This window comes from Flavobacterium sp. 316, assembly GCF_000967805.1.
Lineage (GTDB): Bacteria > Bacteroidota > Bacteroidia > Flavobacteriales > Flavobacteriaceae > Flavobacterium > Flavobacterium sediminilitoris.
In genome coordinates this window covers 29,866-86,442 of sequence record NZ_JYGZ01000003.1, presented here as the reverse complement: position 1 = coordinate 86,442, position 56,577 = coordinate 29,866, and the positions used below count along the sequence as shown (strand labels likewise).

General features: G+C 30.7%; 68 protein-coding genes (1 of these 68 only partly in view). 53 read left to right on the top strand and 15 right to left on the bottom strand.

Annotated elements, in window-relative coordinates; all coding sequences use genetic code 11:
- The 4 genes from pepT to SY27_RS06665 all read right to left on the bottom strand — a co-directional run.
- Positions 1–35 carry the 5' end (the start) of a peptidase T gene (pepT, locus tag SY27_RS06680; RefSeq protein ID WP_045968496.1) on the bottom strand. The gene continues 1,204 nt to the left of window position 1, outside the view, so the window shows 35 of its 1,239 coding nt (coding positions 1–35); it begins with the start codon at positions 33–35; its stop codon lies off the left edge, out of view.
- A gap of 58 nt (positions 36–93) precedes the next feature.
- On the bottom strand, positions 94–2,121 hold the full coding sequence (locus tag SY27_RS06675; RefSeq protein WP_045968494.1) for a M3 family metallopeptidase: 2,028 nt from the start codon (positions 2,119–2,121) through the stop codon (positions 94–96).
- Positions 2,122–2,270: 149 nt separating this feature from the next.
- Positions 2,271–2,753, bottom strand: coding sequence for a 5-(carboxyamino)imidazole ribonucleotide mutase (purE, locus tag SY27_RS06670; RefSeq protein WP_045968492.1), 483 nt, complete (start codon positions 2,751–2,753; stop codon positions 2,271–2,273).
- Between the two features lie 151 nt (positions 2,754–2,904).
- Positions 2,905–4,062 carry a 5-(carboxyamino)imidazole ribonucleotide synthase gene (locus SY27_RS06665; RefSeq protein ID WP_045968490.1) on the bottom strand — a complete coding sequence of 386 codons (1,158 nt, stop codon included), beginning with the start codon at positions 4,060–4,062 and terminating at the stop codon, positions 2,905–2,907.
- Between the two features lie 170 nt (positions 4,063–4,232).
- Between SY27_RS06665 and SY27_RS06660 the strand changes: the two genes are divergently transcribed.
- On the top strand, positions 4,233–5,777 hold the full coding sequence (locus SY27_RS06660; RefSeq protein WP_045968488.1) for a choice-of-anchor J domain-containing protein: 1,545 nt from the start codon (positions 4,233–4,235) through the stop codon (positions 5,775–5,777).
- Positions 5,778–5,809: 32 nt separating this feature from the next.
- On the opposite strand, the gene SY27_RS06655 is transcribed toward SY27_RS06660, so the two are convergent.
- Entirely contained in the window at positions 5,810–6,352 is a 543-nt protein-coding gene (locus SY27_RS06655; protein WP_045968486.1) for a hypothetical protein, read from the bottom strand.
- A 97-nt stretch (positions 6,353–6,449) separates the two neighbouring features.
- Here SY27_RS06655 and SY27_RS18500 point away from each other — a divergent pair, with 97 nt between their 5' ends.
- Complete coding sequence (locus SY27_RS18500) at positions 6,450–7,562, top strand: adenylate kinase (protein ID WP_082084315.1); 1,113 nt, start codon at positions 6,450–6,452, stop codon at positions 7,560–7,562.
- 257 nt (positions 7,563–7,819) lie between these two features.
- Complete coding sequence (gene obgE, locus SY27_RS06640; protein ID WP_045968483.1) at positions 7,820–8,821, top strand: GTPase ObgE; 1,002 nt, start codon at positions 7,820–7,822, stop codon at positions 8,819–8,821.
- A 264-nt stretch (positions 8,822–9,085) separates the two neighbouring features.
- Here obgE and SY27_RS06635 read toward each other — a convergent pair whose 3' ends face one another.
- On the bottom strand, positions 9,086–9,460 hold the full coding sequence (locus SY27_RS06635; protein ID WP_045968481.1) for a hypothetical protein: 375 nt from the start codon (positions 9,458–9,460) through the stop codon (positions 9,086–9,088).
- Positions 9,461–9,475: 15 nt separating this feature from the next.
- Positions 9,476–9,796, bottom strand: a complete 321-nt coding sequence (locus SY27_RS06630; protein ID WP_045968479.1) for a roadblock/LC7 domain-containing protein — start codon at positions 9,794–9,796, stop codon at positions 9,476–9,478.
- Positions 9,797–9,921: 125 nt separating this feature from the next.
- Here SY27_RS06630 and SY27_RS06625 point away from each other — a divergent pair, with 125 nt between their 5' ends.
- Complete coding sequence (locus tag SY27_RS06625) at positions 9,922–10,203, top strand: hypothetical protein (protein WP_045968477.1); 282 nt, start codon at positions 9,922–9,924, stop codon at positions 10,201–10,203.
- A gap of 63 nt (positions 10,204–10,266) precedes the next feature.
- On the opposite strand, the gene lysM is transcribed toward SY27_RS06625, so the two are convergent.
- Positions 10,267–10,728 (bottom strand): peptidoglycan-binding protein LysM, encoded by a 462-nt coding sequence (gene lysM / locus SY27_RS06620; protein ID WP_045968475.1) that lies wholly within the window; start codon positions 10,726–10,728, stop codon positions 10,267–10,269.
- Positions 10,729–11,157: 429 nt separating this feature from the next.
- Here lysM and SY27_RS06615 point away from each other — a divergent pair, with 429 nt between their 5' ends.
- Both SY27_RS06615 and murC read left to right on the top strand, forming a co-directional pair.
- The gene (locus SY27_RS06615) at positions 11,158–11,844 is read left to right on the top strand and encodes a lipopolysaccharide assembly protein LapB (RefSeq protein WP_045968473.1); all 687 of its coding nucleotides are present in this window, start codon (positions 11,158–11,160) and stop codon (positions 11,842–11,844) included.
- Between the two features lie 57 nt (positions 11,845–11,901).
- Complete coding sequence (murC, locus tag SY27_RS06610; protein WP_045968471.1) at positions 11,902–13,257, top strand: UDP-N-acetylmuramate--L-alanine ligase; 1,356 nt, start codon at positions 11,902–11,904, stop codon at positions 13,255–13,257.
- A gap of 25 nt (positions 13,258–13,282) precedes the next feature.
- Here the strand turns inward: murC and SY27_RS06605 are convergent, their stop codons facing one another.
- A complete protein-coding gene (locus SY27_RS06605) occupies positions 13,283–13,936 on the bottom strand; it encodes a DUF1287 domain-containing protein (RefSeq protein WP_052705243.1) in 654 nt (217 codons plus the stop codon).
- A 113-nt stretch (positions 13,937–14,049) separates the two neighbouring features.
- Between SY27_RS06605 and radC the strand changes: the two genes are divergently transcribed.
- From radC to SY27_RS06590, 3 genes are all read left to right on the top strand, one after another.
- Positions 14,050–14,733 carry a DNA repair protein RadC gene (gene radC / locus SY27_RS06600; RefSeq protein WP_045968469.1) on the top strand — a complete coding sequence of 228 codons (684 nt, stop codon included), beginning with the start codon at positions 14,050–14,052 and terminating at the stop codon, positions 14,731–14,733.
- Between the two features lie 205 nt (positions 14,734–14,938).
- Positions 14,939–15,442, top strand: coding sequence for an antitoxin Xre/MbcA/ParS toxin-binding domain-containing protein (locus tag SY27_RS06595; protein WP_082084314.1), 504 nt, complete (start codon positions 14,939–14,941; stop codon positions 15,440–15,442).
- Complete coding sequence (locus tag SY27_RS06590) at positions 15,442–15,900, top strand: RES family NAD+ phosphorylase (protein ID WP_045968466.1); 459 nt, start codon at positions 15,442–15,444, stop codon at positions 15,898–15,900. The genes SY27_RS06595 and SY27_RS06590 overlap by 1 nt, the downstream gene beginning before the upstream one ends.
- A gap of 6 nt (positions 15,901–15,906) precedes the next feature.
- On the opposite strand, the gene SY27_RS06585 is transcribed toward SY27_RS06590, so the two are convergent.
- Positions 15,907–16,311, bottom strand: coding sequence for a Fur family transcriptional regulator (locus SY27_RS06585; protein ID WP_052705188.1), 405 nt, complete (start codon positions 16,309–16,311; stop codon positions 15,907–15,909).
- A gap of 51 nt (positions 16,312–16,362) precedes the next feature.
- Here SY27_RS06585 and SY27_RS06580 point away from each other — a divergent pair, with 51 nt between their 5' ends.
- The 6 genes from SY27_RS06580 (at position 16,363) to SY27_RS06555 (ending at position 20,849) form a co-directional block, all read left to right on the top strand.
- The gene (locus SY27_RS06580; protein WP_045969265.1) at positions 16,363–16,710 is read left to right on the top strand and encodes a MerC domain-containing protein; all 348 of its coding nucleotides are present in this window, start codon (positions 16,363–16,365) and stop codon (positions 16,708–16,710) included.
- Positions 16,711–16,877: 167 nt separating this feature from the next.
- Positions 16,878–17,507, top strand: a complete 630-nt coding sequence (locus SY27_RS06575) for an ABC transporter ATP-binding protein (protein ID WP_045968464.1) — start codon at positions 16,878–16,880, stop codon at positions 17,505–17,507.
- Position 17,508: 1 nt separating this feature from the next.
- Positions 17,509–18,777 carry an FtsX-like permease family protein gene (locus SY27_RS06570; RefSeq protein ID WP_045968462.1) on the top strand — a complete coding sequence of 423 codons (1,269 nt, stop codon included), beginning with the start codon at positions 17,509–17,511 and terminating at the stop codon, positions 18,775–18,777.
- Entirely contained in the window at positions 18,770–19,255 is a 486-nt protein-coding gene (locus SY27_RS06565) for a hypothetical protein (protein WP_045968460.1), read from the top strand. The genes SY27_RS06570 and SY27_RS06565 overlap by 8 nt, the downstream gene beginning before the upstream one ends.
- A gap of 141 nt (positions 19,256–19,396) precedes the next feature.
- The gene (locus tag SY27_RS06560; RefSeq protein ID WP_045968458.1) at positions 19,397–20,086 is read left to right on the top strand and encodes a YjjG family noncanonical pyrimidine nucleotidase; all 690 of its coding nucleotides are present in this window, start codon (positions 19,397–19,399) and stop codon (positions 20,084–20,086) included.
- A gap of 1 nt (position 20,087) precedes the next feature.
- Positions 20,088–20,849 (top strand): hypothetical protein, encoded by a 762-nt coding sequence (locus tag SY27_RS06555; protein ID WP_045968456.1) that lies wholly within the window; start codon positions 20,088–20,090, stop codon positions 20,847–20,849.
- A 26-nt stretch (positions 20,850–20,875) separates the two neighbouring features.
- Here SY27_RS06555 and SY27_RS06550 read toward each other — a convergent pair whose 3' ends face one another.
- Entirely contained in the window at positions 20,876–22,153 is a 1,278-nt protein-coding gene (locus SY27_RS06550) for a replication-associated recombination protein A (RefSeq protein ID WP_045968454.1), read from the bottom strand.
- Between the two features lie 148 nt (positions 22,154–22,301).
- On the opposite strand from SY27_RS06550, the gene SY27_RS06545 reads away from it, so the two are divergent.
- A complete protein-coding gene (locus tag SY27_RS06545; RefSeq protein WP_045968452.1) occupies positions 22,302–23,060 on the top strand; it encodes a rhomboid family intramembrane serine protease in 759 nt (252 codons plus the stop codon).
- 4 nt (positions 23,061–23,064) lie between these two features.
- On the opposite strand, the gene rlmB is transcribed toward SY27_RS06545, so the two are convergent.
- From rlmB to SY27_RS06525, 4 genes are all read right to left on the bottom strand, one after another.
- Positions 23,065–23,805 carry a 23S rRNA (guanosine(2251)-2'-O)-methyltransferase RlmB gene (gene rlmB / locus SY27_RS06540; protein ID WP_045968451.1) on the bottom strand — a complete coding sequence of 247 codons (741 nt, stop codon included), beginning with the start codon at positions 23,803–23,805 and terminating at the stop codon, positions 23,065–23,067.
- Between the two features lie 69 nt (positions 23,806–23,874).
- Positions 23,875–25,359, bottom strand: a complete 1,485-nt coding sequence (locus SY27_RS06535; RefSeq protein ID WP_045969263.1) for a SusD/RagB family nutrient-binding outer membrane lipoprotein — start codon at positions 25,357–25,359, stop codon at positions 23,875–23,877.
- An 11-nt stretch (positions 25,360–25,370) separates the two neighbouring features.
- Complete coding sequence (locus SY27_RS06530; RefSeq protein ID WP_045968449.1) at positions 25,371–28,610, bottom strand: SusC/RagA family TonB-linked outer membrane protein; 3,240 nt, start codon at positions 28,608–28,610, stop codon at positions 25,371–25,373.
- A 95-nt stretch (positions 28,611–28,705) separates the two neighbouring features.
- Positions 28,706–30,355, bottom strand: a complete 1,650-nt coding sequence (locus SY27_RS06525; RefSeq protein WP_045968447.1) for a membrane protein — start codon at positions 30,353–30,355, stop codon at positions 28,706–28,708.
- 249 nt (positions 30,356–30,604) lie between these two features.
- Between SY27_RS06525 and rpsL the strand changes: the two genes are divergently transcribed.
- From rpsL to SY27_RS06345, 37 genes are all read left to right on the top strand, one after another.
- Positions 30,605–31,012 carry a 30S ribosomal protein S12 gene (rpsL, locus tag SY27_RS06520; RefSeq protein ID WP_045968445.1) on the top strand — a complete coding sequence of 136 codons (408 nt, stop codon included), beginning with the start codon at positions 30,605–30,607 and terminating at the stop codon, positions 31,010–31,012.
- Positions 31,013–31,037: 25 nt separating this feature from the next.
- Entirely contained in the window at positions 31,038–31,514 is a 477-nt protein-coding gene (gene rpsG / locus SY27_RS06515) for a 30S ribosomal protein S7 (protein ID WP_045968443.1), read from the top strand.
- A 17-nt stretch (positions 31,515–31,531) separates the two neighbouring features.
- Entirely contained in the window at positions 31,532–33,688 is a 2,157-nt protein-coding gene (fusA, locus tag SY27_RS06510) for an elongation factor G (protein ID WP_045968441.1), read from the top strand.
- 10 nt (positions 33,689–33,698) lie between these two features.
- Entirely contained in the window at positions 33,699–34,004 is a 306-nt protein-coding gene (gene rpsJ / locus SY27_RS06505) for a 30S ribosomal protein S10 (protein ID WP_045968439.1), read from the top strand.
- Between the two features lie 232 nt (positions 34,005–34,236).
- The gene (gene rplC, locus SY27_RS06500; protein ID WP_045968438.1) at positions 34,237–34,854 is read left to right on the top strand and encodes a 50S ribosomal protein L3; all 618 of its coding nucleotides are present in this window, start codon (positions 34,237–34,239) and stop codon (positions 34,852–34,854) included.
- The gene (gene rplD, locus SY27_RS06495; RefSeq protein WP_045968436.1) at positions 34,854–35,483 is read left to right on the top strand and encodes a 50S ribosomal protein L4; all 630 of its coding nucleotides are present in this window, start codon (positions 34,854–34,856) and stop codon (positions 35,481–35,483) included. The genes rplC and rplD overlap by 1 nt, the downstream gene beginning before the upstream one ends.
- 7 nt (positions 35,484–35,490) lie before the next feature.
- Positions 35,491–35,781: a 50S ribosomal protein L23 gene (gene rplW, locus SY27_RS06490; RefSeq protein WP_045968434.1), complete on the top strand. Its 291-nt coding sequence runs from the start codon at positions 35,491–35,493 to the stop codon at positions 35,779–35,781.
- 6 nt (positions 35,782–35,787) lie between these two features.
- The gene (gene rplB, locus SY27_RS06485) at positions 35,788–36,612 is read left to right on the top strand and encodes a 50S ribosomal protein L2 (protein WP_045968432.1); all 825 of its coding nucleotides are present in this window, start codon (positions 35,788–35,790) and stop codon (positions 36,610–36,612) included.
- Positions 36,613–36,622: 10 nt separating this feature from the next.
- Positions 36,623–36,901 (top strand): 30S ribosomal protein S19, encoded by a 279-nt coding sequence (gene rpsS, locus SY27_RS06480; protein WP_045968430.1) that lies wholly within the window; start codon positions 36,623–36,625, stop codon positions 36,899–36,901.
- Between the two features lie 9 nt (positions 36,902–36,910).
- On the top strand, positions 36,911–37,321 hold the full coding sequence (gene rplV, locus SY27_RS06475) for a 50S ribosomal protein L22 (protein ID WP_045968428.1): 411 nt from the start codon (positions 36,911–36,913) through the stop codon (positions 37,319–37,321).
- An 8-nt stretch (positions 37,322–37,329) separates the two neighbouring features.
- Entirely contained in the window at positions 37,330–38,052 is a 723-nt protein-coding gene (rpsC, locus tag SY27_RS06470; protein ID WP_045968426.1) for a 30S ribosomal protein S3, read from the top strand.
- 19 nt (positions 38,053–38,071) lie between these two features.
- Complete coding sequence (rplP, locus tag SY27_RS06465) at positions 38,072–38,491, top strand: 50S ribosomal protein L16 (RefSeq protein ID WP_045968424.1); 420 nt, start codon at positions 38,072–38,074, stop codon at positions 38,489–38,491.
- Between the two features lie 12 nt (positions 38,492–38,503).
- Positions 38,504–38,695 carry a 50S ribosomal protein L29 gene (gene rpmC, locus SY27_RS06460; protein ID WP_045968423.1) on the top strand — a complete coding sequence of 64 codons (192 nt, stop codon included), beginning with the start codon at positions 38,504–38,506 and terminating at the stop codon, positions 38,693–38,695.
- A gap of 17 nt (positions 38,696–38,712) precedes the next feature.
- The gene (gene rpsQ, locus SY27_RS06455; RefSeq protein ID WP_045968420.1) at positions 38,713–38,970 is read left to right on the top strand and encodes a 30S ribosomal protein S17; all 258 of its coding nucleotides are present in this window, start codon (positions 38,713–38,715) and stop codon (positions 38,968–38,970) included.
- A 2-nt stretch (positions 38,971–38,972) separates the two neighbouring features.
- The gene (gene rplN / locus SY27_RS06450; protein ID WP_007803649.1) at positions 38,973–39,341 is read left to right on the top strand and encodes a 50S ribosomal protein L14; all 369 of its coding nucleotides are present in this window, start codon (positions 38,973–38,975) and stop codon (positions 39,339–39,341) included.
- Between the two features lie 11 nt (positions 39,342–39,352).
- On the top strand, positions 39,353–39,667 hold the full coding sequence (gene rplX / locus SY27_RS06445; RefSeq protein WP_045969261.1) for a 50S ribosomal protein L24: 315 nt from the start codon (positions 39,353–39,355) through the stop codon (positions 39,665–39,667).
- Positions 39,668–39,669: 2 nt separating this feature from the next.
- Positions 39,670–40,221, top strand: coding sequence for a 50S ribosomal protein L5 (gene rplE / locus SY27_RS06440; protein WP_045968416.1), 552 nt, complete (start codon positions 39,670–39,672; stop codon positions 40,219–40,221).
- A gap of 3 nt (positions 40,222–40,224) precedes the next feature.
- The gene (gene rpsN, locus SY27_RS06435) at positions 40,225–40,494 is read left to right on the top strand and encodes a 30S ribosomal protein S14 (RefSeq protein ID WP_045968415.1); all 270 of its coding nucleotides are present in this window, start codon (positions 40,225–40,227) and stop codon (positions 40,492–40,494) included.
- 71 nt (positions 40,495–40,565) lie between these two features.
- Entirely contained in the window at positions 40,566–40,964 is a 399-nt protein-coding gene (rpsH, locus tag SY27_RS06430; RefSeq protein ID WP_045968414.1) for a 30S ribosomal protein S8, read from the top strand.
- A 16-nt stretch (positions 40,965–40,980) separates the two neighbouring features.
- A complete protein-coding gene (rplF, locus tag SY27_RS06425) occupies positions 40,981–41,523 on the top strand; it encodes a 50S ribosomal protein L6 (RefSeq protein ID WP_045968412.1) in 543 nt (180 codons plus the stop codon).
- A gap of 11 nt (positions 41,524–41,534) precedes the next feature.
- Positions 41,535–41,885 carry a 50S ribosomal protein L18 gene (rplR, locus tag SY27_RS06420; RefSeq protein ID WP_045968410.1) on the top strand — a complete coding sequence of 117 codons (351 nt, stop codon included), beginning with the start codon at positions 41,535–41,537 and terminating at the stop codon, positions 41,883–41,885.
- Positions 41,886–41,891: 6 nt separating this feature from the next.
- A complete protein-coding gene (gene rpsE, locus SY27_RS06415) occupies positions 41,892–42,416 on the top strand; it encodes a 30S ribosomal protein S5 (protein ID WP_045968408.1) in 525 nt (174 codons plus the stop codon).
- 12 nt (positions 42,417–42,428) lie between these two features.
- The gene (rpmD, locus tag SY27_RS06410; RefSeq protein WP_045968406.1) at positions 42,429–42,611 is read left to right on the top strand and encodes a 50S ribosomal protein L30; all 183 of its coding nucleotides are present in this window, start codon (positions 42,429–42,431) and stop codon (positions 42,609–42,611) included.
- An 11-nt stretch (positions 42,612–42,622) separates the two neighbouring features.
- Complete coding sequence (gene rplO, locus SY27_RS06405) at positions 42,623–43,075, top strand: 50S ribosomal protein L15 (RefSeq protein WP_045968404.1); 453 nt, start codon at positions 42,623–42,625, stop codon at positions 43,073–43,075.
- A gap of 13 nt (positions 43,076–43,088) precedes the next feature.
- The gene (gene secY, locus SY27_RS06400; RefSeq protein WP_045968402.1) at positions 43,089–44,435 is read left to right on the top strand and encodes a preprotein translocase subunit SecY; all 1,347 of its coding nucleotides are present in this window, start codon (positions 43,089–43,091) and stop codon (positions 44,433–44,435) included.
- A gap of 5 nt (positions 44,436–44,440) precedes the next feature.
- Positions 44,441–44,656 carry a translation initiation factor IF-1 gene (gene infA, locus SY27_RS06395; RefSeq protein WP_045968400.1) on the top strand — a complete coding sequence of 72 codons (216 nt, stop codon included), beginning with the start codon at positions 44,441–44,443 and terminating at the stop codon, positions 44,654–44,656.
- Positions 44,657–44,667: 11 nt separating this feature from the next.
- Positions 44,668–44,784 carry a type B 50S ribosomal protein L36 gene (ykgO, locus tag SY27_RS18495; RefSeq protein WP_002987490.1) on the top strand — a complete coding sequence of 39 codons (117 nt, stop codon included), beginning with the start codon at positions 44,668–44,670 and terminating at the stop codon, positions 44,782–44,784.
- 2 nt (positions 44,785–44,786) lie between these two features.
- Positions 44,787–45,161 carry a 30S ribosomal protein S13 gene (rpsM, locus tag SY27_RS06390; RefSeq protein WP_045968397.1) on the top strand — a complete coding sequence of 125 codons (375 nt, stop codon included), beginning with the start codon at positions 44,787–44,789 and terminating at the stop codon, positions 45,159–45,161.
- A 12-nt stretch (positions 45,162–45,173) separates the two neighbouring features.
- On the top strand, positions 45,174–45,557 hold the full coding sequence (rpsK, locus tag SY27_RS06385) for a 30S ribosomal protein S11 (RefSeq protein WP_045968395.1): 384 nt from the start codon (positions 45,174–45,176) through the stop codon (positions 45,555–45,557).
- Between the two features lie 90 nt (positions 45,558–45,647).
- A complete protein-coding gene (rpsD, locus tag SY27_RS06380) occupies positions 45,648–46,253 on the top strand; it encodes a 30S ribosomal protein S4 (protein ID WP_045968393.1) in 606 nt (201 codons plus the stop codon).
- A gap of 20 nt (positions 46,254–46,273) precedes the next feature.
- Positions 46,274–47,266, top strand: coding sequence for a DNA-directed RNA polymerase subunit alpha (locus SY27_RS06375; RefSeq protein ID WP_045968391.1), 993 nt, complete (start codon positions 46,274–46,276; stop codon positions 47,264–47,266).
- Positions 47,267–47,327: 61 nt separating this feature from the next.
- On the top strand, positions 47,328–47,810 hold the full coding sequence (rplQ, locus tag SY27_RS06370) for a 50S ribosomal protein L17 (RefSeq protein ID WP_045968389.1): 483 nt from the start codon (positions 47,328–47,330) through the stop codon (positions 47,808–47,810).
- 112 nt (positions 47,811–47,922) lie between these two features.
- Complete coding sequence (carA, locus tag SY27_RS06365; protein WP_045968387.1) at positions 47,923–49,032, top strand: glutamine-hydrolyzing carbamoyl-phosphate synthase small subunit; 1,110 nt, start codon at positions 47,923–47,925, stop codon at positions 49,030–49,032.
- A 101-nt stretch (positions 49,033–49,133) separates the two neighbouring features.
- Positions 49,134–50,426, top strand: coding sequence for a phosphopyruvate hydratase (gene eno, locus SY27_RS06360; RefSeq protein ID WP_045968385.1), 1,293 nt, complete (start codon positions 49,134–49,136; stop codon positions 50,424–50,426).
- 165 nt (positions 50,427–50,591) lie between these two features.
- A complete protein-coding gene (locus SY27_RS06355) occupies positions 50,592–52,556 on the top strand; it encodes a histidine kinase (protein ID WP_045968383.1) in 1,965 nt (654 codons plus the stop codon).
- Positions 52,557–52,578: 22 nt separating this feature from the next.
- On the top strand, positions 52,579–53,340 hold the full coding sequence (locus tag SY27_RS06350; RefSeq protein WP_045968381.1) for a LytTR family DNA-binding domain-containing protein: 762 nt from the start codon (positions 52,579–52,581) through the stop codon (positions 53,338–53,340).
- Positions 53,341–53,427: 87 nt separating this feature from the next.
- The gene (locus SY27_RS06345) at positions 53,428–56,343 is read left to right on the top strand and encodes a T9SS type A sorting domain-containing protein (RefSeq protein WP_045968379.1); all 2,916 of its coding nucleotides are present in this window, start codon (positions 53,428–53,430) and stop codon (positions 56,341–56,343) included.
- Positions 56,344–56,577: the final 234 nt, after the last annotated feature.

The following is a 56,577-nucleotide window of genomic DNA, read 5'->3' as shown; positions in this document are numbered from 1 at the left end:
ACATAGCTTATAAAGCGATCAATAATGTGTTGCATTTTTTATTTTTTATTCAGTTGCAAATATACTATATAATTTGAATTCGATATTTGTTAATTAATTTATTAGTCCAGCACGCTTTAACAATGCATCTGGTTTTGGTTCTTGTTCTCTAAATTTTTTGTATAATATCATTGGGTGTTCAGTTCCTCCTTTTGATAAGATATTTTCTTTGAATTTTGTTGCAATTTCTTTGTTGAAAATTCCTTCTTCTTGAAAATATGCAAAAGCATCGGCATCTAATACTTCAGCCCATTTATAACTATAGTATCCAGAAGAATAACCACCTTGGAAAATATGAGAAAAAGAAGTACTCATACAGTTCTCAATTACATCAGGATATAATTTAGTGCTTTCGAAAGCAGTTTCTTCAAAACTTTTTACATCTTCAATGGTTTGCACTTTTCCATGATAGGCAATATCTAATAAGCCAAAACTGATTTGACGCATAGTTGCTATGCCTTCTAAAAAATTAGCACTTTCTTTAATTTTTTCTACATATTCTTGAGGAATAATTTCACCAGTTTCGTAGTGTTTTGCAAATAATGCTAGTGCTTCTGGTTCATAACACCAGTTTTCCATAATTTGACTAGGAAGTTCTACAAAATCCCAATAGACTGATGTTCCAGATAAGCTAGGATAAGTTGTGTTAGCCAGCATTCCATGTAAACCATGACCAAATTCATGAAAAAGAGTAGTTACCTCATTAAACGTTAAGAGTGATGGTTTTGTTGGTGTTGGTGGAGTGAAATTACAAACATTTGAAATATGAGGTCGTTCATTTATATTGTTCTTTATATATTGTGGCTTATATGATGTCATCCAAGCTCCGTTTCTTTTTCCTTTTCTTGGAAAAAAATCGGTATAAAATAAAGCAACAAAATTTCCTTCTAAGTCTGATACTTCAAATGTTTGAACGTCTTCGTGATATTTGTCAATATCGTGAATTTCTTTAAATGTAATGCCGTATAGTTTTTCCGCGATTGTAAAAGCACCATTTAAAACATTTTCTAATTTGAAATACGGTTTTAATTTTTCATCATCTAAACTGAAACGTTTTTGTTTTAATTTTTCAGAGTAATAAGCACCATCCCATTTTTCTAATTTTTCAATTCCATCTAATTCTTTTGCAAAAGAGGTTAGTTCACTAAATTCTTGTTCTGCAGCTGGTTTGGCTTTTTCTAATAAATTATTTAAAAAAGAAATTACTTTTTCTGGATTTTGAGCCATTCGTTCTTCTAAAACAAAGTGAGAATGGGAATTATAGCCTAATAAATTGGCTCTTTCATGACGAAACTTAACAATGTCTTTTATGTTATCTTGATTATCAAATTCGTTGTTTTGAAATCCTTTTTTTCCTGCTGCAATACTTAATTCTTTTCTTAATTCTCTATTTTCGATATAAGTAACAAAAGGAATGTAACTTGGATAGTCTAAAGTAAAAACCCAGCCATCTAATTCTTTTGATTTAGCTAATGAAGCTGCGGCTTCTTTTGCTCCTTCTGGAAGACCTTTTAGTTTTGATTCTTCCATAATGTGTAAGTGGTAATTATTTGTTTCTGCTAAAACATTTTCGCCATAAGTTAATTTTAGTTTAGCTAGTTTAGTGTCAATTTCTCTAAGCTTTGTTTTTTGCTCCTCATTTAATAGAGCTCCATTTCTAACAAATCCTTTATATTTTTTTTCTAGTAATGTGTTTTGTTCGGGAGTTAGAGATAATGTGCTTTTATTATCAAAAATTATTTTTACTTTTTTGAATAAATCCTCGTTAAGAGTGATGTCATTACTAAATTCTGTTAATAGAGGAGATATTTCTTGTGCTATTTTTTGCATTTCATCTGAAGTTTCAGCAGAATTCAAATTGAAAAAGATACTAGATAAACGGTCTAAATTTTCACCAGCAAAATCTAATGCCTCAATTGTGTTTTGAAAAGTAGGATTTTCATCATTGTTTATAATTGAATTAATCTCATCTTTCGCCTTTTTAATACATTTTTCAAAAGCAGGCTTATAGTCTGTAAGATTTATATTACTGAAAGGAGCTGAATTGTATTTTTTTTCAAATTTATTTAAAAAAAGTGTCATAAATATTTTTTTATATCGATAAAGTGTATATTTTTGTCGACGAAATGATGTTTAAAAAACACCTTTTTGCCCCAAAATAGAATTTTTTTATAGTTGTCACTTAAATGTGAATAGATTTTTGTCCCGATGTTTCTTGCATCGGGATTTTTTTATTTTAAATTTTCTGAAGCTCTTAATACAGCTTGTTTAAGTTCTTCTTTGTAACTTATAATACTGTTTAAAACCTCTTCATTATTACTTCCAATGATTTGAGCGGCTAGTATTCCTGCATTTTTTGCTCCATTTAGTGCAACAGTTGCAACAGGAACTCCTCCAGGCATTTGTAAAATAGATAAAACTGAATCCCAGCCATCTATTGAATTGCTTGATTTTACAGGAACACCAATTACAGGAAGTGGAGACATAGAAGCTACCATTCCAGGTAAATGTGCTGCTCCACCTGCACCCGCAATTATTACTGAAATTCCACGATTATGAGCATTTTTACTAAAATCGAATAATTTTTCAGGTGTTCTATGTGCAGAAACTATATCTACTTCGGTTTCTATATTGAATTCTTTTAATATGTTTATGGCATCTTGCATTACTGGCATATCTGAAATACTACCCATTATTACGGCTACTTTACTCATTTGTATTTGTATTGGATTTATTTTGTTTAAAAGGTTTTTAAGATTCTGTTTGAATTAGAAATATAATAAGGCTATAATTTAAAAAGATAAATAAATTTCTTACTGGGTAAAAATTGTTTTATTTTTCTAATAGATAAATGCTTAAAACTTTCTATTGAATACTAATCACTCTAATGCTATTCTTTACTTCTTCAGCAATTCTTCGAGCTACTACCATATCTCTGTTTACAATAGTAACATGTCCCATTTTTCTAAAAGGGCGAGTTTCTCTTTTTCCATAAATATGAGGTATGACACCATTAATTGCCATTATCTGCTCTATGTTTTCGTAGTAAACTGGTCCTTCAAAACCTTCTTCGCCTACTAAGTTAACCATAATTCCAGCAACTTTACTGTCAGTGTTTCCTAATGGTAAATTTAATATTGCTCTTAAATGATTTTCAAATTGTGATGTATAGCTCGCTTCGATGCTATAATGCCCAGAATTGTGAGGTCTTGGAGCTACTTCGTTTACTAAGATTTCATCATCTTCTGTTTGAAACATTTCTACTGCCAATAACCCTACGTGATTAAAAGTTTCAGATACTTTAAGAGCAACTTCTTGTGCTTTTTGAGTAATAGAATCGTTTATTCTAGCAGGGCAAATTACATATTCAACTTGATTTGCTTCTGGATGAAATTCCATTTCTACAACAGGATAGGTTTTTATTTCGCCTGAAAAATTTCGAGCTACAATTACGGCTAATTCATTTTTAAAAGGAATTAATTCTTCTGCAATACATTCTACATCAGGTAATTTAATTAGATCTAATGCAGAACGACATATTTTAACTCCATTGCCATCGTATCCAAATTGAGCACTTTTCCATACAAAAGGGAAATCTAATTCGTCTTTTGATAAACTGTTTTTTAAATCATCTAGCCCTACAAATCGTAAGTGTTTAGAAGTTGGAATATTATTAGTAACATATAAGTCTTTCTGTTTTCCCTTATTTTGTATTAATCGTAACGTTTTTGGAGAGGGGAAAATGGGTAATCCTTCTTCTTCGAGTAAATCTAAAGCATCTAAATTCACATTTTCAATTTCAATAGTTAAAAGGTTAACCATTTTTCCGAATTGATAAACGGTATCGAAATCCATTAAACTGCCTTTATAAAAATTATTACAACCAAAACGAGAAGGAGCTTCTTCACTTGGATCTAAAACAAATGTTTGAATGTCAAATTTTCGTGTTTCAGTTAGTAACATTTTACCTAATTGACCACCACCAAGTATGCCAAGTCTAAAATCTGATGAAAAGTAATTCATTGTGTATTGTGAACCTACTGTTATTTCGGTTGCTATTTTTGTTGTTTGTAGTTATCTATGCAAAGATACTTAGACAAATGATAATATAAAATTTATTTTTCAAGCATTTGATATTCAGTTGCATTTTTTTGTATATTGTTGTGCTATAAACATTAAATGAAAATTAAATTATGATTAAAAAATTACTTTTATTGGGGTTATTGACACTGCCAACTTTGGTTAGTGCACAGTTTTTAGAGAATTTTGATGGAGGAACAACTTTACCTACAGGATGGACTGTATTAAATGGTGGAGATTCTGAAACCTGGGAAATAGCTGATTTTTCTACATCGGAGATTTTAGCACATAGTGGAACAAATGTTGCTGTAATATTGTATGGTTCTACTGCTCATGATGACTATTTGATATCTCCAGCGGTTAATGTTACAACTGGAGTTTCTGATTTTTTAACTTTTTGGGCACGAAGTAGAGATCCGCTATATCCAGAAGTTATTAGTTTGAAATTATCGACTACTGGAGTTGCACCAGCAGATTTTACAGAAACTTTAGAAGCAAGTGTTGCTCCTGTAAGTGGTCTAGAGTTTTATAAGTATCAGTATGATTTATCTGCTTATGTTGGACAAACCATTTATATTGGTTTTTATTCTTCAACAACAGATATGTTTGCTTTCGACTTAGATGATGTTGAAGTTACTGCTTTACCATCTTGTTTGTCTCCTACTAATCCTGCTGCTATAGTAATTAGTGATTCAGAAGTGGACTTGTCTTGGACTTCTGATGTAGGTGATTTTGAGGTGGAATATGGTGCGCCAGGGTTTGTAGTAGGAACAGGCACTACAGTTCCAACAGTAATGGGAGCTACAAATACTACATTAACTGGGTTGATGCCTAATACGGATTATGAATATTATGTTAGAAGAGATTGTGGAAATTCTAATTTTAGTACTTGGGAAGGTCCTAAAGCCTTTACAACATTATGCTCTTCTTTAACTTCATTTCCTTTTGTGGAGGGTTTTGAGAATGGAACAATTCCTACGTGTTGGGATGATGAAAATGTGTCAGGATCTGAAGATTGGACATATGTTGCTGCAAATGGAAATAATTCAATTACACCAAGAACAGGAGCTGTAATGGCTGAGTTTAGAACGGCTAATGCAGGAAATGCAACAAAATTAGTATTACCTCCTTTAGATTTAACAGGTGTAGCGAGTCCGGAATTAGAGTTTTATTATGCAAATGTTAATTGGTTCGGTGATGTAGATGAGTTAAGAGTTTTTTATAAAGAAAGTGCAGTTTCTCCTTGGGTACAAATAGGTACGGATTATGTTGATGAACAAGCTGCATGGACGCAAGTCACATTAGCTTTACCAAATCCTTCAGCAACATATTATATAGCATTTGAAGGAACTTCAAACTGGGCAAGAGGATTAAATTTAGACGATGTAACTGTTCAATCATCAGTTTTATCATCAGATGGATTTGATAAGAGTGAGTTTTCATATTATCCAAATCCTGTAAAAAATAGTTTGAGTTTGTCTTATTCTTCAGAAATTAATACTGTTGAGGTATTTAATTTGTTAGGACAAAAAGTTTTGTATAAAAATATAGATTTGACAACTGCCGAATTAGATATGAGTAGTATTCCTTCTGGTAATTATTTGGTTAAGGTTTATATTGGAGAGAATATTGAGACTATTAAAATAGTAAAAGAGTAAGATTCGTTTTAAAAAGGATAAAAAATAGACACTTATTTTAGGTGTCTATTTTTGTTTAATATATCTTTTGCAGCGGCTTTGTATGCAGCAGAATGAAAACTGTAATATTGAGTTAAAATTACTTTTAATTCATCTCTAATCCATAAATTACTTTTACTAAAATTATGAAGTGCACGCATAGCATAAGCTTTTGTCGCAACTTTTTCATCTTGAATTAACCAATCCATACAAGTTTCAATTATTTGTTGTTCTTGTTTGTCAGATAATTCAATTTGTTTTGATTTTGAAATAAAAAGACAAATTTTCGAAATAGATCGAATTGCAGAATCATGTTTGTATCTTGAAAGGGTGTCGCAAAATAAAGTTAAATATGGAATTATTAAAAGAATGTTTTGTTCTAGCACTAATTCTAAGCTCCAACATGCCTTAAAGTGATTTTTATTTTCTAAGTCTAAAGCGAAATCAAACAATTTTTCTAAGTTTTGAGAATTATTTAATGCCAATTCACAAATAGAGTCTCGTGATTTTCTATGTGCAGTGCTATTTTCTATTTTAATATAAAAAGCCGATTTCATGAGTTAAAAATAGTAAAAATGAAAAAAATATTGATACTTAATACTGTAATACTTTATAGTTTATTAAATTTGTCGTTTATTTTTAAAACTAACTCTTGTGATTCAACTACACGACAAAAAATTTGAAGCTTTTATTCCAGAACAAGAAATAAATTTTGCAATTCAAAATGTTGCTAAACAAATTGAAGATGATTTCTATGATGAAGTTCCGATATTCATTGGAGTTTTGAATGGATCATTCATGTTCTTGTCTGATTTGATGAAACAATATTCCAGTACATGTGAAGTGAGTTTTATTAAAATGGCATCTTATGAAGGGACGAAAACTACAAATGAAGTAAAAGAATTAATTGGTTTAAACCAAGATGTAGAAGGAAGAAGTGTAGTAATTATAGAAGATATAGTAGATACAGGAAACACAGTGGAAGAGTTGAAGAAACTCTTTAAAGGATTAGGAGTAAAGCATTTTAAAATAGCTACATTGTTTTTTAAACCAGAAGCCTATACAAAAGACATTAAAATAGATTACATAGGAATACGAATTCCTAATAAATTTATTGTAGGTTTTGGGTTAGATTACGATGGTTTAGGAAGAAATTTGAAACAAGTATATCAATTATCAAACACACACAACAAAATGATTAACATCGTATTATTTGGAAAGCCAGGAGCAGGAAAAGGTACGCAAGCAGAATTTTTAAAAGAGAAATATAATCTTGTTCATTTATCTACAGGAGATATTTTTAGGTACAATATTAAGAATGATACGGATCTTGGTAAATTAGCTAAATCGTATATGGATAAAGGAGATTTAGTACCAGATGAAGTGACTATTAAAATGTTACAAGATGAGGTAGAGAAAAACCCAAACTCAAAAGGTTTTTTATTTGATGGTTTTCCAAGAACAATTAATCAAGCAAATTCATTAGATAATTTTTTACAATCTAAAAATTGGGAAGTCACAGCTACAGTTGCATTAGAAGCAGATGATGAAATTTTAGTACAGCGATTATTAGAAAGAGGGAAAACTTCAGGTAGAACAGACGACCAAGATGTGGAAAAAATAAGAAATCGTTATGAAGAATATAATGAAAAAACAGCTCCATTAATGGACTATTACAAGAAACAAGGTAAATTTAAAGCAGTTGATGGGATAGGTGAAATTGTAGAAATAACAGAAAGGTTGTCAAAAGTGATTGATAATTTATAATTTTTTTGCAATTGTCTACTATAAGGTATGTTTAAGTAACATATACTAATAAAAAAAGAGCTTCTATTATAGAAGCTCTTTTTTTATAAATAATAATCTGGATGTTTTCTTAAATACTAAATCTGTATTTTATTGGTATTCTAGCTGTAATTAAAAGTATCGGTAAATTCAATTATATATTATACCTTTGCAGAAATAATACCTGTTTAAAGTAAGGAATTTTGTATGAATACTTTAAGCTTTTAAATGAAAATAGAATGACCGAAGGGAATTTTGTAGATTACGTAAAAATATATGTTGCTTCTGGAAAAGGAGGGAAAGGTTCTACACACTTACATAGAGAAAAATTTATTGAAAAAGGAGGTCCAGACGGAGGAGATGGAGGTCGTGGAGGACATGTAATTTTAGTTGGAAATAAAAACCTTTGGACATTATATCATTTAAAATATACAAAACATGTAAAAGCAGGCCATGGAGGAGATGGAGGAAGTTCTAGAAGTACTGGAGCAGATGGGGAAGATAAAATAATAGAAGTGCCATTAGGGACAGTGGTAAAGGATAAAGAAACAGGTGAGATTCTTTTTGAAATAACAGAAGATGGAGAATCAAAGGTTATAGCAAAAGGAGGTAAAGGAGGATTAGGAAATTGGCACTTTAGAAGCTCTACAAATCAAACACCTCGTTATTCACAACCAGGAATGCCCAGTGAGGAACAAGATATAATTTTAGAATTAAAAGTTCTAGCCGATGTTGGTTTGGTTGGATTTCCAAATGCTGGAAAATCAACTCTATTATCTGTTTTAACAGCCGCAAAACCTAAAATTGCGGACTACCCATTTACAACTTTAAAGCCAAATTTAGGAATTGTAGCTTATCGTGATTTTCAATCATTTGTGATTGCTGATATACCTGGAATTATTGAAGGAGCAGCAGAAGGAAAAGGACTAGGGCATTATTTTTTACGTCATATAGAAAGAAATTCAACATTATTGTTCCTTGTTCCAGCAGATGCTGAAGATATAGAAAAAGAATATGAAATTCTATTGGATGAACTTAGACGTTATAATCCTGAAATGTTAGATAAAGATAGGTTAATTGTAGTCTCAAAATCAGATATGTTAGATGATGAACTAAAATCAGAAATGAAAGTAGAGCTAGATAAAGCATTCAAAGGAACTGAATATATGTTTATATCTTCAGTGGCACATCAAGGATTACAAGAATTGAAAGATAAATTATGGAAAATGTTGAATAGTTAGAATTTTAAGTTAAAACGCAACTATTTTAAATATATAATATAGTTTGAAAAAAAGACCGTTTTATGCGGTCTTTTTTTTTTTTTGTGTACGTTTTAAACTTATAATTAAAAGTTTTTCCAAAATTCAAAAAAAACCTTTTGTGAATTTATAGTTGTTTAAACTAAAATGCATAATAATATTTAATAAATGAAATTTTGATAATACCATATATAAAAAAGAGGCTGCCTTTTTGGGCAGTCTCTTTTAGAAAACTAAATTTTATTTTTAAAGTTTTCCAGTAATATCTTTTTTGTATTTATTTAAAAGTGCTTTAGCCATTCCTAAATTTACTTTATTAGCATCCACTGCTAAATAGATAAAATACTCACCACCTTCTGAAAAATCAATAATGTGAATTTGAGAAGTTAGGTTAATCATAATATCATTTATTTTTTGATCTAAATTTAGGGCTTTTATTGCGCTAAATTTAGCCTTTGCTACTTCAAGATTATAAGCAGAAGCAAGCTCTGGATCAAATGCTGGATCAACTGTTAATGAATAATAAGAAATACCAGACTTTACTTCTGTTACACTAACAGCTATAAATCCGGATACATTTGCTTTTAAGTCCTCACCGAACTTGTTTAAAAAATCAGACATAATTATTTATTAAAATTAAATTAATTCGTTACTTAAATTGTCAACTACCTTTAATAGTAGACCTAGTTTTGTGATATCTTTAGTTATACTAACTAAATATTTATCATTATTTATTTTATTTCCAATTATTAAAAGAGCCTCTCCTTTGATTATAATCTGATTCAGATTATTTTCTTTTAAATCCTCGGTTAAGCCTTTACACATCTCAAAAATAGTATTTGACATTGCGGCTATTCTTTTAGGAGTGTCCATATTATATGAATCTATAACGTTTGAATTGGCGTCAAACAGTAGTGCAGATTCAATACCTGTATTTTCAATTATTTGTTGTAACATTTTGTTATTTATAATGAATTTATAGGCAAAAATATGTTGTTTTTTTTTAACAATTGTTAAAAAAATTACATTTTTTCTGTAATAAAGATTTTCTTTCTTATTTTTGCATCAAATTTATTTTAAATATGGAAAGCGAAAAAGATATTGAAATATTAAAACATGCCCTTGATTTTAAATTAGAATTATTTAATGAAATTAGATTTGGATACCTTGAAAGTGAAGAAGTTGTAAATCAAGTTGAGAAATCAGATGATTTATTAGCGAACATAATTGAGGAAGAAATTGAAGTTCGAGATGAAGCAAGTGTTAGTATAAGTAATGATATGGATAATGAAGAAGAGGAAGTGATAAGGCGAGTTCCTGTTAATAAGTTTGGGACTAGTTATTTTGGAAGAAGGAGAAGGTAATATTGATGATAATAAATAAAAAAGGAGTGCATTGCACTCCTTTTTTATTTATTGATTAAGATTTTAATCTAAATTAGGAATACGTAAAACTTGTCCTGGATAAATTTTGTCAGGATGTTCTAACATTGGTTTATTTGCTTCAAAAATAACATTGTACTTGTTTGCGTCACCATAATACTTCGCTGCAATTTTAGATAACCATTCTCCTTTTTCTACAGTGTGGAATTGAGCTTCAGGTTTTGGCTCAACAACAGTCATTTGATTGTCTACAGTGTCAACTCCATCGACATTACCAATAGCTAAAACAATTTTTTCAGCATCTTCTTGTTGTGCAACATCTCCTTCAACTGTTACATCATCTCCTTTTAAGCTAATTTTTATGGTTTGGTATTGCAATCCAAGCGCTTTTACATGTTCTAATAATGCGCTTGCTTTTAATATTGCCTTTTCTTCAACTGGAGCTTCTTCTTCTTTTTTACCAAATAATTTTGCTCCAGCATTTTTCACAAATGAAAATAATCCCATAATTGTTTTGTATTTATATGTTAATACTCAAATATAATAAAAAATATGATTTATAAGTTATTGTTAAAATTATTATTTTGTAACGATTATTGTTTAGAAGAGAATCTTAAATAAGGATTCAGTATTGATTTTGACCTTAATAGTTTTTTTGAACGCTTTTATAAGTAGAACGAGTTTTTCCATCGAGTTCGTGTTGATAAACCTCTTACTATTCATTATCATAATTTGATTGAGAAAATAATGAAGTGCAAATTCAAGGAGAATAAAAAGATGAAATAATTTTTCATGGAATATGTTTTTCTAGTATAGAGTATAAAAAGAGTGAAAAGGTTGGATTGTTTTGTGAAAAAATCTTCGACTAAGATAAATATTTTTTTACTTAAGGATAAATCATTGTATTTTCTTAATTTTGAATAAAAATTTGCGGCTATGTACAAATTCATTTTGTTTTTTTTACCACTTTTTGTTTTCTCACAGAATAATTTTAATAAAGGAGAAAAACTGTATAATCAAAAAAAATATGATGAGGCTAAAGTTTATTTTGAAGCTCATTTGAAAACAAATCCTAATGATTATAAGGCAATAGAATACACTGGTGATATTGCGGGCTATTATAAAAAATGGGACACTGCAATTGAAAAATATAAATTTTTAAAGGAAAAGTTTCCTCAAAATGCAAACTATCATTATAAGTTTGGAGGCGCAATGGGAATGAAAGCGAAAGAAAGTAATAAGTTTAAAGCGCTTGGAATGATTGATGATATTGAAACTTCTTTTAAATTGGCTGCAAAATTAGATTTAAAACATACAGATACAAGATGGGCTTTATTGATTTTGTATCTTGAATTACCTGCAATAATTGGAGGAAGTGAAAAAAAATCACAAAAGTATGCAGATGAGTTGATGGCGATTTCTAAAATTGATGGGGTTATGGCAAAAGGACATATCGACGAATATTTTAAAAGATATAATTCCGCAGAAAAATATTATTTACAAGGTGTAAATTTAACTCATTCTAAAACGGCATATCAAAGATTGATTAATTTGTACACAAAAATGAAGCTTCCTAAAAAAGCAAATGAAGCTCAGATTGAATCAGATAAATACAATAAATAATTTACTATAGTTTAAAATCATTATAAAATATTTTTTTTAAACTTCTAAACAATAATAATGAGAACACATTTCATAGCAATTGGAGGTGCAGCAATGCATAATTTAGCATTAGCGTTACATAATAAAGGATATAAAATTACAGGTAGCGATGATGCTATTTTTGAACCATCAAAATCTAGATTAGATAAAAAAGGATTATTGCCAATTGAAATGGGTTGGTTTCCTGATAAAATTACTTCAGATATTGAAGCAATTATCTTAGGAATGCATGCGAAATCTGATAATCCAGAGCTATTAAAAGCACAAGAATTAGGATTGAAAATATATTCTTATCCTGAATTTTTGTATGAACAATCTAAGAATAAAACAAGGGTTGTTATAGGTGGTTCTCACGGAAAAACGACAATTACCTCAATGATTTTGCATGTAATGGATTATCATGATGTGGAAGTAGATTATATGGTAGGAGCTCAGTTAGAAGGATTTGATACGATGGTTCATCTTACAGAAGATAATGATTTTATTGTTTTAGAAGGAGATGAATATTTATCTTCACCAATGGATAGAAGACCTAAATTTCATTTATATCAGCCTAATATTGCATTGCTTTCAGGAATTGCTTGGGATCATATTAATGTGTTTCCGACGTTTGAAAATTATGTAGATCAATTTAAGATTTTTGCGAATCAGATTACTAGAGGTGGTATTTTAATTTATAATGAAGAAGATGAAGCTGTAAAAGAAGTAGCAGAAGAAACGGAAAATCCTATTCGTAAAATTCCATATCAAACTCCTAGTTATTCGGTTGAAAATGGAATTACTTTATTAGATACTCCAGAAGGATCAATGCCTATCGAAGTTTTTGGAGCACATAATCTAAATAATTTGGCAGGTGCAAAATGGATTTGTCAATGTATGGGAGTTGATGAAGCTGAATTTTATGAAGCTATTTCAAGCTTTAAAGGAGCTAGTAAACGATTAGAGAAAATTGCAGAAGGTATAGATAAAGTGGCTTATAAAGATTTTGCTCATTCGCCTAGTAAAGTTTCTGCAACAACTAAAGCTGTAAAAGATCAATATCCCGATAGGAAATTGATAGCTTGTTTAGAATTACATACATATAGTAGCTTGAATGCGGAATTTTTAAAAGAATATGAAGGAGCATTAGATAGTGCGGATATTGCAGTAGTATTTTATTCTCCTGATGCTGTAAAAATAAAGCAACTTGAAGAAGTAACTTATGATCAAATTGAGAAGTCTTTTAAACGAAATAATTTGATTATTTATACTAACCCAACCGAATTTAAAGAGTTTCTGTTTAAACAAAATTTTAGTAATTCGACATTGCTTTTGATGAGTTCAGGAAATTATGGAGGTTTGAATTTTGATGAGGTGAAAGAGTTAATGAATTAAGCTATAGGTGTTTGGGTTTGAATTATCATCTTGTATAACTAAAATGGCCTACAATTTTATAACTAAATAAGCAGTCTTCTAAAACTTGTCCACCGCCAACATTGTGTACAATCAACGGTCGTTTACCATCTTTAGATTTTAGATGTGTAATTATACCTATATGAGGTAGCTTTCCATTTATCATCCAAGTTACTATTTCTCCTGTTTTATAATCAGCAGGATTTTGTGTAACAGCTAATTTTTTACCTTTTCTGGTGAAAAAAGTTTCAAGATTTGGAACGCGTCTGTGGTCTATATTCTTGTCTGTAGTTTTTAATCCCCAAGTTTTAGGATAGTGTGAAAAATTAATTTTCATATCTTCATGTACTTCTTTTTGCAAATCAATATTTAACTTTCGATATGCTCTAATTATTACGTCAGTACAAACTCCTGTTTTTGCAGGAACATCTCCGTTTGGATACTTTATACTTACATAATTTGGAGTGTATATTACTTCAGGGTCAATAATAGATATTGCCGAATTTGATAACTTTTCTTCAAAAGTCTTAGGATTTTGAGGTGATAGAGTTAGATTGATTTCCTTTTTTTCTACAATAACCTCTCCTTTATCTTTAGAAGCGTTTTTTTGACACCCAAAATAACTAAAAATAGACATGATTAATATTGTAGTATATTTCATCTGATTTTGTTTTGTAATGAGCGATAAATATAATAATAAATTATATAACATTTATTTTGAAACTATTGAAAAATTAGTTTAATTTGTTCTTATAAACGCCAAAAAAAAATTTAATGTATACGCCAATTAATCAGTGGGCTGAAGATGATCGTCCACGTGAAAAACTACTTCTTAAAGGGAAATCTGTTTTGTCAGATTCAGAATTATTAGCTATTCTTATAGGTTCAGGCTCTCGTAATGAAAGTGCGGTTCAGTTATGTCAACGAATTTTAGCTTCTACAAATAATAATCTTAATTTTCTTGGAAAACTTTCCATTCAACAGCTAATTCAATTTAAGGGAATTGGAGAAGCAAAAGCTGTTTCAATAATTGCTGCCTTAGAATTAGGGAGAAGGAGAAGAGGAGAAGAAATAAAAAAACAAGATGTAGTATCTTCAAGTAAAGCTGTTTTTGAAATTATGCAACCTATAATAGGAGAATTATTTCATGAGGAATTTTGGGCTTTATATTTAAATAATTCGAATAAAGTAATTTATAAATCACAAATAAGTAAAGGTGGAATAACAGGAACAGTCGTAGATACTCGCATTATTTTTAAACAAGCATTAGAGTATAATGCAACATCAATTGTGCTTTCTCATAATCATCCATCAGGTAAGCTACAAGCAAGCGAAGCGGATATACAAATTACAAAAACGTTAAAACAAGCAGGTAGAAGTTTAGATATTCGTGTTTTAGATCATGTTATAATAACAGAAAAAGGATATTTGAGCTTTGTTGATGAGGGTATTTTTTAATGCTATACTGTTTAATTCAAGCATGTAGTTATTGTAAATATAATTTCTTATATAGAATAATTAGTTTTTGTTTTTTACGCTGAATCTTAATTGAGATTTAATATCGAAAATATTGTATATTAGTTGAAATAGACATTGTTAAATAATGTTATATTTTTGTTTTCAAAGGACAATTGTCGTAAATTTACAGACAAATGACAGTGTTATGACAAAGTTGATTGCAAATTCAGATGTTAAAATTGATAAAGCTGTGCGAATGTATGTTACTAAAGTAGAGAAGGAGTCTGATTTAACAGTTGTAGATAAAAATATTACATATAAAAAATTTCTATCTAATAGAATGTTAATAGTTCACTCTATTAGAAGGGGATTGCCTTATGAATTGTATGATTTAATAAAAGAAAGAACTCCTTTTAATGAAGAAGATTGGGCACAATTTTTAGGTGTTTCAATTAGAACGTTACAACGAAATAAATCAAAGAAAGATTTTGTTTTTGATGCAATTCCTACTGAAAAAATTCTTGAATTAGCAGAAGTTACAGCGCTTGGGAAAGAAGTGTTCGATTCTAAAGAGCAGTTCTATCTTTGGTTGAATACTCCAAATTTTGCTTTAGGAAATTTACAACCTTTTGAATTATTAAAAGATTCTTATGGTAAAGAAATGGTTATGAACGAATTGAATAAAATTCAATATGGAATATTTGTATAATGGAAGTATTTCGATTAGCAAATAAAAAATATCCTATTGAATTGTCTGGAGTAGGAGCTTCTATAACAGGTGCTCGATGGAATTCAAAAGGAATAGAAGTGGTTTATACAGCTCAAAGTAGAGCGTTGGCTATGGCAGAAGTAGTTGTGCATGTAACTTTAGCAACATTACCATCAGGTTATGCTATGATGACTATTTTTATTCCAGATGATTTATATATACAAGAAATTGATGTAAAGAAATTACCTTTGGGTTGGAATAGCTTTCCAGAACTAATAGATACTCAAAAAATAGGGAATGAGTTTATTAGAAATAAAAAAAGTGCTGTAATAAAAGTGCCTTCTGCTGTTGTAAAAGGAGATTTTAATTATTTATTAAATCCTTTTCATGAAGATTTTGATAGAATAAAAATAATTCATCAAGAAGATTTTCCTTTTGATAAACGTATTTTTAAATAATGTTTATTATTTGTTACAATTTGAACAAATACCAGAAATTAGAAGTTGATTTTCTTCAGCTTTAAAACCTTTAGGTAATATTATATTAGGTGATATATCGTCTAAGCAAATTGTTTTTTCACACTTTCTGCATGAAAAATGAATATGATTGTGAGCATGTTTATCATGTTCATGGTCACATGATTTACAAATAGCATATTGAATTACACCTTCAAGACTTATGATTTTGTGTAATTTTCCTTCGTCAACTAATCGATCTAAAGCTCTGTAAATAGTTACTCTATCAATTTGACCATTAAAATAGTTTTGAAAATCTTTATGAGTTAAAGCTTCGTTTTTTTTCTTCAATAAATCGATTATTTTTTGTTTTGTTGAAGAGCTTCTTTCTCTTTTAATTTTTTTCTCTTCCATATTAAATTTTATTATATATTTGCAACAATGTTGCGTTTAATAAATTATAAAGTGAGAAAACAAATTACAAAATCTTTTGATTATTTAGGAATATCTAGTGCTACACTTTGTTTAGTACATTGCTTAGTATTTCCATTAATTTCTATAATTCCTATTGGTATAAGTCATAACCATTGGATTGATTTATTATTTGCTTCTATCGGTTTATATGCAGTTGTAAAAATAGTAAAAACAAATACGCCAAGATATATAAAAGCAATTTTGTTAGTATCAATGTTTTTAATTCTGAGCAGCATTGTTATAACAATTGTAACTCATCATCATTCATTTATACTCTATTTAGGAGGGATAGGTATGATAATAGGTCATTTATTAAATTTCAGAAAACATAAACATTAATAAAAAGATTTAATAATATATTATATTTGGTTTTTTGCGGGATTAGTTATAGTTTGGTCATTAAGAGTTTTCATTGCCCGCAAAGACCAAATTTTCTGAAAACATTAAGAAAAAAATAATTTTCAATTTGCTATCTTGCAACACCCTAAAATAAAAGTGTATCAAAAATGATAAGCACTAATAACATCACATTTTCATACAACAAAGATCAGTTGTTTCACATGCCAGATTTGCATTGCGATGCTGGAAATACAATTTTAATAACTGGTGACTCAGGAAAAGGAAAGACAACCTATCTACACATACTTGCAGGTCTATTGCGTCCAACTACTGGTGAAATTGAAATAAATAAAACCAATATAGTAGCCTTGTCAGAAAAGAAAAATGACACGTTTCGAGGTCAAAATATTGGATTGGTTTTTCAAAAATCATATTTTATTAGTGCGCTAACAGTACTAGAAAACTTAGAAATGGCTAGTTGGTTAGCAACAGGGAAGAAAAATACGGAAAGAGCAAAACGACTTTTAGAGCAACTAGATATTGCAAAACAATCGGATAAATTGCCAAGTCAATTAAGTATAGGTCAACAACAAAGAGTTTCAATAGCTCGTGCTTTAATGAATGAGCCTAAAGTGTTGTTAGCAGATGAGCCAACATCAAGTTTAGATGATAAAAATGCAGAGAAAGTGATTGCTTTATTAACATCACTTTCAAAAGAATATAAAGCAGCACTTATTATTGTAACACACGATAATAGAATTAAAGAAAAATTTAGTAACCGAATAACGTTAGTGTAGCATGATAACAAAATTAGCATGGCGAAATATTTGGTTTAAACCATTAAATACAATATTAAGTATTATTTTACTAACTTCAAGTGTAGCCATCATTACAGTATTAGTATTATTAGAAAAACAATTTGAAGAAAAGTTTACTAACAATATAGATGGAGTAGATTTGGTACTTGGAGCACAAGGAAGTCCATTACAATTAATCCTTTCTTCAGTTTATCAAGTTGATGCTCCAACAGGAAACATTAGCTATGATTCAGCAAAAGTTTGGATGCAACATCCTTTTGTAAAAAAAGCAATACCTTTAGCTTTTGGAGACAATTATAGAGGGTATAAAATTTTAGGAACTACTCCTGATTATTTAGAAAAATACAACGCAAAAATAAAAGAAGGAAGAATATACGAAAAGAATTTTGAGGTTGTTATAGGAGGAGAAATTGCTCAAAAATTAAATTTAAAAATAGGAGATGAATTTTTTGGTTCACATGGAGATGCAGAAGAAGGAGAAGTTCATGATCATTATGCTTATAAAGTCGTAGGAATTTCAGAAATTACAGGGAAAGTAGTAGATAATTTAATTTTGTGTACTATTCCAAGTGTTTGGCAAATGCATGGAGGACATGAAGAATCACCAGTACATGGAGAGGAAGGGCATATACATGAAGACGGAGATGAACACTTACAACATGAGCATGAACATCATCATGATATGACATTGAATGAGCCAGGAATGGAAATAACAGCCGTTTTACTTCAGTTTAGAAATAAAATGGGAATCGTTACTTGGCCAAGAATTATTGCACAAAACACAAAAATGCAAGTTGCATCACCAGCAATAGAAGTAAATAGACTATTTTCATTATTTGGAATAGGAATTGAAGCACTCCGATATTTAGCATACGGAATTATGCTAATTTCAGGAATATCAATCTTTATTGCCTTATTCAACACCTTAAAAGAGCGTAAAAATGAGTTTGCACTTTTAAGAGTAAATGGGGCAAAACGTTTCCAACTTTTAAAACTAATAATGATTGAAAGTATTTTACTTTGTATTGTAGGATTTATTTTTGGTACGATTTTGGGAAGAATAGCATTAATGCTCATTTCAAATTCAGCAGAACAAGATTTTAAATTTAGTTTCAATCCGTATGAATTTATTTGGAAAAAAGAAGGAATATTATTTGGATTAACTTTGTTAGTCGGATTTTTTGCTGCCTTAATTCCAGCCATAAAAGCATATCAATTAAATATTTCAAAAACACTAGCCAATGCGTAATTATATTAAAACTTCAATCGCTTTATTAGTTGTAATTTCACTTTTTAGTTTTAACAATAAAGAGGTAAAACCAACTTTCAAGAACAGTAAAAATACTACTTTAACAGATACTTTAACATGGAGTTTACTTAGTAAAATTGACTATTTAAAAAAACCAGATAAAATATATGGAGAAGTTATGTTTCCAGTAATTAATCCAAAATTAAAATCATTACAAGGAAAGCCAATAATTATAAGTGGATTTATTATTCCTATCGATAATAAAAACTATGCCATCAGTAAAAATGTTTTTGCAGCATGTTTTTTCTGTGGTAAATCAGGACCAGAAACAATAATGGGAATTAAATTTAAAGGAGATTTGCCAAAATTGAAAACAGATCAATATGTAACCTTAAAGGGAACATTTAGATATAATGATAACGATGTAGAAGATTGGATATATCATATAGAAAATGCCATAATCACTTCAGGAAAATAATTTGAAGCCCATTTTTTGGGCTTTTTTTAATCGCAATTCCTGCTATTCGTTTCAATCTATTATTTATGAGTTCTATAAGAACTCATAAATAATAGGATTTTCACTATTATCAGGGCTAATACCAAACAAAAGGAATAAAAAATGACTTTAAAAAATAAAAAACACCTCTTTTTTGATTTAGATCATACACTTTGGGATTTTGATAAAAATTCAGCAGTAGCATTTGATATCATCTTTAAAAAACATGAATTTAATTTTACAACAAATGATTTTTTACAACATTACATACCAAGAAACCAATATTATTGGAAGCTTTACCAAGTAAACAAAATTTCACAAGAAGAGCTACGTTATAAAAGATTAAAAGATGTTTTTGATGTTTTAGAAGTAGAAATTTCAGACGAATTAGTATATCAAATTTCAGATGAATACATTTATCATTTACCAAATAGTAATCATTTATTTGAAGGAACAGTAGAAGTATTAGAATATTTAAAATCAAATTATATTTTACATATCATTACAAACGGATTTGACTTAGTTCAAGATAAAAAATTAAAAAATTCAAATATTAAACACTACTTTAGTACTATAACTAATTCTGAATTGGCAGGAGTTAAAAAGCCTCATCCAAATATTTTCGATTTTGCATTATCATCAGCAAAAGCAAGTAAAGAAGAAAGCGTTATGATAGGAGATAGCTTTGAAGCTGATATTGAAGGTGCTTTAGAATTTGGAATAGATGCTATTTTTTTTAATGAGCAAAAAGTAAGTGTCGAAAAAGAAGTGTTTCAAATTAATCATTTATTAGAACTCAAAAGTTTTTTATAACATGAAAAAAGTAATATTTATTATTGCATTGTTTTTTTCTTTCTTTCTTGAAGCACAAGAAAAATATAAATATGTAATTGTACCTAGTCAGTTTTCTTTTTTTAAAGAAGCAGATAAATATAATTTAAATAGCTTAACGAAATCATTCTTTGAAACAGAAGGATTTATTGTTTTTTATGATACAGATATACCAGATCATTTATTGAATGATAGATGTGAAATGCTATATGCGGATGTTCTAGAAAACAATAAATTATTTACAACAAATTTAAATGTTAATATAAAAGATTGTGCTAATAAGATAATTGCTGAAAGTGTAATAGGAACAAGTAGAGATAAAGATTTTCAGAGAGCATATACAATTGCTTTACGTAATGCTTTAACCTCGTTAAGAGGTAAACTAAATTTCGCAAACACTTATGTTAAATCTCAGAATAAAACACAAGAGATTAAAGAAGCGAAAAATATAATTAAATCTGAAAAATATAATAATTCTGATTTAATAGTAGATAATCAAACTATAAAAAATGATAAGAAGGAATTTGATGAGAAACTTACAGCTATAGAAACAGCTAGTGGGTATAAATTATTGAACTCAAAAGGACTAGAAATTATGGTTTTAGGAAATACTTCAGTAGATAATGTTTTTTTTGCTTACAGAGATAGAGTACAAGGTATTTTAATAAGAAAAATAAATGATTGGTACTTTGATTATTATGAAAAAGGAGTGCTTGTTTCTAAAAAAATAGATATAGCTTTTTAAGCTTGAGGTATTTTTTTTTAAAAAAATTAATATCCATATTTATCTTTCCATCTATTCTTTAAAAATTGACGTAGTTCTTTTTCACGAGCATTATCGCCAGGTTCAAAAAGTTTAGTTTGAGAAATTTCATTAGGTAGAAACTCTTGTTCCGCGAAATTGTTCGGGAAATCATGAGAGTATTTATACTCTTCTCCGTAGCCTAATTCTTTCATTAGTTTTGTTGGAGCATTTCTTAAATGTATAGGAATAGATAAATCGCCTGTTTGTTTTACTAATTGTTGCGCTTTATTAATTGCCATGTAGCTTGCATTACTCTTAGCAGAGCTTGCTAAATAAATAGCACATTGACTTAAAATAATTCTGCTCTCAGGATAACCAATAGTTGTAACAGCTTGAAAAGTATTATTCGCCATTATTAAAGCAGTAGGATTTGCATTGCCAATATCTTCACTTGCTAAAATAAGCATTCTTCTTGCAATGAATTTCACATCTTCACCTCCTTCAATCATTCTAGCTAACCAGTAAACCGCTCCATTTGGATCACTCCCTCGTATCGATTTTATAAAAGCAGAAACAATGTCATAATGCTGCTCTCCCGTTTTATCGTATAAAACAGTGTTTTTTTGAACTAAATGTAGAACTCTTTCATTTGTAATGTCAATATCATCATCATTTGAAGCATTAATCACAAGTTCAAAAATGTTTAATAATTTCCTTCCATCACCACCAGAAAGTCTTAATAATGCTTCGGTTTCTTTTAATTGAATGTTTTTAGTTTTTAAAACTTCATCTGTTTTAATAGCTCTTTTTAAGAGAGACTCTAAATCTTCTTTTGTAAAAGGGTTTAATACATAAACCTGACATCTCGACAGTAATGCGGGAATGACTTCAAAACTTGGGTTTTCAGTTGTAGCTCCAATTAATGTTACCCATCCTTTTTCAACAGCAGCTAATAAGGAATCTTGTTGCGATTTGCTAAAACGATGAATTTCATCAATAAAAAGTATAGGATTTTTAGCAGTAAATAAGCCTCCACTTTGTTTTGCTTTTTCAATGACTTCTCGAATATCCTTAACTCCAGAATGTATAGCACTTAATTGGTAGAAAGGGCGTTTGCTTTCTTGTGCCATTATTTGCGCAAGTGTTGTTTTTCCTGTTCCTGGCGGACCCCAAAGAATTAAACTAGGAATTATTCCTTTTGCAATTTGGTGTGTTAACGATCCTTGATTTCCAACTAAATGTAGCTGGCTAATATATTCAGATAAATGTTGTGGACGGATTCTTTCTGCTAATGGTGCTTCCATTTTGTAAAATTAGCTAATGCATTAAAATGAAACAATTTTTAACCTGTTTTTTTAATAATTTTCTAGTTTAAAGAATTAGTTTTTTAATGGTTAAACTGACAAAAAATCAGAATTATTTTTTTGGTGTTATCTTTGAGTATAAAAACGTATGAGAAAAGAGAATTTAGATAATCCATTTATATTTACCCGTTCAGTTATATTGCTACCTGTCTTGTTTGTGCTGCTTTTATGGATTGTGTTTTGGTTTGAAACACGTTTCCATATTAGTCTTTCTCATTATGGCATTTATCCGAGAGAATCATTTGGAGCAAAAGGGATTTTATTTAGTGTTTTTCTTCATGGAAATTTACAACATTTAGTTAATAATTCTCTAGCATTAATTGTACTATTGGCAATACTTCGTTTTTTTTATAGAGAACAATCTATTTTAGTTTTGATTTTTGGAATTTTATTTTCTGGATTAGGTACGTGGTTGTTAGGAAGACCAAGTTATCATATTGGAGCAAGCGGATTAATATATGCTTTAGTTAGCTTTATATTTTTTAAGGGAATTTTTACTAAATATTATAGATTAATGTCTTTGTCTTTTGTAATTGTTCTCTTATATGGAGGAATGGTTTGGTATATGTTTCCAGATGTAGAAAAAGGAATTTCTTGGGAAGGTCATTTAAGCGGATTTATAACAGGTTTAGCTATGGCATTACTTATGAAAACCCCACAATTTGCAAAAGCTGTTATTTATGAATGGGAAAAACCAGATTTTAATCCAGAGGCAGATCCATTCATAAAAAATTTTGATGAGAAAGGAAATTTTAGCCCACAACCAAAACCAGAAGAAATAATAAGAGAATATTTTTCATCATCACTAAAAGTAATCTATGATTTTATTGGAATTAAAAACAAGTAGTTGATTATTTTATTAATCGTTGTCTTACTGTTTCATATAAAAATGCACCGCAAGCAACAGATACGTTTAATGATTCAATAGTTCCGTACATTGGTAGTTTTGCTTTGTGATCTACAATTTTTAATACAGAAGGATTCACTCCTCTATCTTCACTACCCATAATTATTGCAGTAGGTTCAGTAAATGAAATGTCATAAATGGTATTATCTGTTTTTTCAGTAGCAGCAATAGTTTGGATGCCACTAGCTTGTAAGAAATAGATAGCATCTTTAATATGCTCAACTTTACAAATAGGAACATTGAACACAGCACCAGCACTAGTTTTTACAGTATCTCCATTTACAGGAGCAGAACCTTGTTTTTGTACAATAATACCATCTACACCAGTACATTCGGCAGTTCGTATTATAGCTCCAAAATTTCGAGCATCAGATAATTGGTCTAAAATAAGAAAAAGAGGTGTCTTTCCGGATTCAAGGATATTAGTTACTAAAGTTTCAATATCATGAAATGATACAGGTGAAATTGTAGCTACAGCTCCTTGATGGTTTTTTGATGTTAAACGGTTAAGTTTTTCAACAGGAACATAAGAGAAGTTAATATTCTTCTTCTTCATCGCCTTCATTAATTCTTGCATTAATTCTCCTTGACTTTCTTTTTGTATAAAAACTTTGTCAATCTCTTTACCTGCTTGGATGGCTTCGATTATTGCTCTTATTCCAAAAATTTGATTCTCTTTTTCCATGATGCAAATGTATAAAAAAAACCACCTCAAATGAGGCGGTTTAATTATTTTTGGAATTTTACTATTATTTTAGTTTACATCCCAGAAAATTTTAGTTTTTAATTTGTCTCCACCTATTGAAGTTGATGCAGCATTATAATTACTTCCATTTAAGGTTTGCTCTAATACTGGATATGTGTATCTTTTTGGCACCTCATTCTCAGCAGCTGATGCAGCATTAGCTGGTGCATTCAATATAGGGAAGTCTAATCTTCTCCATGATGTCCATGCTTCGAATCCTCTGTTGAATAACCCAATCCATGCTTGTTCTCCTATTTTTTGTCTCCAAGTTCCTGCTGCAGTAGCATAAGCAACAGAAGGTTGTGCTAAATAGGTTGTTGCTTCAGTAGCAGTTCCTCCCCAATATAATATTGAAGATGTAATCGCATTTTCATAGTGACTATCCGCAGTTCCACCTACAGCATAACCTCTTTCAACTGCTTCTGCTAAATAAAATTCAACTTCAGTATAATCTAGTATTAATCCTTCAAGTGTAGGATCTAATAATACTGTTTTTAATCCATTATCATCAGCAGGATCACCAGCAGATGAGAAGTTTTCAAAATCACCTCCAGCAGCATAAGGACAACCAATATATATTCCTCCAATGCTAGTGTAATATTTTGGTCTTCTAGGGTCATTAAGTAAATTCATTTTGTCAACAAAAGTATCTGCTGCGACAAAGTCATAACGTTGACTAGAAACTAAGTCTTCGTATAAAGGGTTTGTATTTGGTTGTATACTTAGGTATGCTATGCTTGCATTATCATCTGAAGAAGTAAACACTCCAGCAGCAACAGCTTCTTCTGCTTTTGTTTGAGCAATAGCACTAAGACTTGGAACATCTGCGACAGTTATTGCCATTTTTAATTTTAATGAATTTGCAAATTTTCTCCAATTTTCAACATTTCCATTGTATACAAAATCTTCTTTTCCAAAACTGTTGTAATTACCATCTAAATTATTTAGCGCATCTTCTAGCCTTATGAATAAGTCAGTATAAATATCTATTGCTTTGTCATATTTCGGGCTAGGGAATGTGCTTACTTGCAGAGCTTGTGTGTATGGAATATCTCCAAAAGTATCAACTAATATTCCATAAGTGTATATGCTTAGAATTTCAATTAAGGCTAGTTTATTGGTTTTTACTTTTTCCTCTTCAATAGATAGAGTGATAATATTTTTAGTGATATCTTCAGCTTCTTTTAAGTCTCTAAGGATATCTCTATATAATACTCTCCAATGTCTGTCAGGGATATTTCTTTGAAGGATATCGTATCTTGATTCATCTAAATAGGTGGTTTCTGTCCAATGTTGAACAAAAAGTCTAAATACATTAGTATTAACATTAGTGCTTACTAAGTGATCAAAAAGATTTTTTTCTGCATTACCAAATAATGCTCCAGCAGGAACTGCTGAGGGATTTTTAGTGTCTTCATTTAGTCTAGTCAGACCATCATCATTACATGCAATTGTTAATGATAGAATACATATTATTATTGCTATTTTTTTCATTTTCATTTTTATTAAAATTTGACTCTTAAATTTAAAGCGACCCTTTTAGTTGTAGGTAGTGGTCCTGATTGATATCCTTGTAAGTTACCAGCACTTAATCCAGCTTCAGGATCAGCATCAGGTAAATTTTTGTCTATAATCCAAAGATTACTTCCTGAAAGTCCTAAATAGAGTTCTTGAATTTTATCACCAAAAAACTTTTTGTTAAATGAATAACCTAGAGTTACTTCTCTAAGTTTTACATAAGAGGCATCATATACGTAGTCTGAATTTGCGGATCCTAAATATCCGAAAGATCCGTCTAATCCATTGCTTGTATCTAGTCTAATGTTGTTTGGAGTGCCATCAGCAAAAACACCAGGAAGTATTATTCCTCCACCATCTGCAATCGTGTTTCTAATTGGATTTCCTAAGTCATTGGTTCCTACGGTATTGTTGTATAAGCCAGTGCCTTCACCATACCATCTGTCTAAAGAAAATACTTTTCCTCCTTTTTGAACATCAATTAAAAAACTGAAAGAAAGATTTTTATAAGTGAATAAATTGTTGATTCCTCCATTCCAATCAGGGATAAAACTTCCTAAGTTTTTATCATTTGTAGAAGTGATTACGTATTTACCTGTGGTGTCATCAACTATTCTTTGTCCATTCAAATAAACATAATCAGACCCTTGAATCATACCGTATGGCTGACCAACGGCTGCATTTACTGAGACACCTCCTTGGAAATTCCCAAGTTGATAGTTTGAAATGCCAGGAGCTAGTTCTTTTACTTCATTTACATTTTTAGACCAGTTTGTAGTAATGTTCCAAGTGAAGTTTTCGTTTTTGATTGGAATTAAATTTACTGTAGCCTCAATACCTCTATTTTCAATGTTACCTACATTTGTAAATACTCGAGTGTTTCCCGCTGCTTCAGATACTGGAATGTCAACAATTTGATTTAGTGTGTTTGTTTTGTATAGTGATAGGTCAAATGAGATTCTTTTTTGCAGAAACTGCATTTCTAAACCTAATTCCCAACTCTTTGTTCTCTCTGATTCTAAGTCTGGGTTGTATTTAGTAGAATTTACGGAGTATATGTTATTACCTTCTCCAAAAGGAGACGGTTTTGCATAAGTGTCTATAATTCTTGCGAACGGAGCATCGTTACCTACTTCAGCATATCCTAAACGTAACTTTCCTAATGATAACCATTTTGCATCCATTAAATTAGAAAAAACAAAACTAGATGATACAGACGGGTAGTAATATTCGTTGTTCTCTTTTGGTAGAGTAGAAGATACATCTCTTCTGATTGTTGCGTCTAAGAACAAGAAACTATCATATCCTAAAGAAGCACTAAGATAGTATCCATTAACACCTATATTAACTTCTGTTTCTATAGGTGTTTCAACTTTATTGTAAGAATTTGTAATAGCAAAAAGGTTTGGAACATATAAACCTCCAGAAGTTGAAGCTAAAATTGAATTTATTTTTTGTCTTCTTATATTTATTCCAGCTATACCTTTTAAATTCAACTTTTCAGTAATGTCTTTATTGAAGTTTAACATTAAATCATAATTGAATTCTGAATAATTTCTGTTAAATTTTTGGTAACCGGAAGATTCATTTGATTGTGCTATTCCAAAAGGATTTCCTCCATAAGAACCATTAGCTAGTCTTTCTTCTTGTATTTCAGCATAGGTGTCAATAGAAACTCTTCCAGTAACATCTAACCATTCAGTTAATTTGTAATTTAGGCTAGTATTTCCTACAAATCGGTTTCTAGTATCATTTTGAAAGCTTTCGTATCTTTCAAAGTACGGATTGTTCCAGTATGCTGGTCTTAAATCATTAGGTCTATTTGCATTCCAAGTATAATTTTTACGAGTGCTAAAATAAATATCTCTTAATTCTTTTAAGTCTACATTTGTTGCCCACCATTGTCTAAAATTAGACATAATATTACCATTATATCCTGTTCCGTTTCTTCCTAGTGTTTTGGTGTTGATATAATTCCCGAAGAAACTAGCTGTTAACTTGTCGCTTAACTTGTAATTTGCATTACCAATGAATGTGTTTTTGTCTTGTTTGCTATTTGGTAGTAATCCAGTTGCAGAAAGATTTGTATATGAAAGGGTAAATGATCCTTTGTCATTTCCATTGTTTATTGAGATTGAATTTGATCTAGTGATAGGAGTGTTAAAGAATTCTAAAGGTCCATTTTTTGCTTTTTGCCATGTTGTTGCTTTTTGATAGTTTGGAGATTCAGGAACAAATGAACTCCATTGGAAAACTTGTAAGTTTGAATCAAAAGCTGGTCCATAAGATGCATCATCGTTAGTTCTTACAGATGTGTCGTTGATTCCGTCTCCATCAATGTCATAGTTAGTTCTAAATGCTGGAGCAGATCCAAAATAGCCTTGACCATATTCATTTTGATATGTAGCGAATGTTGATTTGTCAACAGAACCAACACTAACACTAGAATTGAAAGTTATTCCTAATCCATTTTTGTTTCCCTTTCCTTTTTTTGTAGTAATCATAATAGCTCCGTTGGCAGCTCTTGAGCCATATAAAGCTGTTGCAGCAGCTCCTTTTAATACGTTAACCGATTCAATATCATTTGGATTAATATCGGCAGCAGCATTTCCATAGTCATATCCTATCCTTCCAGTTAATTGATTAGCACTGTTAGTGTTTGAATTGTCTAAAGGTACACCATCAATTACAAAAAGTGCTTGATTATTTCCATTAATAGATTTGTATCCTCTGATTACAACATTTGTTGAGCCTCCAAGATTGTTATTTGTTTTTACTTGTAATCCAGAAACTTTTCCTGAAAGACTGTTTACGAAGTTAGTGGAAGGTAGTTTGTTTACTTCTTCTCCTTCAATTTTTTGTGTTCCATAACCTAAAGATTTTTTTTCTCGACTTATCCCAAGAGCTGTTACAACAACTCCTTCTAGAGTTGTTACGTCTTCAAGCATTTTAACATTTAATGTTGATGAATTAACAACAACTTCTTGTGTTTTCATGCTGATATAGCTGAAAATCAAGGTGGTTCCTTGTTTTACGCTAATTCTAAAATTTCCATCAAAATCAGACTCAGTACCATTTGTGCTTCCTTTTTCTAAGATTGAAACACTTGGTAAGGGTTGTCCGTTTTGATCTGTAACTGTTCCGGAAACAGTTGTTACTTGGGCGAAAATAAATTGCCCTAACATTATTACTAAAAAAGTTAGTAATCCGTTAAACTTAGATTTCATATTTGTTTATTTGAATTAGTTGTTCAAAATTCAAAAAAAAAATATTGTAATCCTAATAAATTTTAATGTTTTTTTAACATTTCACATAAAATTTATTAAAAGTTTGTTTTAAAACTAATTTGAATAATTGAATTTGAAAGTTTGATAGCTTGGTTTTTTGTTGACCCATTTGAATAAATTAAATGGAATAATCCATTTTTTGTTAATATTTCAAAGCCTATTCCTATTCCTAGTAATTGATTTTCTAGTTTTGATGTTTTATCTTGAATATATCCGTAGTCTAAGATTGAATGTATGTGTATTGTAGGTGAAAGTAAGTATCGGTATTCGGAAATTACACTCATGAATGTATTTGCTTGTAATGAATTTTCTCTGAATCCTCTGATTGAATTAATCCCTCCAAAACGGTATAATTCATTTATTACAAATTGATTACTGTCAAGGTAAAAAGATTGGTTTTTTATAAAAATTGTGTTTTTTTGATTTAAATTTATGATATGACTTGCTTCTAGTTGAATGAAAAATTGTTTTTCTTTTTTAATGTTTGTTTTTCTATTTCCTATTCCAGTATTGAGTGAAAAAAAAGTTTTTTCTGGGTAAAAAAAGTTTTCTTTATTTTTTTTTGAGTATTCAAAGGTTAATGTGTAGAATTTACTTTTGTAATTGGATAATGAATTAGTATTTATGTTTTGAATATCTACCGAAGTGGTGTTTTGGATGCCTAGGTGTATTTTTTTATTTAATGTAAAATAGTATCCCAAATCGAGTTTTGATTGTGTATTTTGAAATAAACTATCCTGTTTGAATATTTTTAAATTTGCTTTTATTCCGAAAGATGTTTTGAATAGATAAGGTATTTCTGTGTTAAGAAAAAAGGATGTTTGGTTGTTTCCGTCATTTTTCCAATATAAGTTGAATTTTTCTGCTGAATTCAAGATATTTTGTAAGGAGAGGTCAAGGTAGCCATTGAAAGTTAGATTGTTTTCTTTGTCATTTGAGAAGCCAATAAATCCATCAAATTTATTTGGTTTTGATTTTTCTAAATAAGTGAAAATTTTTGTACTGTCTTTCGTGAATAATATTTCAGGATATTTTTTTTGATTGACAAAGTTAAATTGGTTTAAATCTTTATAGATGGTAGATACTAAATCTTGATTAAAAGTTTTGTTTTTTAATTTTTTATTAAAATTGGTTTTGATATTTTTAGGGAAATTATTGTATCCTAATATGATAAGTTCGTCAAATGTTCTTTTAGAGTTTAATTTTATTATTAAATCAGAGGTTAGGTGGTTGTTAATTATGTTTTGGTTTGTTAACTGTATTTTGGCTAAGGAAAATCCTTTTTGTTCTAGTGTGCTTAGGTTGTGTTGTATCCAAGATTGAGTCTCTTGAATAGGAATTGATATGGTGTCTTTTTTGAGATTAAGTAAAGTTTTGTTTTCTCCTATATATATATTAATGAAAGAAGTTTTTTCTCCAATATTGTAATTGAATAAAAATGTACTGTCATTTATTTTTGTTTGCTTTACTAAAAAGTATTCAAAATACCCAAATTTAGTAAGTGTTGAGTCGAATTCTTTAATTGTGCTGATTATAGAAGAAATATCTTTGTGTTTTTTTAAGTAATTTATGCTGTCTATTGTTTTTGTCTCGTTTTTTGTACTTCCTTCGATTTTTAAATTAAAATTTTGCCCATTAGATAAATGAGTATTGATAAAAAAGAGTAAAATATAAAGTTTTTTCATTGTTGTAAAATAACGTAAAAAAATAAAATAAATTTCATTCTAAGTACATGTAGATGTTGATTTTTATGTTTTTTAGAGAGGTGTTGTGGTTTTAGAATAATAGATTTAGTGTTCTAGTGGAAGGTTGCTATGTGTTGATAATGTTGAAAATAAATAAATTAGATTTGTTTTGTAATAAATAATGACTACATTTGCAGCCCCTAAAAAGTGTTAGGGAGTTAAATTTATTAGTAATAATTATAAACAATTATGCCAACAATTCAACAATTAGTAAGAACTGGAAGAGCCAAAATAACTAAGAAGAGTAAATCGGCTGCTTTAGATTCTTGTCCTCAAAGAAGAGGGGTTTGTACGCGTGTTTATACCACAACACCAAAAAAACCAAACTCGGCAATGCGTAAAGTTGCTCGTGTTCGTTTAACAAATGGTAATGAGGTAAATGCTTACATTCCTGGAGAAGGACACAATCTACAAGAGCACTCGATAGTATTAGTTAGAGGTGGAAGAGTAAAAGATTTACCAGGTGTGCGTTACCACATCGTTCGTGGAGCATTAGATACTGCAGGTGTTGCAGGTAGAACACAACGTAGATCTAAGTATGGAGCAAAACGTCCAAAACCAGGACAAGCTGCAGCAACAACTGGAAAGAAAAAGTAATTTAAAAATCTTTTAAAGAAAAGACATGAGAAAAAGAGCGGCCAAAAAAAGACCCCTTTTACCAGATCCAAAATTTAACGATCAGTTAGTAACGCGTTTTGTGAATAACTTAATGTGGGATGGTAAAAAATCAACAGCTTTTAAAGTTTTTTATGATGCATTAGATATCGTAGAGGCTAAAAAGCAAGATGCAGAAAAGACTGCGTTAGAAATTTGGAAAGATGCATTAACAAATGTTATGCCTCACGTAGAAGTGCGTTCACGTAGAGTGGGTGGAGCTACATTTCAAATTCCAATGCAAATTCGTCCAGATAGAAAAATTTCATATTCTATGAAATGGATGATTCTTTATGCGAGAAGAAGAAATGAAAAATCGATGGCTAATAAGTTGGCTTCTGAAATTTTAGCTGCGGCTAAAGAAGAAGGTGCTGCGGTTAAGAAAAGAATGGATACTCATAAAATGGCAGAAGCTAATAAAGCTTTCTCTCACTTTAGATTTTAATTCATAAAATATTAGAAATGGCTAGAGATTTAAAATATACTAGAAATATTGGAATTGCAGCTCATATTGATGCTGGTAAAACAACAACAACAGAGCGTATCCTATTTTACACTGGAAAATCACATAAAATTGGTGAAGTACACGATGGTGCTGCAACAATGGACTGGATGGCACAAGAACAAGAAAGAGGTATTACTATTACTTCTGCTGCGACAACTTGTGAGTGGAATTTTCCAACTGAACAAGGTAAGGTTTTACCTGAATCACAAGCATATCACTTTAATATTATTGATACTCCTGGACACGTTGACTTTACTGTAGAGGTAAATCGTTCTTTACGTGTATTAGATGGTTTGGTTTTCTTATTTAGTGCTGTTGATGGTGTTGAGCCTCAATCTGAAACTAACTGGAGACTTGCTGATCAATATAGAGTACCTCGTATGGGGTTTGTTAATAAGATGGACCGTCAAGGGTCTAACTTTTTAGCTGTTTGTGATCAAGTTAAAGATATGTTGAAATCAAATGCGGTTGCGATTACATTGCCAATTGGAGAGGAAAATGATTTTAGAGGAGTTGTTGACTTAGTGAAAAATCAAGCTATTGTATGGCATGATGAAACACAAGGGGCTACTTTTGATATTATTGATATTCCTGCTGATATGGTTGATGATGTGAAGCATTATCGTTCAATTCTTATCGAAGAGATTGCTACTTATGATGAAAATCTTTTAGATAAGTATATGGAGGATGAAAACTCTATTACAGAGGATGAAATTAACAAAGCATTGCGTGCTGCTACTATCGATATGGCTATCATTCCTATGATTGCAGGTTCTTCTTTTAAAAATAAAGGAGTACAATTTATGTTAGATGCTGTGTGTAAATATTTGCCTTCTCCGATGGATAAAGAAGGTATTGAAGGTATTCATCCTGATGATCAAGATTTATTAGAGGAAGATCAAAAGAAAATTTTACGTCGTCCTGATCCGAAAGAGCCATTTGCTGCTCTTGCATTTAAAATTGCTACCGATCCTTATGTTGGTCGTTTAGCTTTCTTCCGTGCTTATTCGGGTCGTTTGGATGCTGGTTCTTATATTTTGAACACACGTTCAGGGAATAAGGAAAGAATTTCGCGTATTTATCAAATGCATGCTAACAAGCAAAATCCAATCGAATATATTGAGGCTGGAGATATTGGAGCTGCTGTAGGATTTAAAGATATCAAGACTGGAGATACAATGTGTGATGAAAAGCATCCAATTATTCTTGAGTCGATGAAATTCCCTGATCCAGTAATCGGTATTGCGATTGAGCCTAAAACAAAAGCTGATGTGGATAAAATGGGTATGGCTTTAGCTAAATTAGCTGAAGAAGATCCAACATTTACAGTTAGAACAGATGAAGCTTCTGGTCAAACCATTATTTCAGGTATGGGTGAGCTGCACTTGGATATCTTAGTTGATCGTATGAAACGTGAATTTAAGGTTGAAGTGAATCAAGGTGAACCTCAAGTTGAATATAAAGAAGCATTTACAAGATTGGCTAATCATAGAGAGGTTTATAAAAAGCAATCAGGAGGTCGTGGTAAATTTGGAGATATTGTATTTACATTAGAGCCTGCTGAAGAAGTGGATGGTAAAGTTCCAATGGGATTACAGTTTGTTAATGCTGTAAAAGGAGGAAATGTTCCTAAGGAGTATATTCCGGCTGTTGAGAAAGGTTTCCGTGAGGCAATGAAGACTGGACCATTAGCTGGTTATGCTGTGGATAGTTTAAAAGTTACTTTAACGGACGGATCTTTCCACCCTGTGGATTCTGATGCATTATCTTTTGAATTAGCTGCTAAATTAGGGTATAAAGAAGTGGCGAAAGCTGCTGGAGCTGTTATTCTTGAGCCTATCATGAAAATTGAAGTTATTACTCCTGAAGAAAACATGGGTGATATTGTTGGAGATTTGAACCGACGTAGAGGTCAAGTTAATGATATGGGTGATAGAAATGGTGCAAAAACAATTAAAGCTGATGTGCCATTATCTGAAATGTTTGGATATGTTACTACTTTAAGAACTTTATCTTCAGGTAGAGCAACTTCAACAATGGAATTTTCACATTATGCTGAAACTCCTTCTAATATTTCAGAAGAAGTTATTAAGAAAGCTAAAGGTAACGCTTAATTTTAAGAAAATGAGTCAAAAAATTAGAATAAAACTAAAATCATACGATCATAATTTAGTAGATAAATCTGCTGAAAAAATCGTTAAGACTGTAAAAAGTACAGGTGCTGTAGTTACTGGGCCTATCCCATTACCTACAAATAAAAAAATCTTTACTGTTTTACGTTCTCCTCACGTAAATAAAAAATCAAGAGAACAATTCGAATTAAGTTCGTATAAGAGATTGTTAGATATCTATAGTTCTTCTTCAAAGACTATTGATGCTTTGATGAAATTGGAATTGCCAAGTGGAGTTGAAGTAGAGATTAAAGTATAATTTCTTAACTGCTTAGCAGTATAAATATTAAAAACCGTTTGTAATTTAAAATTGCAACGGTTTTTTTAATATCTCTCAATTAAAAAGGTTATGTTTTTTGTTAAAAATAAACATAACTAATTATTTTTGCGAGAATTAAAAAATAATTATATATTTGCACCCTCAAAATGAGGATTGTGCATATATGTTGTTATATGTAAAAAAATGAGTTTAATTAATTAATTAGTTTTATATGTCTGGGTTAATCGGAAGAAAAATTGGCATGACTAGCATCTTTGATGAGAACGGGAAGAATATTCCTTGTACTGTAATTGAAGCTGGTCCATGTGTAGTTACCCAAGTCAGAACCGATGGGGTTGACGGGTATAGTGCTCTTCAACTTGGTTTCGATGACAAAACTGAAAAGCATACAGTTAAAGCAGAAGAAGGTCACTTCAAGAAAGCTGGAACAGTAGCTAAGAAGAGAGTTGTTGAGTTCAAGTATTTTGAAGAAGAACACAAATTAGGTGAAGTTCTTACAGTGGATTTATTTACTGAAGGAGAATTTGTAGATGTTCAAGGAGTGTCTAAAGGTAAAGGTTTTCAAGGGGTTGTTAAACGTCACGGATTTGGTGGTGTTGGTCAAGCAACTCATGGTCAACATAACCGTTTAAGAGCGCCAGGTTCTGTAGGTGCATCGTCTTATCCTTCTAGAGTATTCAAAGGAATGCGTATGGCTGGAAGAACGGGAGGAGAGAATGTTACAATTCAAAATCTTAAAGTTTTAAAAGTTGTTGCTGACAAAAATCTTTTAGTTGTTAAAGGATGTGTGCCAGGGCATAAAAACTCTTATGTAATCATTCAGAAGTAATGGAAGTAAAAGTATTAGATTTTAACGGAAAAGATACTGGAAGAAAAGTACAACTTTCTGATTCAGTATTCGCAATCGAACCAAATAATCACGCGGTTTATCTTGATGTTAAGCAGTATTTAGCAAATCAAAGGCAAGGTACTCATAAAGCTAAAGAGAGAGCAGAAGTTGCTGGAAGTACGCGTAAGATTAAGAAACAAAAAGGAACAGGAACTGCTCGTGCAGGTAGTGCTAAGAATCCTTTATTTAAAGGAGGAGGTACTGTTTTTGGACCTAGACCAAGAAGTTATTCATTTAAATTGAATAAAAACTTGAAAAGATTAGCTAGAAAATCTGCTTTATCATTAAAAGCAAAAGAATCTAGTTTGATTGTTTTAGAAGACTTTACATTTGAAACTCCAAATACTAAAAATTTCATTAATGTGTTGAAAGCTTTAGGATTAGATAATAAAAAATCTTTATTTGTGTTGGGAGATATAAATAAAAATGTATATTTGTCGTCACGTAATTTAAAAACCTCTAAGGTTGTAACTTCTTCAGAATTAAGTACTTATGCAGTTTTAAATGCAAATAGTTTAGTTGTTTTGGAAGGTGCTTTAGCTGGAATTGAAGATAATTTAAGTAAATAATAAGGTTATGAGTATCATTATTAAGCCAATTATAACTGAAAAAATAACTAAAGATGGTGAGCTTTTTAACCGTTTTGGTTTTGTAGTTGATAAAAAAGCAAATAAAATTCAAATCAAAAATGCAGTTGAAGCTGTGTATGGTGTGAATGTTGTTGCTGTTAATACTATGAATTATAGAGCGGATAGAAGTGTAAAATACACTAAAAGTGGTTTGATCAGTGGAAAAACAAACGCATATAAGAAAGCGGTTGTTCAAGTACAAGAAGGAGAAACAATAGATTTTTATAATAATATCTAATAGAAAATGTCAGTTAGAAAATTAAAACCTATTACCCCAGGTCAGCGTTTTAGAGTTGTTAATAGCTTTGACACTATTACAACTGATAAGCCGGAGCGTTCATTGATCGCACCGAAAAAAAACTCTGGAGGTAGAAATAGTCAAGGAAAGATGACCATGCGTTATGTTGGTGGTGGTCACAAACAAAAATATCGTATAATAGACTTTAAAAGAACTAAAGTTGGTGTTCCAGCTGTAGTTAAAACTATTGAATATGATCCAAATCGTTCAGCTTTTATTTCATTATTAGCGTATGCAGATGGAGCTAAAACTTACATCATCGCTCAAAATGGTTTAGAAGTTGGACAAACTGTAGTTTCTGGTGCTGATGCTTCTCCAGAGATTGGAAATGCATTGCCTTTAAGTAAAATTCCTCTAGGTACTGTGATTTCATGTATTGAATTAAGACCAGGTCAAGGAGCTGTTATTGCTCGTTCTGCAGGAACTTTTGCTCAGTTAATGGCAAGAGATGGTAAGTACGCAACAATTAAAATGCCTTCTGGAGAAACAAGATTAATCTTGTTAACTTGTTCGGCAACAATTGGTGCAGTATCAAATTCTGATCATCAATTAGTTGTGTCAGGTAAAGCTGGTAGATCTAGATGGTTAGGTAGAAGACCTAGAACAAGACCAGTAGCAATGAACCCTGTTGATCATCCAATGGGTGGTGGTGAAGGACGTTCGTCAGGAGGTCATCCACGTTCGAGAAAAGGTTTACCTGCTAAAGGTTATAGAACTCGTTCTAAGGTTAACCCGAGTAATAAGTATATTGTAGAACGTAGAAAGAAATAATTAGATAGACATGGCACGTTCATTAAAAAAAGGACCTTATGTTCACTATAAATTAGAGAAAAAAGTTCAAGAAAATATAGAGAAAGATAATAAAGCTGTTATCAAAACTTGGTCAAGAGCTTCAATGATTACTCCAGATTTTGTTGGGCAAACTATTGCAGTGCATAATGGTCGTCAATTTGTACCTGTTTACGTTACTGAAAACATGGTAGGTCATAAATTAGGAGAATTTTCGCCAACTAGATCTTTTAGAGGTCATGCTGGTGCAAAAAATAAAGGTAAAAAATAATAAGAAGCTATGGGAGTTCGTAAAAGAGAAAGAGCAGAGCAGATTAAAGAAGCAAAAACACAAGTTGCGTTTGCTAAGTTAAATAACTGCCCTACTTCACCTAGAAAAATGCGCATTGTAGCAGATTTAGTTAGAGGTCAGAAGGTAGAATTAGCTCTTAATATATTAAGATTTAATAGTAAAGAAGCTTCTAGAAAATTAGAAAAACTGTTATTATCTGCGATAAATAATTATCAACAGAAAAATGCAGATGCTAGTTTAGAAGAAGCAGGCTTATTTGTAAAAGAGATTAGAGTTGATGGTGGTGCGATGTTAAAAAGACTTCGTCCAGCTCCTCAAGGTCGTGCACATAGAATTAGAAAGCGTTCTAATCACGTTACAATCGTGTTAGGATCAAATAATAACACACAAAGCAATTAATAAACAGTATGGGACAAAAGACAAATCCAATAGGAAATAGACTTGGTATCATCAGAGGATGGGACTCAAACTGGTATGGAGGAAATGATTATGGTGATAAAATCGCTGAAGATTTTAAAATCAGAAAATATATCCATGCGCGTTTATCAAAAGCGAGTGTATCAAAAGTAATAATCGAGAGAACTTTAAAACTTGTAACCGTTACTATCACTACTGCTAGACCTGGTATTATTATCGGAAAAGGTGGGCAAGAGGTAGATAAGTTGAAAGAAGAACTTAAGAAAATTACTGATAAGGAAATTCAAATCAATATTTTTGAAATCAAGAGACCTGAATTAGATGCGTATCTTGTAGCAAACAGTATTGCTCGTCAGATTGAAAGTAGAATCTCTTATAGAAGAGCTATTAAAATGGCGATTGCTGCTGCAATGAGAATGAATGCTGAAGGAATTAAAGTTTTAATTTCAGGTCGTTTGAATGGTGCTGAAATGGCACGTTCAGAAGGTTTTAAAGATGGAAGAATTCCATTATCAACTTTCAGAGCTGACATCGATTATGCATTAGCTGAAGCTCATACTACTTATGGTAGAATGGGAATCAAAGTATGGATAATGAAAGGTGAGGTTTACGGTAAAAGAGATCTTTCTCCGTTAGTAGGTATGGATAAACAAAAATCCAAATCTTCAGGATCATCTGGAAAAGGTAAACCAAATGCACGCAAAAGAAAGTAATTTTTTAAATTAAAGAAAAATGTTACAGCCTAAAAGAACAAAATACCGTAAGGTACAAAAGGGTAAAATGAAAGGTGTATCTCAAAGAGGTCACGAACTTTCTAATGGAATGTTTGGAATTAAATCTTTAGATTCAACTTTCATTACTTCTCGTCAAATTGAGGCAGCTCGTATTGCTGCTACTCGTTTTATGAAAAGAGAAGGACAGTTATGGATTAAAATATTTCCAGATAAGCCTATTACAAAGAAACCACTTGAAGTACGTATGGGTAAAGGTAAAGGTGCAGTTGAGTATTGGGCTGCAGTTGTGAAACCTGGAAGAATCATGTTTGAAGTTGGAGGAGTGCCTCTTTCTGTTGCAAAAGAAGCTTTACGTCTTGCTGCACAAAAACTTCCAGTTAAAACTAAGTTTGTTGTTGCTAGAGATTTCGAAGCATAATCAAAAAATATTATGAAACAATCAGAAATAAAAAATCTATCTGCAGCTGAGTTACAAGAAAAACTTAGTGAGTTAAAGAGAACGTATGCTGACTTAAAAACAGCTCATACTATTTCTCCAATTGAAAACCCTCTTCAAATAAGAACTATTAGAAGAGCTGTTGCTAGAGTTGCAACAGAGATAACTAAAAGAGAGTTACAATAATTGTATTCTGCTGAAAGATGGAAAAAAGAAATTTAAGAAAAGAAAGAGTTGGTGTTGTTACTAGCAATAAAATGGAGAAATCTATTGTTGTTTCTGAAACAAGAAGAGTAAAACACCCTTTATACGGTAAGTTCGTGTTGAAAACTAAAAAATATGTTGCACACGACGAAACAAACGACTGTAATATTGGAGATACTGTAAAGATCATGGAAACAAGACCTTTAAGTAAATCTAAATGTTGGAGATTAGTTGAAATCATTGAAAGAGCGAAATAATTATGGTACAACAAGAATCAAGATTAAAAGTAGCAGATAACACGGGAGCTAAAGAAGTTTTAACTATCCGTGTTTTAGGAGGAACGAAACGTCGTTATGCCTCTGTTGGAGATAAAATTGTAGTTTCTATTAAAGATGCAACGCCAAACGGAAACGTGAAAAAAGGTGCTGTTTCAACTGCAGTTGTTGTACGTACTAAAAAAGAAGTGAGAAGAGCTGATGGATCTTACATCCGTTTTGACGATAACGCATGTGTATTGTTAAACGCTGCAGGTGAAATGAGAGGTACTCGTGTTTTTGGTCCGGTTGCCAGAGAACTTCGTGAAAAACAATTCATGAAAATTGTATCATTAGCACCAGAGGTGCTTTAATTCTATAAATGATGACAAAGCTAAAAATTAAATCTGGAGACGTAGTAAAAGTAATCGCTGGTGACCACAAAGGTTCTGAAGGTACTGTATTACGCGTTATCCGTGACAAAAATAAAGCGGTAGTTGAAGGTGTGAACATGGTTTCTAAACATACGAAACCAAGTGCGAAAAACCCTCAAGGTGGTATCGTTAAGAAAGAAGCTCCTATTCATATTTCTAATTTATCATTAATTGATCCAAAATCAAAATCAATTACTAAGGTAGGTTTTAAACAAGAAGGAGATAAGAAAGTAAGGTTTTCAAAAAAATCTAATCAAGTATTATAGTAATGGCTTATATACCTAGATTAAAAGAAGAATATAAGAGTAGAGTGATCTCTGCTCTTACAGAAGAGTTCGGTTACAAAAATGTAATGCAAGTTCCTAAACTTGAAAAAATTGTTGTAAGCCGCGGTGTTGGTGCAGCTGTGTCAGATAAGAAATTAGTTGATTATGCTGTAGAAGAAATGACGAAAATTACTGGTCAAAAAGCAGTTTCTACAATCTCTAAAAAAGATGTTGCATCTTTTAAATTGAGAAAAGGAATGCCTATTGGTGCTAAAGTAACTTTACGAGGTGAAAGAATGTATGAGTTCTTAGACAGATTGATTACATCTTCATTACCACGTGTAAGAGACTTCAATGGTATTAAGTCTACAGGTTTTGACGGAAGAGGTAATTATAACCTAGGAGTTTTAGAGCAAATCATTTTCCCAGAAATTGATATTGATAAAATTAATAAAATTTCTGGTTTTGATATTACTTTTGTAACTTCGGCAAATACAGATAAAGAAGCAAAATCATTATTAGCGGAATTAGGTTTACCTTTTAAAAAGAATTAAGATATGGCTAAAGAATCAATGAAAGCCCGTGAGGCGAAAAGAGAAGCGTTAGTAACTAAATATGCTGAAAAAAGAAAAGCTTTGAAAGAAGCTGGAGATTATGAAGCATTACAAAAATTACCTAAAAATGCATCTCCAGTTCGTTTACACAATCGTTGTAAGTTAACAGGAAGACCAAGAGGTTATATGCGTCAATTTGGTATTTCTCGTGTTACTTTCCGTGAAATGGCTAACCAAGGATTAATTCCAGGGGTTAAAAAAGCAAGCTGGTAATAAAAAATTTTAATTGGTTTCAGGTTCGCTAGAATAGTTCTAGCGAAAACCAAAACCGCAAATTCATACATATGTATACAGATCCTATTGCAGATTTTCTTACGAGAGTTAGAAATGCAGTTAGAGCAAATCACAAAGTAGTTGAGATTCCTGCTTCTAACTTGAAAAAAGAAATCACAAAGATTTTATTTGATCAAGGATATATTTTAAGTTACAAATTTGATGATAGTGGTGTTCAAGGCACTATTAAAATCGCTCTGAAGTACGACAAAGAAACTAAAGAGTCAGTAATTAAAGATATCCAAAGAATTAGTAAACCAGGTTTACGTAAATATGCTGGCTCTACTAAATTACCAAGAATATTAAACGGTTTAGGTGTTGCAATTGTTTCAACTTCTAAAGGAGTAATGACAGGTAAGCAAGCTAAACAGCTTAATGTTGGTGGAGAAGTAATTTGTTACGTATATTAATAATAAAGACGAAAGAATGTCAAGAATAGGTAAAAATCCAGTTGCAATTCCAGCAGGAGTAACCGTAGAGGTTAAAGATGCTGTAATTACAGTTAAAGGAAAATTAGGCGAGCTTTCTCAGGAATTTTCTGATGTTACAGTCAAAGTAGAAGATAACCAAGTTATCGTTGAACGTTCATCAGATCATAAGAATGAAAGAGCGAAACATGGACTTTATCGTTCTCTTATAAACAATATGATTATAGGAGTTTCAGAAGGTTTTACAAAACAATTAGAATTAGTTGGTGTAGGTTATAGAGCTTCTAATCAAGGACAAAAACTTGATTTGGCTGTAGGTTTTTCACACAACATAGTTTTGGAAGTTGTTCCAGAAGTTATTGTAGAAACAATCTCTGAAAAAGGTAAAAATCCAATAGTGAAATTATCATCATTTGACAAACAATTATTAGGTCAAGTATCTGCAAAAATCAGATCTTTCCGTAAGCCTGAACCATATAAAGGAAAAGGTATTAAGTTTGTAGGTGAAGTATTAAGAAGAAAAGCAGGTAAATCAGCTTAAAAATTAAGACTATGTCATTAACAAAAAGTGAAAGAAGACAAAGAATAAAATTCAGAATCAGAAAGATTGTTAGCGGTACTGCTGCGCAACCTAGGTTGTCTGTATTTAGATCTAATAAAGAAATCTATGCTCAAGTCATAGATGACGTAAACGGTGTTACATTAGTTGCTGCATCTTCTCGTGAAAAAGAAGTAACTAGAGGTACAAATGTAGAAACTGCAAATGCAGTTGGAAAATTAGTAGCTGAAAGAGCTCTTAAAGCTGGTATTACGAACATCTCTTTTGATAGAGGAGGGTATTTATATCATGGACGTATTAAATCATTAGCTGAAGGTGCTAGAGAAGCAGGACTTAAATTCTAATAAATTATGTATCAAAAATATAAAAATGTAGAACTAGTAAAACCAAGTGGTCTTGAATTAAAAGATCGTTTGGTTAGTGTAAATCGTGTTACTAAAGTTACTAAAGGTGGTAGAGCATTTGGTTTCTCTGCTATCGTAGTAGTAGGTGATGAAAGTGGTGTTGTAGGTCATGGATTAGGAAAATCTAAAGATGTTTCTGAAGCTATTGCTAAGGCAGTAGAAGATGCAAAGAAAAATCTTGTGAGAATTCCATTGAACAGTGCTACTGTACCTCACGAACAAAAAGGAAAATTTGGTGGTGCTAGAGTGTTTTTAATGCCTGCATCTCATGGTACTGGAGTAATTGCTGGTGGTGCTGTGCGTGCTGTCCTAGAATCAGTTGGTGTACATGATGTATTATCAAAATCTCAAGGTTCATCTAATCCTCATAACGTTGTTAAAGCTACTTTTGATGCTTTGTTACAGATGAGAAGTGCTGTTACTGTTGCTAAACAAAGAGGAATTTCTCTAGATAAAGTATTTAAAAGTTAAAATCCAAGGAAAATGGCAAAAATTTTAGTAAAACAAGTTAAAAGTAAAATCAATTGTCCTGAGACACAAAAAAGAACTTTAGAATCTTTAGGTCTTCGTAAATTAGGACAAGTTGTTGAGCATGACGCAAGTCCTGCTGTCCTTGGAATGGTAAATAAAGTTAAACACTTAGTTTCTGTTGAAGAAACTAAATAATAATATTCGTTATGAATTTAAGTAACTTACAACCAGCTGAAGGTTCAGTTCACAACCAAAATAAGAGATTAGGTAGAGGAGAAGGTTCTGGTAAAGGTGGTACCGCTGCAAGAGGTCACAAAGGAGCAAAATCTCGTTCTGGTTATTCAAAGAAAATTGGTTTTGAAGGAGGGCAAATGCCTCTTCAAAGACGTGTACCTAAGTTTGGTTTTAAAAATATTAATAGAGTTGAATACCAAGGTGTAAATCTTGATACTATTCAATCATTAGTAGATAATGGTTTGATTACTGATACATTAGATTTGTCAGTAATTATTGATAATCGTTTAGCTACAAAGAATAGCTTAGTAAAGATTTTAGGAAGAGGTGAGCTAAAAGCTAAACTTAAAGTAAGTGCTCACAAATTTACAGCTACTGCAAAGGCCGCTATCGAAGCAGCTGGTGGAGAAGTTGTAACTTTATAACCTTTTTAGTACAATGAAGAAATTTATAGATTCATTTATCAATGTATGGAAAATAGAAGAGTTAAAAAATAGAATTTTTTTAACCCTAGGGTTGTTACTAGTGTACCGTTTCGGTGCACAAGTAACACTTCCAGGTATTGATGCAACTAAATTAGGAAATCTTACTGACCAAACTGATGGTGGTATTGGTTGGTTAATAAATGTATTTACAGGAGGTGCTTTTTCGCAAGCTTCTGTATTCGCATTGGGTATTATGCCATATATTTCTGCTTCAATTGTAGTTCAATTAATGGGAATTGCGGTTCCTTATTTACAAAAACTACAAAAAGATGGAGAAAGTGGTAGAAAGAAAATCAACCAAATTACTAGATGGCTAACAATCTTAATTACATTAGTACAAGGACCAGGTTATATATATAATTTATATAAAACTCTGCCTGCTGATGCATTTTTATTAGGTGTTAGTTCTTTTTCATTCTTGTTCTCTTCTGTTCTTATTTTAGTAACAGGAACAATATTTGCAATGTGGTTAGGTGAAAAAATTACTGATAAAGGTATTGGTAATGGTATTTCATTATTAATCATGGTAGGAATTATTGCAAGAATGCCACAATCTTTTATTCAAGAAATTAGTTCAAGAACGACTCAAGCAAATGGAGGAGTGATGATGATTGTCTTAGAAGTAGTTTTGTGGTTTTTGGTTATTATTGCCTGTATACTTTTAGTTATGGCGGTAAGAAAAATTCCTGTTCAATATGCAAGGAGAACTGTTTCTGGTGATTTTGAACAAGATATGATGGGTTCTAGACAGTTTATACCTTTGAAGTTAAATGCTTCGGGTGTAATGCCTATTATTTTTGCTCAGGCTATTATGTTTATTCCTGCTGCGGTTTCGGGTCTTGCGAAAGATTCTGAAACAGCTCAATCATTGGCTGGTCAATTTAATGATCCATTTGGATTAGTATATAATATAGTATTTGCTTTGTTAATTATAATTTTTACGTATTTTTACACCGCAATTACTGTACCGACTAATAAAATGGCTGATGATTTGAAAAGAAGTGGAGGCTTTATACCTGGTATTAGACCAGGAGTCGAAACGGGTGATTACTTAGATAAGATTATGTCATTAATAACTTTTCCGGGTTCATTATTCTTAGCTTTAATAGCAGTTTTTCCTGCTGTTGTAGTTAGTTTATTGAATGTTCAAGGAGCATGGGGTTATTTTTATGGAGGAACTTCTTTATTAATCATGGTAGGAGTAGCAATTGATACTATTCAACAAATAAACTCTTATTTATTGAATAAGCATTATGATGGTTTGATGAAGAGTGGTAAAAATAGAAAAGCAGTAGCTTAATATTTATGGCAAAACAATCAGCAATAGAACAAGACGGAACAATCGTAGAAGCATTATCAAATGCTATGTTCCGTGTAGAGTTAGAAAATGGACATGTTGTAATTGCTCATATTTCTGGTAAAATGCGAATGCATTATATTAAATTATTACCAGGAGATAAGGTGAAACTTGAAATGAGTCCTTACGATTTAACAAAAGCAAGAATTACATATAGATACTAAAAGCTAGTAAAATGAAAGTAAGAGCATCAGTAAAAAAGAGAAGTGCCGAGTGCATTATAGTACGTAGAAAAGGAAGATTATACGTGATTAACAAAAAGAATCCTAGATTTAAACAAAGACAAGGATAATTATGGCAAGAATTGCAGGGGTAGATATACCTAAACAGAAAAGAGGAGTTATTGCTTTGACCTATATATTTGGTATCGGCAGTAGCAGAGCTAAAGAAATTTTAGCTAAAGCTCAAGTTAGTGAAGATAAAAAAGTTCAAGATTGGAATGATGACGAAATTAGCGGAATTCGTGATGCTGTTTCTTACTTCAAAATTGAAGGTGAATTACGTTCAGAAATTCAATTAAACATCAAACGTTTAATGGATATTGGATGTCAAAGAGGTATTCGTCATAGAGCTGGACTTCCATTAAGAGGTCAAAGAACTAAAAACAACTCTAGAACTAGAAAAGGTAAAAGAAAAACTGTTGCTAACAAGAAAAAAGCAACTAAATAATAAGTAAATAATATGGCTAAGGCAACAACAAAAAAACGTAAAGTTATCGTTGAATCTACAGGAGAAGCGCATATTAATGCTACATTTAATAACATCATTATTTCTTTGACTAACAAAAAAGGTGAAGTTATTTCTTGGTCTTCAGCTGGTAAAATGGGCTTCAGAGGTTCTAAAAAGAATACTCCATATGCAGCTCAAATGGCAGCAGAAGATTGTGCGAAAGTAGCACTTGAAGCTGGACTTAAAAAAGTTAAAGTTTACGTTAAAGGACCTGGAAATGGTAGAGAATCAGCTATTCGTTCAATTCACAATGGTGGTATTGAAGTTTCTGAAATTATCGACGTTACTCCAATTCCTCATAATGGATGTAGACCTCCAAAAAGAAGAAGAGTTTAATATTTATTAAGTATAACCAAGGTAGATTAACGATTATCGAAGGATATATGACCTGAATTCATAATCACTACCTTATATTAATTTTTTATAATGGCAAGATATACTGGTCCAAAAACTAAAATTGCTCGTAAATTTGGCGAAGCAATATTCGGAGATGATAAAGCCTTCGAAAAAAGAAATTACCCTCCAGGGCAACATGGTTTAGCAAAGAAAAGAGGTAAGAAATCTGAATATGCTGTTCAATTAATGGAAAAGCAAAAAGCTAAATATACTTATGGTATATTAGAGCGTCAATTCAGAAACTTATTTGAAAAAGCTTCTGCTGCTTCTGGTGTAACAGGTGAAATTTTACTTCAATTATGTGAGGCTCGTTTAGATAACGTTGTATATAGAATGGGTATCGCTCCTTCTCGTAGAGCTGCTCGTCAAATTGTATCTCACAGACATATTACTGTAAATGGTGAATTGGTAAATGTTCCTTCATACCATTTAAAAGCTGGAGATAAAGTAGCAGTTCGTGAAAAATCTAAATCTCTTGAAGCTATTGAAAGATCTTTATCTAACTCTTCTCAAGTATATGAGTGGATTACTTGGAATAATGATACAAAAGAAGGTACTTTTGTTTCTGTTCCTCAAAGACTTCAAATTCCAGAAAATATTAAAGAGCAACTAATCGTTGAGTTGTATAACAAATAATAATTGACTTTAGTCGAAATATGGCATTATTTAATTTTCAAAAGCCCGATAAAGTTATCATGATCGATTCAACCGATTTTGAAGGTAAATTTGAATTTAGACCTTTAGAACCTGGTTACGGATTGACAGTTGGTAATGCATTAAGAAGAGTTTTACTTTCTTCTCTAGAAGGATACGCTATTACGTCTGTAAGAATAGAAGGTGTAGAACATGAGTTCTCAACTATTTCTGGTGTAGTAGAAGATGTTACAGAGATTATCTTAAATTTAAAGCAAGTTCGTTTTAAAAGACAAATTGAAGACGTAGATAATGAGTCTGTTTCAATTTCTATTTCTGGAAAAGAGCAAATTACAGCAGGTGATTTTCAAAAATTCATCTCAGGTTTTCAGGTGTTAAACCCTGATTTAGTAATTTGTAACTTAGAAAGCAAAACAACTATCAATATGGAACTTTCTATCGAAAAAGGTAGAGGATATGTTCCTGCTGAAGAAAACAAAAAAGCTAACGCACCTATTGGTACTATCTTTACAGATTCTATTTATACTCCTGTAAAAAATGTTAAGTATGCAATAGAAAACTTCCGTGTTGAGCAAAAAACTGATTATGAAAAATTAGTTTTTGAAATCATTACAGACGGTTCTATTCATCCAAAAGATGCATTAACTGAAGCAGCTAAAACGTTGATTCACCATTTTATGTTATTTTCAGATGAGAGAATTACACTTGAGGCTGATGAAATTGCTCAAACTGAATCTTACGATGAAGAATCTTTACACATGAGACAGTTGTTAAAAACTAAACTTGTGGATATGGATTTATCTGTTAGAGCATTAAATTGTTTAAAAGCGGCTGAAGTAGATACATTAGGGGACTTAGTTTCTTTCAATAAAAATGACTTAATGAAATTCCGTAACTTCGGTAAAAAATCTTTAACAGAGCTTGATGAATTAGTAGCTGCTAAAGGTCTTAACTTCGGTATGGATTTAAGTAAATATAAATTAGATAAAGAATAAATTACTTCATATTTTGCTCTCCAAAGCGGATTGCAGCAAGATGAAGGCTAAATAGAAAGTCATGAGACACGGAAAAAAAATCAATCACTTAAGTAGACAAACAGGACATAGAAAAGCTATGTTAGCTAATATGGCTTGTTCCTTAATAGAGCATAAACGTATTAACACTACTGTTGCTAAAGCTAAAGCTTTAAAACAATTTGTTGAGCCGTTAGTAACAAAATCAAAAGAAGATACTACTCACAATAGACGTATCGTTTTCTCTTATTTAAGAAGTAAGTATGCCGTTACTGAACTTTTCAGAGACGTAGCAGCTAAAGTTGGTGACCGTCCAGGAGGATACACTCGTATCATCAAGTTAGGTAACCGTTTAGGAGATAACGCTGATATGGCAATGATTGAGTTAGTTGACTACAATGACTTGTACACAGCGGGTAAAAAAGAAGCTAAGAAAACTACTCGTCGTAGTAGAGTAAAAAAAGTTGAAGGATCTACTGAAACTGCAGCTGCTGAAACTTCTGAAAATACTGAAGCTACAGAATAATCATGATATATATGATTACATATAAAAAAGGATAAACATTTGTTTATCCTTTTTTTATATACTCTATTTTCATTTTTTTAATTTAAATTTGCAAAATCAACAACGCAACACAATGAAATATATTAATCGTACTCAAGCGGTATTATTATTAAAGGATGGAACCATATTCTATGGTAAATCAATTGGTATAGAAGGGACAACTTTTGGAGAAGTCGCTTTTAATACAGGAACAACAGGTTATCAAGAAATTTTTACAGACCCTTCTTACTTTGGCCAAATAATGGTTACTACAAATGCTCACATTGGTAATTATGGAGTAAATGATGAAGAAGTAGAATCCAATGGGGTTAAAATTTCTGGATTAGTTTGTAAAAATTTTAGTTTCAACTATTCTAGAGATAAAGGAACAGAAAGCTTATTCGATTATTTTCAAAAACAAAATTTAATCGTTATTTCTGATGTAGATACACGTGCTTTAGTGAGCTATATACGTGATAACGGCGCTATGAATGCTATAATTTCTACTGATAATACACCTATTGAAGAATTAAAAAAGAGATTAGTTGATGTACCAGATATGCATGGTTTAGAGCTAGCATCAAAGGTGTCTACTAAAGAGCCTTATTTTTTTGGTAATGAAAACGCTAAATATAAAGTATCAGTTTTAGATTTAGGGATTAAAACTAATATACTTCGAAATTTAGCTAAAAGAGACTGTTACATCAAAGTATTTCCTTTTGATGCAACATTTAGCGATTTAGAATCTTTTAACCCTGATGGTTATTTTTTATCTAATGGACCTGGAGATCCAGAACCATTAGAAAGTGCACAACAAGTTGCTCGTGAAATTCTAGCTAAAAACAAACCTCTTTTCGGAATTTGTTTAGGTCATCAGGTAATTGCTTTAGCAAATGGAATTAATACCTATAAAATGTTTAATGGACATAGAGGAATTAATCATCCTGTAAAAAACTTAATCACTGGTAAAGGTGAAATTACATCGCAAAATCATGGTTTTGCGGTAGTTAAAGAAGATTTAGAGAAACATCCAGATTTTGAATTGACTCATGAACATTTAAATGATGGAACTGTTGCAGGAATGAGAATGAAAAATAAAAATTGTTTTTCAGTACAATATCATCCAGAAGCAAGTCCTGGACCGCATGATTCTTCTTATTTATTTGACCAATTTATCGAAAATATTGAATCTTCACTTAACTAAAACGTTATCGTTTATAAGTTTTCTAAATTTATAAACGATACAATTTTATAACCTTTATTTTTGTCTTATTAGACATAATAACAATTTAAAAAAGTATAAGAATGAGCATGATTATAAAAGTTCACGCGAGACAAATATTAGATTCACGTGGAAACCCAACAATTGAAGTTGATGTAATTACTGATAATGGAATATTAGGTAGAGCTGCTGTGCCAAGTGGCGCTTCAACTGGTGAGCATGAAGCGGTTGAATTGCGAGATGGAAGCAAAGCTTATATGGGGAAAGGAGTTTTAAAAGCAGTAGAAAATGTAAATATTAAAATTGCTTCTGAAATTGTAGGGATGTCTGTTTTTGAACAAAATGCAATTGATAAAGCTATGATTGATTTAGATGGAACATCAAATAAATCTAGTCTGGGAGCTAATGCAATTTTAGGTGTTTCTTTAGCTGTTGCAAAAGCTGCTACCAATGAATTGGGATTGCCTTTATATAGATATGTAGGAGGAGTTTCTGGGAACACATTACCAGTTCCAATGATGAATATTATTAATGGAGGTTCACATTCTGATGCTCCTATTGCATTTCAAGAATTTATGATTATGCCAGTTAAAGCAACGTCATTTACTCATGCTATGCAAATGGGGACAGAAATTTTTCATAATCTGAAGAAAGTTTTGCATGATAGGAATCTTTCTACTGCTGTTGGTGATGAAGGTGGTTTTGCTCCAAATTTGCCAGGAGGAACAGAAGATGCTTTAGATTCAATAAAATTAGCAGTTGAAAATGCAGGATATACTTTTGGTGATGATATTATGATTGCTCTTGATTGTGCTGCCGCAGAATTTTATGTAGATGGGAAATATGATTATTCAAAATTTGAAGGTGCTACTGGGAAAGTAAGAACATCCGCAGAACAAGTTGACTATTTAGCAGAACTAGTTGCTAAATATCCGATTATTTCTATTGAAGATGGAATGGATGAAAACGATTGGGAAGGATGGAAATTGTTAACTGAAAAAATTGGAAATAAAGTACAATTAGTAGGAGATGATTTATTTGTAACTAATGTACAAAGACTTTTTAGAGGAATTAATGAAGGAATTGCAAATTCTATTTTAATTAAAGTAAATCAAATAGGAACTTTAACTGAGACAATTGCGGCTGTTAATATGGCTCACAATGCAGGATATACATCTGTAATGAGTCATCGTTCAGGAGAAACAGAAGACAATACTATTGCTGACTTAGCAGTGGCCTTAAACTGTGGACAAATAAAAACAGGTTCGGCTTCACGTTCTGATCGTATGGCAAAATACAATCAGTTATTACGTATAGAAGAAGAATTAGCAGATGTAGCTTATTTCCCAGGATTAAAAGCTTTTAAAGTGAAATAATAGTTATATTATAAAATATAATACAAACAACCCTTTTTGAATCTTAGGTTCAGAAAGGGTTGTTTTTTTGAAAATGATTTAAATTCTCAGTCAAAATAGTCAAATACTCATTTACAAGTATAAACTAAAAAGTAAATACTACATTTGTTTATCAATCATTTTAAGATGAAGAAAAAAATAATAGTATCTCTTTTTTTGTTAGTTTCAATTGTTATTCAAGCACAAGATAAAGTGATGGATAGCTTACAGAATAGTCTAAAAAACACGAAAAATGATATTGATAGGACTAAATTATTAAATGCAATTTCTGATCGATTTAAATATTCTGATCCTGAGGAGATGGTTAATTATGCAAATAAAGCCATACAATTAGCGCAAAAAATAAAATTTAGAACAGAAGAAGGTAACGCATTATTAAATATTGGAAATTCTAATATTATACAAGGAAATTATGCAGAAGCCATCCGTTTTTTTGTTCAAGCAAAAGAAATTTTTGAAGAAGAAAATCAATCAGATACAAATCAAGGAGAAATACAATTTGGTTTAGCAAAAGCTTACGGTAGCTTAGGAATTGTTTTTTCTGAACAAAGTAATTATGCAAAAGCACTTCAATATTATTTAAAATCAGTAAAAATTTATGAAACCTTGAAAGATGAAGTTCATCAAGGAAAATTATATAATAATATTGGTGTAGTATATAAATCACAACATTCAGATTTTAAAGCATTAGAATATTTTGTTAAGGCAAATAAAATTCAAGAAAAATATGGAGATATAAATTCAGGAATTACATTAACTAATATTGCAAATATTTATCTAAATCAGAAAGATTTTGACAGCGCATTAGAGTACTATGATTTAGCAAAAGTCAGTTTAGATAGAAATCCTAATCCTAGAGCTTTAGGAGAATGGTATAATAATATAGGATTGTACTATAAAGAGAAAAAATATTTTGATAAGGCAATAGAGTCTTGGAGAAATGCTATTGTTATTTTCCAAAGTATAGATGATAAATTTGGTTTGGCGGATACTTATATTTTTTTAAGTCAATTTTTTCTAGAAGAAAACGATTTAGACAAAGCATTATTTAATGCTAATGAAGCTCTTAAGTTAGCGAATGAAATTAAAGTTTTAGAACAACAAGCCATTTCACAAAAGATGTTGAGTGAGATTTATCAAAAGAAAAATAACCCTAATCTAGCATTAACTCATTTTCAAAAGTATAGTGCTGTTAAGGACAGTTTAACTAATGAAGAAAGTATTAGAAAATCTATTGAATCATCAATGAATTATGAGTTTGAAAAACGAGAACTTATTCAAAAAGAAGAAAATGAGAAAAGGGAATTATTACTAAAAGAAGAAGCGAAGCAATTTAAAATGAAATTGCTTTACATTGGACTAATTGTTTTATTATTGATAGGTATAGGATTTCTTATTTATAATAGAATGCAACTCAAAAAAACACTAACACTTCAAAAAGAATTAGCCGAGTACGAACAAAAAGCACTGCATTTACAAATGAATCCTCATTTTGTATTCAATTGTTTAGGTTCAATTTCAAGTTTTATAGTACAAAACGGAACAGATTCGGCAATAAAGTACTTGTCAAAATTTTCAAAATTAATGAGATTAACTCTTGAATATTCAAAAGAATCATTAATTCCTATTGATAAAGAAATTGAAAGTTTACAAAATTATTTAGAGTTAGAACAACTAAGATTTAATCACAAATTTAATTTTAGTATTAATAAAAGTGAAGACATTGAAGATGATGTAGCACTTCCTCCTTTATTAATTCAGCCATTTATTGAAAATGCTATTCTACACGGTGTAATTCCAAAAAGAGAAATGGGAACAATTGATATTGCATTTCTATTAGATAATGAATCCTTGATTTGCACGATTTTAGATGACGGAATTGGAATTAATAAATCAAAATTAAATAAAGAAAATTTAGTTTTAGCTCACAAATCAATGGCATTAGATATTATTAAAAAGCGATTGGAAATGATAACATCATCTACAAATAAAAAAGCAATAATGACAATTGAAGAAATAGTAGATAATCAAGAAATAAAAGGAACTAAAGTAGTTTTAAATTTACCAATACAATATATCAATAGAGGTTAATAAATAAAAGAAGCAATTAAAAATGATAACAGCAGTACTTGTAGACGACGATAAGAATTTAAGAGATGGAATGAAAGGTTTATTAGTTCGTTTTGCACCAAATATAAAAATAATTGGAGAAGCAGACAGCGTTGAAACAGGCATAGAAACTATAAGTAAATTAAAACCTCAAGTTGTTTTTTTAGATATTCAATTAAATGATGGGACAGGCTTTGATATTTTGGAGCAATTGGCTTTAAAAAACGGAGCAATTAAATCAAATATTGTTTTTATTACAGCCCATGAACAATATGCTATAAAAGCTTTTCGATTTAGTGCTTTAGACTTCTTATTAAAACCAGTAGATCCAGATGATTTGCAAAAAGTGATTTTAAAAATTGAAGCTGTTCTTGAAAAAAACAATAATTACGATCATATAGATTTACTATTGGAAAATATCCGTAGAAAAGTAGATAATTTCAAAAGAATTGCGCTTTCAACTTCAGATGGGATTCATCTTTTTGAAATTAATGATATTATTCGATGTGAAAGCGAAGATAATTATACCCGATTTCATATAAAAAACACGAAATCTGTATTGATTTCTAAGACTTTAAAAGAATATGAGGAATTATTAACAGAACATGGATTTGAAAGAATACACCAATCACATTTAATTAATTTGGCATATTTAAAATCATATATTAAGAAAGATGGAGGCTATGTAGTCATGGCAGATAATAGCAATTTACCCATTTCGCAGCGTAAAAAAGAACGATTGCAAGAAATTTTAAAAACAATCTAACGAATTCTAATTTAGAAGCTTCGTTTACTCAATTACTAACACAAAAAACAAACATTACAATTAAATTTATATAAAAATACAATAATCATGAAAAAAATAATACTCTTATTGCTTTTTATAACGGGAACGTTGTATGCACAACCACCTATTAATACACCTTCTAATTATGTAGTTTGTGAAAGTGGTAATTCAAATTTTGGATTATTTGATTTGACATCTAAGAATGCTGAAATATTAGGATCGCTCAATCCTAATCTTTATACTGTTACTTATTATGAGTATTCTAATGATGCCCAAAATGGAGTAAACCCAATACAAAATCCAAATCAATTTATCGCTAATAATGTATATGACTCAATTACGATTAGAGTTCATGAAAATGCAAACCCTTCTAATTTTGCTATAACGTATTTACAATTGATTACAAATTATGGACCAACAATATCTCAGTCGCCAAATATGACTGTTTTTGAAGATCCAAATGATAATGTAGCCATTTTTGATTTAACACAACAAATTCCTCGACTTGTAGGAAATCAAACAAATTTGAATGTTACATTTTATTTATCAGAATTAGATGCTATAGCTAATACTAATGAATTAATAGGAGTTACTTCTTATACTAATATTTCAAATCCTCAAGCAATATATGCTAGAGTAGAAAATATTAACACTGGTTGTTATGAAATTGCAGATTTTGAATTAATTGTAAGTCTTGAAGGAATAGTAAATATACCAGATGCTAATTTGAAAGCAAAATTATTAGCAGCAGATGAAAACAACTCGATTGCTTCAAATGTAAATCCAAATAATTCAACAACATGGAATATATATACAAAAATAGATACTAATGAAGATGGTGAAATTCAATTTTCAGAAGCAGCAGCAATTATACATTTAAATGTTTCAGGAAGCTCACCAACAAATGGAGGAATACAAAATTTACAAGGATTAGAATCATTCTATAATCTAAGTTATTTTAATTGTGGTTATAATCAATTAACAACTGTAGATTTGAGTGTTTTGCCCAATTTAAAATATTTTCATAGTACTAATAATGATATCACAAGTTTAGGTTTGACAAACTGTAATACTCTGGAAGTTTTAAATTGTGATTATAATCAATTAGCAAATATAGATGTAAGTCAATGTCCAAATTTGACCAATTTAAATGTTCGTAATAATGAATTAACAAGTCTAAATCTAGACAATAATCATCAAATAACAAGTATTTCTGCTTTCAATAATAACTTAACAAACTTTGAATTGCAAAATAAAAACTTTGTAAGAACATTACATATTGGGTTTAATCAGTTAACTAGTTTGCAATTGACAAATCTACCAATACTATACAGAGTTCAAGCTCAAAATAATGATTTGTCGAGTGTTGATTTTTCAACAATAGCATTTCAAACAGAACCAAATAATTTACCAGCAGCAAACCTTTTGGATATATCGGTAAATAACAATGTCAATTTAACGTTTATAAATCTTAAAAACGGGTTTACTAACCTAGAAGTAGATTTATCATCTGGAAATCTAAACAATACGTTACAATTTATATGTATGGATGAAGATGATGTTGTAGGCTATTTTTTTACAACTCCAAATCCAGTAATAAACACATATTGTTCTTTCACACCAGGAGGAGACTACAACACAATTACAGGATTAGTACAATTTGATGATGATAATGATGGTTGTGATAATTCAGACAGTTTTGTACCTTATTTAGGATTTGAAGTAAACATAGATGCAGTAACAACAAATTCATATGTATATTCAAACACTATAGGGAATTATAGCTTATTTACAAATCAAACAGGAACCTATTCATTAATTCCAAATTTTGAAAACCCAAGCATCTATACTATTACACCTATTTCAGCAGAAGTTCCTTTTCCTGTAATAGATAATAGTGTTGTTACCCAAAATTTTTGTGTCTCGGCTAATGGAGTACATCCCGATTTAGAAATTGTTATTGCTCCAATTGTTCCAGCACGACCAGGCTTTGAAGCAGTTTACAAAATAGTTTACAAGAACAAAGGAAATCAAACATTATCACAGTTATATGGAATTAATTTCTTTTATAATCACAATTTAATGAACTTTGTTTCTACTTCAATTCCAACATCTACTGTAGGATTAGGCTCTTTATCTTGGGATTATGCCGATTTAAAACCTTTTGAAAGTAGAAGTATCTATGTAACTTTTAACATCAATTCGCCTACAGATCCTAATCCAGTAAATATTGATGATGTACTACAATTAACAGCTTCAATTATGCCACAAAGTGGTGATATAAACACAATGGATAATCTTTTTCAGTTTAATCAAACAGTAGTGGGTTCATTTGATCCAAATGACATTAGCTGTATAGAAGGAGAAATAGTATCACCAACTATGATAGGCGAATATTTACATTATATAATAAATTTTGAAAACACAGGAAACTATCAAGCAGAAAACATAGTTGTAAAAATTGAAGTTAATCCAGAAGATTTCGATATTAAAACATTACAATTATTAAATGCTTCCCATAATCTAGATGTAAGAATAAAAGATAACATTATAGAATTAATCTTTCAGGCTATTTATTTAGATACAGGCGGACATGGAAATATCTTATTGAAGATAAAAACAAAAGATAATTTAGTAACAACAGACATAGTAACAAACAAAGCGGCTATTTATTTTGATTATAATGCGCCTATTGAAACCAATTTAGCAAATACGACTTTTGAAACACTAAGTAGCGCTATTGTTATAATGGACAGTTCTATTCAAATATATCCAAATCCATCAAACAGTATCGTAAATATTAAAAGTAACACAACTATAGAATCAATAGAAGTTTACGATATAAATGGAAGATTAATTGTTGTGAAAATGTTGGATGATCAAATCACAACAATGAATATTTCAGATTTTGAAACAGGAATTTACATCTTGAAAATTAAATCTGAAAAAGGAGAAAAAGTTGAAAAATTAATAAAGGATTAGTTGTTGAGAATATGTTAAGTAATTAACCTGATGATTTTTTTAAATTGTCAGGTTTTTTTTTGTGTTTCATAATATTAGATATAAACTGCGAACTTTTTCTATGAGATAGATATTTTAATTTTTAAATGTATAGCAGTGAGGTGTTGTAGACACTTTTCAAATGTTTTGCATTGATGAACTCCTATAAAAAACAATAGAAGATCAGTGAATAAAATAAAGGCTTTCACAACATTC

Coding starts and splice junctions, on each gene's coding strand:
- SY27_RS06675 (WP_045968494.1), bottom strand. CDS start 2,121: ATGACACTTTTTTTAAATAAATTTGAAAAAAAATACAATTCAGCTCCT.
- purE (WP_045968492.1), bottom strand. CDS start 2,753: ATGAGTAAAGTAGCCGTAATAATGGGTAGTATTTCAGATATGCCAGTA.
- SY27_RS06665 (WP_045968490.1), bottom strand. CDS start 4,062: ATGAATTACTTTTCATCAGATTTTAGACTTGGCATACTTGGTGGTGGT.
- SY27_RS06660 (WP_045968488.1), top strand. CDS start 4,233: ATGATTAAAAAATTACTTTTATTGGGGTTATTGACACTGCCAACTTTG.
- SY27_RS06655 (WP_045968486.1), bottom strand. CDS start 6,352: ATGAAATCGGCTTTTTATATTAAAATAGAAAATAGCACTGCACATAGA.
- obgE (WP_045968483.1), top strand. CDS start 7,820: ATGACCGAAGGGAATTTTGTAGATTACGTAAAAATATATGTTGCTTCT.
- SY27_RS06635 (WP_045968481.1), bottom strand. CDS start 9,460: ATGTCTGATTTTTTAAACAAGTTCGGTGAGGACTTAAAAGCAAATGTA.
- SY27_RS06630 (WP_045968479.1), bottom strand. CDS start 9,796: ATGTTACAACAAATAATTGAAAATACAGGTATTGAATCTGCACTACTG.
- SY27_RS06625 (WP_045968477.1), top strand. CDS start 9,922: ATGGAAAGCGAAAAAGATATTGAAATATTAAAACATGCCCTTGATTTT.
- lysM (WP_045968475.1), bottom strand. CDS start 10,728: ATGGGATTATTTTCATTTGTGAAAAATGCTGGAGCAAAATTATTTGGT.
- SY27_RS06615 (WP_045968473.1), top strand. CDS start 11,158: ATGTACAAATTCATTTTGTTTTTTTTACCACTTTTTGTTTTCTCACAG.
- murC (WP_045968471.1), top strand. CDS start 11,902: ATGAGAACACATTTCATAGCAATTGGAGGTGCAGCAATGCATAATTTA.
- SY27_RS06605 (WP_052705243.1), bottom strand. CDS start 13,936: ATGAAATATACTACAATATTAATCATGTCTATTTTTAGTTATTTTGGG.
- radC (WP_045968469.1), top strand. CDS start 14,050: ATGTATACGCCAATTAATCAGTGGGCTGAAGATGATCGTCCACGTGAA.
- SY27_RS06595 (WP_082084314.1), top strand. CDS start 14,939: ATGACAAAGTTGATTGCAAATTCAGATGTTAAAATTGATAAAGCTGTG.
- SY27_RS06590 (WP_045968466.1), top strand. CDS start 15,442: ATGGAAGTATTTCGATTAGCAAATAAAAAATATCCTATTGAATTGTCT.
- SY27_RS06585 (WP_052705188.1), bottom strand. CDS start 16,311: ATGGAAGAGAAAAAAATTAAAAGAGAAAGAAGCTCTTCAACAAAACAA.
- SY27_RS06575 (WP_045968464.1), top strand. CDS start 16,878: ATGATAAGCACTAATAACATCACATTTTCATACAACAAAGATCAGTTG.
- SY27_RS06570 (WP_045968462.1), top strand. CDS start 17,509: ATGATAACAAAATTAGCATGGCGAAATATTTGGTTTAAACCATTAAAT.
- SY27_RS06565 (WP_045968460.1), top strand. CDS start 18,770: ATGCGTAATTATATTAAAACTTCAATCGCTTTATTAGTTGTAATTTCA.
- SY27_RS06560 (WP_045968458.1), top strand. CDS start 19,397: ATGACTTTAAAAAATAAAAAACACCTCTTTTTTGATTTAGATCATACA.
- SY27_RS06555 (WP_045968456.1), top strand. CDS start 20,088: ATGAAAAAAGTAATATTTATTATTGCATTGTTTTTTTCTTTCTTTCTT.
- SY27_RS06550 (WP_045968454.1), bottom strand. CDS start 22,153: ATGGAAGCACCATTAGCAGAAAGAATCCGTCCACAACATTTATCTGAA.
- SY27_RS06545 (WP_045968452.1), top strand. CDS start 22,302: ATGAGAAAAGAGAATTTAGATAATCCATTTATATTTACCCGTTCAGTT.
- rlmB (WP_045968451.1), bottom strand. CDS start 23,805: ATGGAAAAAGAGAATCAAATTTTTGGAATAAGAGCAATAATCGAAGCC.
- SY27_RS06535 (WP_045969263.1), bottom strand. CDS start 25,359: ATGAAAAAAATAGCAATAATAATATGTATTCTATCATTAACAATTGCA.
- SY27_RS06530 (WP_045968449.1), bottom strand. CDS start 28,610: ATGAAATCTAAGTTTAACGGATTACTAACTTTTTTAGTAATAATGTTA.
- SY27_RS06525 (WP_045968447.1), bottom strand. CDS start 30,355: ATGAAAAAACTTTATATTTTACTCTTTTTTATCAATACTCATTTATCT.
- rpsL (WP_045968445.1), top strand. CDS start 30,605: ATGCCAACAATTCAACAATTAGTAAGAACTGGAAGAGCCAAAATAACT.
- rpsG (WP_045968443.1), top strand. CDS start 31,038: ATGAGAAAAAGAGCGGCCAAAAAAAGACCCCTTTTACCAGATCCAAAA.
- fusA (WP_045968441.1), top strand. CDS start 31,532: ATGGCTAGAGATTTAAAATATACTAGAAATATTGGAATTGCAGCTCAT.
- rpsJ (WP_045968439.1), top strand. CDS start 33,699: ATGAGTCAAAAAATTAGAATAAAACTAAAATCATACGATCATAATTTA.
- rplC (WP_045968438.1), top strand. CDS start 34,237: ATGTCTGGGTTAATCGGAAGAAAAATTGGCATGACTAGCATCTTTGAT.
- rplD (WP_045968436.1), top strand. CDS start 34,854: ATGGAAGTAAAAGTATTAGATTTTAACGGAAAAGATACTGGAAGAAAA.
- rplW (WP_045968434.1), top strand. CDS start 35,491: ATGAGTATCATTATTAAGCCAATTATAACTGAAAAAATAACTAAAGAT.
- rplB (WP_045968432.1), top strand. CDS start 35,788: ATGTCAGTTAGAAAATTAAAACCTATTACCCCAGGTCAGCGTTTTAGA.
- rpsS (WP_045968430.1), top strand. CDS start 36,623: ATGGCACGTTCATTAAAAAAAGGACCTTATGTTCACTATAAATTAGAG.
- rplV (WP_045968428.1), top strand. CDS start 36,911: ATGGGAGTTCGTAAAAGAGAAAGAGCAGAGCAGATTAAAGAAGCAAAA.
- rpsC (WP_045968426.1), top strand. CDS start 37,330: ATGGGACAAAAGACAAATCCAATAGGAAATAGACTTGGTATCATCAGA.
- rplP (WP_045968424.1), top strand. CDS start 38,072: ATGTTACAGCCTAAAAGAACAAAATACCGTAAGGTACAAAAGGGTAAA.
- rpmC (WP_045968423.1), top strand. CDS start 38,504: ATGAAACAATCAGAAATAAAAAATCTATCTGCAGCTGAGTTACAAGAA.
- rpsQ (WP_045968420.1), top strand. CDS start 38,713: ATGGAAAAAAGAAATTTAAGAAAAGAAAGAGTTGGTGTTGTTACTAGC.
- rplN (WP_007803649.1), top strand. CDS start 38,973: ATGGTACAACAAGAATCAAGATTAAAAGTAGCAGATAACACGGGAGCT.
- rplX (WP_045969261.1), top strand. CDS start 39,353: ATGACAAAGCTAAAAATTAAATCTGGAGACGTAGTAAAAGTAATCGCT.
- rplE (WP_045968416.1), top strand. CDS start 39,670: ATGGCTTATATACCTAGATTAAAAGAAGAATATAAGAGTAGAGTGATC.
- rpsN (WP_045968415.1), top strand. CDS start 40,225: ATGGCTAAAGAATCAATGAAAGCCCGTGAGGCGAAAAGAGAAGCGTTA.
- rpsH (WP_045968414.1), top strand. CDS start 40,566: ATGTATACAGATCCTATTGCAGATTTTCTTACGAGAGTTAGAAATGCA.
- rplF (WP_045968412.1), top strand. CDS start 40,981: ATGTCAAGAATAGGTAAAAATCCAGTTGCAATTCCAGCAGGAGTAACC.
- rplR (WP_045968410.1), top strand. CDS start 41,535: ATGTCATTAACAAAAAGTGAAAGAAGACAAAGAATAAAATTCAGAATC.
- rpsE (WP_045968408.1), top strand. CDS start 41,892: ATGTATCAAAAATATAAAAATGTAGAACTAGTAAAACCAAGTGGTCTT.
- rpmD (WP_045968406.1), top strand. CDS start 42,429: ATGGCAAAAATTTTAGTAAAACAAGTTAAAAGTAAAATCAATTGTCCT.
- rplO (WP_045968404.1), top strand. CDS start 42,623: ATGAATTTAAGTAACTTACAACCAGCTGAAGGTTCAGTTCACAACCAA.
- secY (WP_045968402.1), top strand. CDS start 43,089: ATGAAGAAATTTATAGATTCATTTATCAATGTATGGAAAATAGAAGAG.
- infA (WP_045968400.1), top strand. CDS start 44,441: ATGGCAAAACAATCAGCAATAGAACAAGACGGAACAATCGTAGAAGCA.
- ykgO (WP_002987490.1), top strand. CDS start 44,668: ATGAAAGTAAGAGCATCAGTAAAAAAGAGAAGTGCCGAGTGCATTATA.
- rpsM (WP_045968397.1), top strand. CDS start 44,787: ATGGCAAGAATTGCAGGGGTAGATATACCTAAACAGAAAAGAGGAGTT.
- rpsK (WP_045968395.1), top strand. CDS start 45,174: ATGGCTAAGGCAACAACAAAAAAACGTAAAGTTATCGTTGAATCTACA.
- rpsD (WP_045968393.1), top strand. CDS start 45,648: ATGGCAAGATATACTGGTCCAAAAACTAAAATTGCTCGTAAATTTGGC.
- SY27_RS06375 (WP_045968391.1), top strand. CDS start 46,274: ATGGCATTATTTAATTTTCAAAAGCCCGATAAAGTTATCATGATCGAT.
- rplQ (WP_045968389.1), top strand. CDS start 47,328: ATGAGACACGGAAAAAAAATCAATCACTTAAGTAGACAAACAGGACAT.
- carA (WP_045968387.1), top strand. CDS start 47,923: ATGAAATATATTAATCGTACTCAAGCGGTATTATTATTAAAGGATGGA.
- eno (WP_045968385.1), top strand. CDS start 49,134: ATGAGCATGATTATAAAAGTTCACGCGAGACAAATATTAGATTCACGT.
- SY27_RS06355 (WP_045968383.1), top strand. CDS start 50,592: ATGAAGAAAAAAATAATAGTATCTCTTTTTTTGTTAGTTTCAATTGTT.
- SY27_RS06350 (WP_045968381.1), top strand. CDS start 52,579: ATGATAACAGCAGTACTTGTAGACGACGATAAGAATTTAAGAGATGGA.
- SY27_RS06345 (WP_045968379.1), top strand. CDS start 53,428: ATGAAAAAAATAATACTCTTATTGCTTTTTATAACGGGAACGTTGTAT.